Source organism: Streptomyces noursei (assembly GCF_001646665.1).
Taxonomy (GTDB): Bacteria; Actinomycetota; Actinomycetes; order Streptomycetales; family Streptomycetaceae; genus Streptomyces; species Streptomyces lavendulocolor.
On record NZ_LWBU01000365.1, the window covers coordinates 1 to 57,671 of the forward strand.

Below are 57,671 nucleotides of genomic sequence, written 5' to 3' on the forward strand. Positions count from 1 at the left end.
CCCAATCGGATGGAGAAGGACGGGATCCCCTCCGGCGAACCCGCCGTCACCGTCAGCTGACCCACCCCGCCCTTCCCGCGCCCCGCTGCCCCCCGGCACCGGGGCGCGTGCCGTACGCCCCCGCGACCGGTGACGTGGCCCCGCCGGGCCCACCCCCTGAGCCCGTCCCGCCCATGGGACGCGACCCCTCCCGGGCTCGCCTCCCGGTCGTCCGGCGACCGGCTTCCGCGCGGCTCCGCCCGGTGCGGTACCGGTCCGGTGGGTGGCGGGGTGTGGCCCCTCCGGGCTCACCTCCTCGGGGCCGGGCGGCCCTGGGTCACCGGTAAGGGAGCCCGCCCCCTGCCGCCGACCCCTGCGGGGGCGACCCTGCACGGCCCCACCCCGGGCCGTCGCCCGTCTGCGGGTCGGTGGGTGGAGGGCTCGGCCTCGTACCACCGCGTTTGCTGTCTGCGCGCTGTGTTGCGACGGCGAGTCGTGGCACGGAGTACGGCGAGGAGGGGCCGTGCAGGGTCGCCCCCGCAGCGGATTGGCGGCGAGCAACGGCGACAAAGCCGGTTGGGCGCCCCGCCAACCGCGAGGAGGTGAGCCCGGAGGGGCCCCGCCCCGGACCCACCGGCTGCAACCGACACCGGGCACGCGCCGCACGGCACCCGGCCCGTATCCGGCCCACCGGCAGAGGTCCCGGCCACGCCCCGCGGGGCGCCCTTGGCCTGACGTATCCGCCGCGACGGCGGGTACAGTGCCAGGACCCGTATGGAACGCATGGTGAGGCCCCCTCGTGTTGACGCAGACCACCACCCGGGTCCTCGAGCCCAGCGACCTCGGCGCCGCGCTCGCCGTTCTGGAGAGCGAGCCGGTCGCCAACGCGTTCGTCACCTCCCGCGTACAGGTCGCGGGGCTCGACCCGTGGCGCCTCGGCGGCGAGATGTGGGGCTGGTACGCGGACGGGCGGCTGCGCTCGCTCTGCTACTCCGGCGCCAACCTCGTCCCGATCTGCGCCACCCCCGAAGCCGTCCGCGCCTTCGCCGACCGCGCCCGCCGGGCCGGCCGCCGCTGTTCGTCGATCGTGGGCCCCGCGGGGCCCACCGCCCAGTTGTGGCGGCTGCTCGAACCGAGCTGGGGTCCGGCCCGGGACGTCCGGGCGCACCAGCCGCTGATGGTGACGGACCGGCCGTCCCCGGACGTCGAGCCGGACCCGTACGTCCGCCGCATCCGCAAGGACGAGATGGACGTGATCATGCCCGCGTGCGTGGCGATGTTCACGGAGGAGGTCGGCATCTCGCCGATGGCCGGTGACGGCGGACTGCTGTACCAGGCGCGCGTCGCCGAGCTGGTGGGCTCCGGCCGCTCGTTCGCCCGCATCGAGGACGGCAAGGTCGTGTTCAAGGCGGAGATCGGCGCGGCCACGTCCCAGGCCTGCCAGATCCAGGGCGTCTGGGTCGCCCCCGAGTTCCGGGGCCGCGGCCTGTCGGAGACGGGGATGGCCGCCGTGCTGCGCTTCGCCCTCGACGACGTCGCGCCGGTCGTCTCGCTGTACGTCAACGACTACAACCTGCCCGCCAGGGCGGCGTACCGCCGTGTCGGGTTCCAGGAGGTCGGCGCCTTCATGAGTGTCCTCTTCTGAAGCGCTTGTAAGGTTCGGTCGCATGGATGACGTCGTGATCCGCCCGGTCGACCTCGCGGCACGCGTGGACGCCGCCCTCGCCGTACAGGCCCTCGCCTTCGGGCTGTCCGAGGACGAGGTCGCGGTACGTCGCCACATCGTGCTGCGCCACCTGCAGAGCCCGGGGGCGTGCGCCTACGGCGCGCTCACGTCCACCGGGCGGCTGGTCGGGTTCGTGTACGGGATGCCGAACGACCGCACCCACTGGTGGTCGACGGTCGTCCAGCCGTACCTGGTCCGCGAGGGCAACGGCCCCTGGCTCGACGACTCGTTCGTCATCACCGAGCTGCACGTCCACCCGGACTTCCAGGGCCGGGGCGCCGGCCGGGAGCTGATCACCGCCATCACGGACGCCGCCGAGCAGCCGCGGTCCATCCTGTCGGCCATCGACGTGGAGAACCCGGCGCGGTTCCTGTACCGCTCCCTCGGCTACACCGACCTCGCCCGCCGGGTGCATTTCCCGAGCGCCGCGAAGCCGTACGCGGTGATGGGCGCGCCGCTGCCGCTGCTGCGCCGGGAGGAGTCCCCGGGGCGGAACTGATTTCCGCCAGCACCCGCCCCGGAGCTAACCTCCTAGCCATCACACTTTTCACCGCAGGAGAGTTCCCCATGGCCCAGGTCCAGCGCATGTCCCGGTTGATGGTCAAGACACTGCGCGACGACCCGGCGGACGCCGAGACGCTCAGCCACAAGCTGCTCGTCCGCGCCGGTTACGTCCGCCGCAACGCCGCGGGCATCTGGTCCTGGCTGCCGCTGGGCATGAAGGTCCTGGAGAACGTCTCCCGGGTGGTGCGCGAGGAGATGGACGCGATCGGCGCGCAGGAGGTCCTGCTGCCGGCGCTGCTGCCCAAGGAGCCGTACGAGGCGACGGGCCGCTGGGAGGAGTACGGCGCGGAGCTGTTCCGCCTGAAGGACCGCAAGGGCGCCGACTACCTGCTCGGCCCGACCCATGAGGAGATCTTCACCCAGCTGGTCAAGGATCAGTGCACGTCCTACAAGGACCTGCCGGTGATCCTGTACCAGATCCAGACGAAGTACCGCGACGAGGCGCGTCCCCGTTCCGGCATCCTGCGCGGCCGTGAGTTCCAGATGAAGGACTCGTACTCCTTCGACACCACGGACGAGGGCCTGGCCGAGTCGTACGCGCTGCACCGCGAGGCGTACATCAAGATCTTCGACCGGCTCGGCCTCAAGCACAAGATCGTCTCGGCGATCTCGGGCGCCATGGGCGGTTCCGCGTCGGAGGAGTTCCTGGCCCCGGCCGCCGCGGGCGAGGACACCTTCGTCTACTGCCCGAACTGCGACTACGCCGCCAACACCGAGGCCGTCACGTTCAAGCAGCAGCCGGAGGACCCCACCGCGCACGGCCCGGTCGAGGAATTGGACACCCCGGACACGCCGACCATCGAGACGCTCGCCGCGCACCTGGACGTCCCGGCCTCCCACACGCTGAAGAACCTGCTGGTCAAGGTGGACGGCGAGATCGTGGCCGTCGGCGTGCCCGGTGACCGCGAGGTGGACCTCGGCAAGCTGGAGGACCACCTGGCCCCGGCGACCGTCGAGCTGGTCACCGCCGAGGACTTCGAGGGCCGCGACGACCTCGTGCGCGGTTACGTCGGCCCGCAGGGCCTCGGCAAGGTCCGGTACATCGCCGACCCGCGCGTCTCGCCCGGCACGGCCTGGATCACCGGCGCCAACAAGCCCGGCAAGCACGCGAGGAACGTCGTCGCCGGCCGTGACTTCGAGGTAGACCAGTACCTGGACGTCGTGGTGGTGGAGGAGGGCGACCCCTGCCCCAACTGCGGCTCCGACCTCAAGATCGACCGGGCCATCGAGATCGGCCACATCTTCCAGCTGGGCCGCAAGTACGCCGACGCCTTCCAGCTCGACGTGCTGGGCCAGAACGGCAAGCCCGTCCGCGTCACCATGGGCTCGTACGGCATCGGCGTCTCCCGCGCGGTCGCGGCCCTGGCCGAGCAGCACGCCGACGAGCAGGGCCTGTGCTGGCCGCGTGAGATCGCCCCGGCCGACGTGCACGTCGTCGCGGCCGGCAAGGCGCTCCAGACCGAGCTGGCGCTCGACGTCTCGGAGAAGCTGAAGGCGGCCGGCCTGCGGGTCCTGGTCGACGACCGGGCCGGTGTGTCGCCGGGTGTGAAGTTCACGGACGCCGAGCTGATCGGCGTACCGAAGATCCTCGTCGCGGGCCGCCGCTCGGGCGAGGGCGTCGTCGAGCTGAAGGACCGCCGCACCGGTGAGCGCGAGGAGCTGACGGTCGACGAGGCGATCGCCCGCCTGAGCGCGTGACGCCCCGGTAGGCCGCCACGCGTCGGCGGCGCGTCACGTTCAGATGCAGCCCGCCGTACCGGCGTCGTCGTCCCGCACCTGGGGCGCCGGCGCCGGTTCGCGCATCTCCCGCATCGCGTCCATCGGGTCCGGCAGGTGCGGGTCGTGGACGTGCAGCGCGGCGGCGGGCGGCCCGGCGGCCGGCCGCCGGGCGTTCTCGGTGGCGGGTCCCTGCGCGGCGCCGGGGCCCTGCGCGGCCCGCTCCAGGAAGCGCAGCAGCTCCACCGGGAACGGCAGCACCAGTGTCGAGTTCTTCTCGGCGGCGACGGCGACGATGGTCTGGAGCAGCCGCAGCTGGAGGGCGGAGGGGGTGTCCGACATGACGCCCGCGGCCTCGGCCAGCTTCTTCGACGCCTGCAGCTCGGCGTCCGCGTTGATGACCCGGGCCCGCCGCTCGCGGTCGGCCTCGGCCTGGCGGGCCATCGAGCGCTTCATCGTCTCGGGCAGCGAGACGTCCTTGATCTCGACCCGGTCGATGGTCACGCCCCATTCGACGGCCGGGTTGTCGATCATCAGTTCCAGGCCCTGGTTGAGCTTCTCCCGGTTGGAGAGCAGATCGTCCAGGTCGCTCTTGCCGATGATCGAGCGCAGGGAGGTCTGGGCGATCTGGGAGACCGCGAAGCGGTAGTCCTCGACCCGGATGATCGCCGCCGCCGCGTCCACGACCTTGAAGTAGATCACCGCGTCGACCCTGACCGTGACGTTGTCGCGGGTGATGCCGTCCTGGGCCGGCACCGGCATGGTCACGATCTGCATGCTGACCTTGTGCAGGCGGTCGACGAACGGGACCACCATGGTGAAGCCGGGGCCCCGGACGCCGCTGCGCAGCCGTCCGAAGCGCAGGACCACGCCCTTCTCGTACTGCTTGACGACCCTGGCCGCGGCCGCCACGTAGACCACGGCGGCCGAACCCACGACCGCCACCGCTGCCAGCAGTTCCTCGACCATGACGGCCCTCCCGTCCGAGCCGGGTGGTACGGGTGCGTTATGCCCAATATCGCACCAATAGGGCCGTTCGGGGAGTTCTGGGGGTCTTTTTGCTGGTCAGGGCAGGTGTGGTGGGAGGCGGCGGCGTCGGCGCGGCCCCCTCAGAGCCAGCCGGCGAACTCCAGCAGCAGCTCACCGTCCTGCCGACGGCCCGCCGCCAGGGCCCGCGTCCCCGACTCCACGGCCCGGAACAGCGTCCAGCCGCGCAGCCGCTCGCGGTCCACGTCGAGGGAGTCGGCCAGCTTGTTCACCCGGCGGCGCCCCGACGTGGGGCCGGAGGCGGCCGCCACGAGGTCCTCGACCCGGTCGCGGACCAGCCGTGCCAGGTCGTACGCGCGTTCCCCCACGAGCGGCTCGGGGCCGACGGCCAGCCAGGGCGCGCGGTCGCCGGCGAGCACCTTGCCCTGCCGGAAGTTGCCGTGCAGCAGCAGTTCCTCGGGGGAGTCGGCCAGCAGCTCGTCGCGGGCGTCCAGGGCGGCGGACACCAGTGCGGCCGCCCCGGTGTCCCGCACCGCCCGCATCGCCCCGGCCTGCCGGGCGGTGCGCGCGGCGACCGACTCGAAGCCGTGACCCTCCGGCGGGGCCACCCACAGCCGCCGCACCGTGCCGGCCGCCTCCAGCAGCGCCTTGGCCTCCGGCAGGGAGCGCAGGCTCACCTCCGTGTGCAGCCGCTCCAGCAGCAGCCCCGCGCCGGCGGCGTCGGCACCGGCCCCGGCGGTGTCCAGGAGCCGTACCGTGCCCCAGCCGTTCCAGTGCGCGAGCGCCGCCCGCTCCAGGTCCGGCGCGGCGAACGGCGGAGCCACCTTCAGCGCGGCCGGGGTGCCGTCCGGCAGCCGCACCAGGGCGACGAGGCTGCTGCGGCCGCCCGGGGCGACCACCCGCTCGACGTCCAGGTTCCGCAGGCCGACCGCCTGCCGGGCGAGTTCGGGGAGGCGGGAGAGCCACGCGTCCGCGGCCGCGTCGCCGTACGTCTCGCCCAGAGCCCGCACCAGTCGCTGCGGCGGTTCAAAACCCATGCGTGCGTAGTTCCCTCTCGATGCCGGGGCTCACGGTCGCTCGGCGAGCCCAGGAAAGGCTACGCCGCTGCCCCGCCACCGCACCGCCCGGACCGCCGCCTCCCGCAGCGCGCTCGCCGCCTCCCGGCGCAGCGGGCCCGAGGAGGCCCGTACGAGGTCGGAGTAGACCCCCGCGACCCGGTCCTCCAGCTCGGCGGCCAGCCGCACGGCGGCGGCCGCGTCCGGCACCGGGAACGGCAGCGCGTACGCGGCGGCCGACGCGGCGGGGCGGCCCCCCAGGTCGCGCACCGCGCGCGCCAGCGCGTCCCGCCGGGCGCGGTGCGCGGCGTGCGCCGCGGTCGCCTCCGCGGCCCGTGCGTCGCCGATCCGGCCGCCGACGACCCCGTACCCGTACACGGCCGCGTGCTCGGCGGCCAGGGCCGCCTGGGCGGCCTCCAGGGCGGCCTCGCTCATGACGGCCTCCCTTCGCTGGTCAGCAGGTAGGCGTGGGCGGCCCCCGCCGCGGCGACGGAGGCCAGCAGGCGGGCGTACTCGGGCGGGGCGGTCAGCAGCGCGGCGGCGTGCGCGTCGGCGGTCCGGCGCACCGCGGCGGCCAGCTCGGCGACCGCGACGCCGGCGTCGGCCGGCACGGTGCCCACCGGGATCACGGGGGTGCCCGCGGCCGCGCCGGCCGCCGCGCGGGCGGGGGCCTCCGGCGCGGTGGGCACGGCCGGGGCGGTGGGGGTGGCCGGGCCGCTCGGGGCGGGTGACGCACCCGGCGGCGCCAGGGCCGTCACATGGGCCGCCACCGCCGCGCGCAGCGGGGCCAGCCGGGCGGTCAGCCCCGGGTGCACGGCGAGGACGTCGTCGTACCGGGCCAGCAGCGTCGCGCTGGTCGCGGCCGACCGGCGCCGAAGCGCCGCCTCCGCACGCGCGGCCCGCTCGGTTGCCGCGGCGGACGCCGGACCGGCCGGCCCGTCCGCCGTGCAGGCACCGAGCACACCGGCCGCCGCCACCGCGCCCGTCGCGATGAGCGCGTGTCTGCGTGTCGTCCCCGTACGCCTCACGCGTCACTCCCTCAGCAGCCGGCCCAGCCGGACCCGAAGATCACCGCAGGCGAGCGTACCCGCGGCTCGTCGCGAGGTGGACGGCAACACCCCCCGCGACCGGATACCCTTTGATCTGACACGCGACGATCCCACAACAGCACACGCGGCCGAGGAGTCACCCGGATGAGCACCACCCAGAGCGAAAGGCTGCGCGGGCTGCTGGAACCGCTGGTCAGCGCCAAGGACCTGGACCTCGAGGAGATCGAGGTGTCCCGGGCGGGCAGGCGGCGGATGCTGAGGATCATCGTCGACTCGGACGAGGGCGTGGAACTCGACGCCTGCGCCGAGCTGAGCCGCGCCATCTCCGACAAGCTCGACGAGACGGACGCGATGGGCGACGAGGAGTACGTCCTCGAGGTGAGCTCGCCGGGCGCCGACCGCCCGCTGACCGAGCACCGCCACTACGTCCGGGCCACCGGCCGCCTCGTGAAGCTGCAACTCCACGAGGGCGGTGAGCTGGTGGCCCGCATCCTCTCCGTGGACGACGAGGGCCTCGATCTCGAGGTGCCGGGCGTGAAGGGGCGCAAGCCCACCGCCCGCCGCGTGGCTTTCGGGGACATCGCCAAGGCGCGCGTGGAGATCGAGTTCAACCGCAAGGACAAGAAGGAAGAGGAGGCGTAGCCGTGGACATCGACGTGAAGCTCCTGAGGGGCTTGGCACAGGAGAAGGAGATCGCCTTCGACCTGTTGGTCGAGGCCATCGAGTCGGCCCTCCTCATCGCCTACCACCGCACCGAGGGAGCCCGCCGTCACGCCCGTGTCGTGCTGGACCGGCAGACCGGTCACGTGACGGTGTGGGCGAAGGAGGACCCGGCCGACCTGGAGGAGGGCCAGGAGCCCAAGGAGTTCGACGACACGCCGTCGGACTTCGGCCGCATCGCGGCGAGCACCGCCCGCCAGGTCATCCAGCAGCGGCTGCGGGACGCCGAGAACGACGTCACCTTCGGCGAGTACGCCCGCCGCGAGGGCGACATCGTCGCCGGCATGGTGCAGCAGGGCAAGGACCCCAAGAACGTCCTGGTGAAGCTGGACGACAAGCTGGAGGCCATCCTCCCGGTCCAGGAGCAGGTGCCGGGCGAGGAGTACACGCACGGGCTGCGGCTGCGCACGTACGTCGTCCGGGTCGCCAAGGGGGTGCGCGGTCCGTCGGTCACTCTTTCGCGCACGCACCCCAACCTGGTCCGGAAGCTGTTCGCGCTGGAGGTCCCGGAGATCGCGGACGGTTCGGTCGAGATCGCGGCGATCGCACGTGAGGCCGGTCACCGTACGAAGATCGCGGTGCGGTCCACCCGTTCGGGTCTGAACGCCAAGGGTGCCTGCATCGGCCCGATGGGCAGCCGGGTACGCAACGTCATGGCGGAGCTGCACGGCGAGAAGATCGACATCGTGGACTGGTCGGACGACCCGGCCGACATGGTGGCGAACGCGCTCTCCCCGGCCCGGGTCTCCAAGGTGGAGGTGGTCGACCTGGCCGCCAGGTCCGCCCGGGTGACCGTGCCGGACTACCAGCTGTCGCTGGCGATCGGCAAGGAGGGGCAGAACGCCCGTCTGGCCGCCCGCCTCACGGGTTGGCGCATCGACATCCGCCCGGACACCGAGCAGCAGCAGCCCGCCGAGGACCGGGGCTGACGCTCCGGCCGGCGTGCCTGCCCTCCCCGGCCGTCCGGGGAATAGAACCCGCCATCGTCACGTTGTGCGATGGCGAGATCACGACAACAACCGTTCGATTCTTGCCCCAAAGGGGTGAGGTCGGTGCGGGGAGGTAGACTTAACCGTGTCTGGCCGGACGCACGCCCGCGCCTGCCCTGAGCGAACCTGTGTGGGATGCCGGGAGCGAGCGGCCAAGCGCGATCTGCTGCGCATCGTGTTGATCAAGGGCGAGTGCGCCCCCGATCCACGCGGTACGCTGCCCGGCCGGGGTGCTTATGTGCATCCCGCCTCGGTCTGTCTCGACCTGGCGGTCCGCCGCCGGGCGTTCCCGAGGGCCCTCAGGGTCCAGGGACCGCTCGACGTCGCGGACGTCCGCCGGTACGTCGAGCAGTCGGCACCGTAAGAAGAAGTACGGCACGGAACACCGTGCGGTCAGGTACCTCGCGAGTTGGAAGTAGGTCGAGATTGCGATGAGCACTCGATGAGTACGCGATGAGTACGCCCATGAAGTAGCGACGGTCCGGCGGTAACCCGGACCTAAAAGGAGCGAAGTGGCTAAGGTCCGGGTATACGAACTCGCCAAGGAGTTCGGTGTGGAGAGCAAGGTCGTCATGGCCAAGCTCCAGGAACTCGGTGAATTCGTCCGTTCGGCGTCTTCCACCATCGAAGCGCCGGTTGTACGCAAACTGACTGACGCGCTGCAGGGGCCCGGCGGCAACGCCGGCAAGTCCGCAGCCAAGCCCGGCGCGCCCCGCAAGGCCGCGCCTGCCAAGCCCGCCGCCCCCGCGCCCTCCCCGGCGCAGGCGGCACGTCCCGCCGCCCCGAAGCCCGGCGCTCCCGCGCCGAAGCCCGCGGCGGCCGAGAAGACCGCGGCGCCGGCCCCCGGCCCGCGTCCCACCCCGGGTCCGAAGCCCGCGGCGGCGCCCAAGCCGGCGCCCGCCTCGCCGGCTCCGGCCAACCCGGAGTTCACCGCGCCCCCGTCGGCCCCGGCCGCCGGTCCCCGGCCCGGTGCCACCCCCGGTCCCCGTCCCGCCGGCCGCCCCCAGGGCGAGCGCGGTCAGGGCGGCGAGCGCGGCGGCCGCCCCGGCGGCGCCCCGCGTCCCGGTGGCGAGCGTCAGGCCCCCCGTCCGGGTGCCCCGCGTCCCGCGGGTCCGCGTCCGGGCAACAACCCGTTCACCTCTGGTGGCTCCACCGGCATGGCACGCCCGCAGGCGCCCCGTCCGGGCGGTGCCCCGCGTCCCGGTGGCGCCGGTGCCCCGGGCGGTCCGCGTCCGCAGGGCGCCGGTCAGGGCGGTCCCCGTCCGCAGGCCGGTCCCGGTGGTCCGCGTCCCACTCCCGGCGGCATGCCGCGTCCCCAGGCTCCGCGCCCGGGTGGCGGCCCCGCTGGTAACCGCCCGAACCCGGGCATGATGCCGCAGCGTCCGGCTGCCGGTCCCCGCCCCGGCGGTGGCCCCGGCGGTGGCCGCGGTCCCGGTGGTGGCGGTCGTCCCGGCGGTGCCGGTGGCGGCGGTCGTCCCGGCTTCGCCGGCCGTCCGGCCGGTCCCGGCGGCGGTGGCGGCGGTTTCGCCGGCCGTCCCGGTGGCGGTGGCGGCGGCGGTCGTCCCGGTGGTCCCGGTGGCGGTGGCGGCGGCTTCGGCGGTCGTCCCGGCTTCGGTGGCCGTCCCGGTGGCCCCGGTGGCCGTGGTGGCACGCAGGGCGCCTTCGGCCGTCCCGGCGGTCCGGCGCGCCGTGGTCGCAAGTCGAAGCGGCAGAGGCGCCAGGAGTACGAGGCCATGCAGGCCCCGTCGGTCGGCGGCGTGATGCTGCCTCGCGGCAACGGCGAGACCGTTCGCCTGTCGCGCGGTGCGTCCCTCACCGACTTCGCGGAGAAGATCAACGCCAACCCGGCGTCGCTCGTCGCGGTCATGATGAACCTCGGCGAGATGGTCACCGCCACGCAGTCCGTCTCCGACGAGACGCTGCAGCTGCTCGGCGACGAGATGAACTACCAGGTTCAGATCGTCAGCCCCGAGGAGGAGGACCGCGAGCTGCTCGAGTCCTTCGACCTCGAGTGGGGCGAGGACGAGGGTGGCGAGGAGTACCTCGCGCCGCGTCCGCCGGTCGTGACCGTCATGGGTCACGTCGACCACGGCAAGACCCGACTGCTGGACGCGATCCGCAAGACGAACGTCGTCGCGGGCGAGGCCGGCGGTATCACGCAGCACATCGGTGCGTACCAGGTCGCCACCGAGGTCAACGGCGAGGACCGCAAGATCACCTTCATCGACACCCCGGGTCACGAGGCGTTCACCGCCATGCGTGCCCGTGGTGCGAAGTCCACCGACATCGCGATCCTCGTGGTCGCGGCCAATGACGGTGTGATGCCCCAGACGATCGAGGCGCTGAACCACGCCAAGGCGGCCGACGTGCCGATCGTGGTCGCGGTCAACAAGATCGACGTCGAGGGTGCCGACCCGGTCAAGGTGCGCGGTCAGCTGACCGAGTACGGCCTGGTGGCCGAGGAGTACGGCGGCGACACCATGTTCGTCGACATCTCCGCCAAGCAGGGTCTGCACATCGACTCCCTGCTGGAGGCCGTCATCCTCACGGCCGACGCCTCGCTCGACCTGCGGGCCAACCCGGAGCAGGACGCGCAGGGCATCGCCATCGAGGCCCACCTGGACAAGGGCCGCGGCGCCGTCGCGACCGTCCTGGTCCAGCGAGGCACGCTGCGGGTCGGCGACACGATGGTCGCGGGCGACGCCTACGGCCGCGTCCGCGCCATGCTCGACGACAAGGGCGAGAACGTGGAAGAGGCGGGTCCCTCGACCCCGGTCCTCGTCCTCGGTCTCACCAACGTCCCGGGCGCCGGCGACAACTTCCTGGTGGTCGACGAGGACCGTACGGCCCGTCAGATCGCCGAGAAGCGTGCCGCCCGTGAGCGCAACGCCGCGTTCGCCAAGCGCGTCCGCCGCGTCTCCCTCGAGGACCTGGACAAGGTGCTCAAGGCCGGCGAGATCCAGCAGCTCAACCTCATCATCAAGGGTGACGCTTCCGGTTCCGTCGAGGCGCTCGAGTCGTCGCTGCTCCAGCTGGACGTCGGCGAAGAGGTCGACATCCGGGTCCTGCACCGCGGTGTCGGTGCGGTCACGGAGTCGGACATCGACCTGGCGATGGGCTCCGACGCCATCGTCATCGGCTTCAACGTCCGCGCGGCCGGCCGTGCCGCGCAGATGGCGGAGCGCGAGGGCGTCGACGTCCGGTACTACTCGGTGATCTACCAGGCCATCGAGGAGATCGAGGCGGCCCTCAAGGGCATGCTCAAGCCGGAGTACGAAGAGGTCGAGCTGGGTACGGCGGAGATCCGCGAGGTCTTCCGCTCGTCCAAGCTGGGCAACATCGCGGGTGTTCTCATCCGCTCCGGCGAGGTCAAGCGCAACACCAAGGCGCGCCTCATCCGCGACGGCAAGGTCATCGCGGAGAACCTCAACATCGAGGGTCTGCGTCGCTTCAAGGACGACGTCACCGAGATCCGCGAGGGCTTCGAGGGTGGTATCAACCTCGGAAACTTCAACGACATCAAGGTCGACGACGTCATCGCGACGTACGAGATGCGCGAGAAGCCGCGCGGCTGATCGCAGCCACGGCAGCCGGGGCCGGTCGGCGGAAGTATTTCCGTCGATCGGCCCCGGCCGTTCCGTGTACGGTTCCTGGTGTCCCTGCCAAGCGGTTGGCGGGGCACTGAACCCGAACCGGCGGGACATCCGGGCACACATGTATGTGGGGACTCTGTCCTTCGACCTGCTCCTCGGCGACGTACGGTCGTTGAAGGAGAAGCGCTCCGTCGTCCGCCCGATCGTCGCCGAGCTCCAGCGGAAGTTCGCGGTGAGCGTGGCGGAGACCGGCTCCCAGAACCTCCACCGCAGGGCCCAGATCGGTCTCGCGGTGGTGTCCGGGGACGTCGGGCACCTGACGGAGGTGCTGGACCGGTGCGAGCGCATGGTCGCGGGCCGGCCCGAGGTGGAGCTGCTGTCGGTACGACGGCGTATGCACACCGATGAAGACTGAACGTGCCGCACTGCGGCACGACGAACGTAGGACGAAAGAGGAGAAGGACCGGTGGCCGACAACGCGCGGGCCCGCAAGCTGGCCGATCGCATCCAGGTCGTGGTCGCGGAGACCCTGGACCGGCGTATCAAGGATCCGCGACTGGGCTTCGTGACCATCACGGACGCCCGGGTCACCGGCGACCTGCGGGAGGCCACGGTCTTCTACACGGTCTACGGCGACGAGGAGGAGCGGGCGGCGTCCGCCGCCGCCCTGGAGTCCGCCAAGGGCATCCTGCGCTCCGAGGTGGGCCGGCAGACCGGCGTCCGCTTCACCCCGAGCCTGACCTTCGTCCCCGACGCGCTGCCGGACAACGCCCGCACCATCGAGGACCTCCTGCACAAGGCCCGGGCCAAGGACGCCGAGGTCCGTGAGGTGTCCACCGGCAAGACGTACGCCGGCGAGGCCGACCCGTACCGCAAGCCGGAGGACGAGGACGAGGACGGCGAAGCCTCGGAATGACACAGCACACCAGGACGCCCGACGGGCTTGTCATCGTCGACAAGCCGTCGGGCTTCACTTCGCACGACGTCGTCGCCAAGATGCGCGGGATCGCCAGGACCCGCCGCGTCGGACACGCGGGGACGCTCGACCCGATGGCCACCGGCGTGCTGGTCCTCGGCGTCGAGAAGGCCACCAAGCTCCTCGGTCACCTCGCGCTGACCGAGAAGGAGTACCTGGGCACCGTCCGGCTCGGGCAGAACACCGTCACCGACGACGCGGAGGGCGAGATCACCTCGTCCACCGACGCCTCCCGGGTCACCCGTGAGACCGTCGACACCGAGGTCGCCAAGCTGACCGGCGACATCATGCAGGTGCCGTCCAAGGTCAGCGCCATCAAGATCGACGGCAAGCGGTCGTACGCGCGCGTCCGGGGCGGCGAGGAGTTCGACATCCCGGCCCGCCCGGTGACCGTCTCGTCCTTCCAGGTGTACGACATGCGCGACGCGGTCGCGGAGGACGGCACGCCCGTGGTGGACCTGGTGGTCTCGGTGGTCTGCTCCTCCGGTACGTACATCCGCGCCCTCGCGCGCGACCTGGGCGCCGGGCTCGGCGTCGGCGGCCACCTCACCGCCCTGCGGCGCACCCGCGTCGGCCCGTACAAGCTGGACGCGGCCCGCACCCTGGACCAGCTCCAGGAGGACCTCACCGTCATGCCGATCGCCGACGCCGCGGCGGCCGCGTTCCCCCGCTGGGACGTCGACGAGCGGCGGGCGAAGCTGCTGCTGAACGGCGTCCGGCTGGACATGCCGGCCCATCCGACGGCCCCCGTGGCCGTCTTCGGCCCCGAGGGCCGGTTCCTGGCGCTGGTGGAGGAGAAGAACGGCAAGGCGAAGAGCCTCGCGGTCTTCGGCTGACCCCGCCGGGCCCGGTGACGGGCCCACCGTGGAGCGGGCTGCGGGTGTCCCGGCACCCGCGGCCCGCTCCACGATCCCCCTCTTCCCGGGTCTATCCACCCGGCGCCCCTTTTTCACCCGGTTGGCCAGGCGCTCGGAGTGAACGGCGGGAGCGCACGGGGGCGCTTTTCCCGCGCGACCTTCACCCGGTGATCAACACCGTCCTACCGTCGGACCATGGAACGCGGGGAACGGGCGACGCTGGTGCGGATCTGTGATCCGGCGGGGCGGACCCGCGGGGTCGGCTTCGTCGCCGACGACGAGGGCACGGTCCTGACCAGCCACGAAGCCGTGGACGGACTCGTACGGGTCGTGGTGCGCGGGCAGACCGAGGACGGCGAGCGGGCCTCGGGCCCGGAGAGCCGGGGCGGCGACCCCGCGCTGGCCGACGGCGGCGGCGCGGCCCGGGTGGCCGAGGGCGACGCGATCGTCCCGCTGCCCGAGGCCGGTCTGGCGCTCGTGCGCACCGAGGGACTCGGAGTGTCCCCCCTGCCGGTAGCGACCCGCGGGCACGTCGAGGCCGGCACGTACGTACGGATCGCCGCACGCGGCTGGCGCGAGGCACGGGTGCTCGGCACCGCCCGGGTCACCTACACCGCCTCCGACCGGTTCCACCTGCTCGGCGACGTGCTGGAGCTCGCCATCGGGACGGAGGGCCGCGAGGCGCTGCGGCTCGGCGGCGAGGCCGCGGGCGGCCCCGTCCTGGACGCCTCGACCGGCGCCGTCCTGGGAGTGCTCGGCACCGCGCTGCACGCCGGGCACCGGGCGGCCGGGCTCGCCGTACCGCTCGCGAGCGCCGCCGCCGCCGCGCCCGACGGGCCGCTGGCCGCCCTGCTGCGGCGCAACGCCGCCACCGTCCCGGCGTACGGCGACGACCTGAACCTCGCCGGCGCCCTCCACCTCACCGCCACCACGAGCGGCCCCGGCGCCGGCCCCGGCCTTGGCCTTGTCGAGCGCCGCGCCGTCGCCCGCGAGCTGGACGCCTTCACCACCTCGGACGCCACCGTGTTCGCACTCGTCGGCGACCCCGGCACCGGCCGCACCACCGCCCTGCGCGCCCTCGCCGACCGCCGGGCGCGCGGCGACGCGCCCGCCCCCACCCTCTGGCTGCGCGGCGCCGACCTGCACGCGGACGACACCTCCCTGGCCGACGCCGTCGCCCGGGCGCTGCGGCAGGCCGGCCGCATCGTGGCCTGCTCGGGTGCACCCGGCGACATGGGCACCGCCACCCCCGCGCGGGTGGCCCGGCTCGCCCGGGACGCCGGGCGCCCGCTGCTCGTCCTCCTGGATGCTCCGGAGGAGATGCCACCCGTCCTCGCACACCGCCTCGCCGCCTGGACCACCACGACGGCGGGCTGGCTGCGCACGCACCACATCCGGCTCGTCGTCGCCTGCCGGCCCGAGCACTGGGAACGGGCGGGCGCGCTCCACCCCGCCGGCACGCTGTACCGGCCGGGGCGGCCCGCCCGGCGGCTGCCGGACGCCCTGCGGATCGGCGACCTGTCCGGGCGGGAGGCCGCCCGGGCCCGCGAGCGGTACGGCCTGCCCGACGACGCCCTCGCCGCGGACGACGCCCGGCACCCGCTGACACTGCGGCTCCTCGCCGAAGTGCGCGACGCCCTGCCCGCAGGCGTGCCCGGACGGCCCGGCCGGCACGAGGTCCTCGCCGCCCACCTGGACCTGACGTGCCTGCGCGTCGCCGTCCGGATCGCCGCCGCGACCCGGCCCGCCCCGCGCGGCGGCGCCGTGCGGCGGCTCGCCGCCCGGGTGGCCGGGCGCGTCCACGAGGCCGCGCGGCGCTGCCTCGGCCCCGGGCAGGGGCAACTGGACCGCGAGGCGTTCGAGGACCTGTTCCCGTGGTCCACCGGCTGGGCGGCCGCCGTCCTCACGGAGGGGCTGCTCGTCCCGGCGGGCGCCGGATACCGCTTCGCCCATGAGGAGGTCGGCGACTGGATCCAGGGCGCGCACCTCGACCTGGACGCCGCGCTCGACGCGCTGGTCCACGGCGACGCCCCCGGGGACCTGCCCGTGCCCCGCCACCGCATCGGGCCCGTCCTCCAGGCGCTGCTGCTCATGGACCGCGGCCAGGGACCGGCCGCCCTGGCCCGGCGGCTGGAGGCCCTGGTCGACGCGCTCGACCGGCCCGCCGGGACGGAAGCCGCCTGGTGGAGCGCCCGGCTGCTCGGCGAGACCCTGCTCCGCGTGCCGGACCTACGGCCCTACCTGGGCGTGCTGCGGCGGCTCGCGCGGCGGATCGCGGCCGGGGACCCCAGTGGGGTGGATGGTGCGGGTGAGGGGGGCGGGGCCGGTGGGGGCCTCGACGAGTTCGCGCCCTGGTTCTGGGAACGCCTCCGGCTCCGCGACGACGACCGCGTCGACCTGATGCGGCGCCTCCTCCCCGCCGACGCCGCGCCCGGGACGGGGGACGTGCCGCGCCACCTGGACGCCGTGGCCGCCCGGCTGGCGGCCGACCCCCGCGGCGTACAGCCCCTGCTGTGCCGCTGGTTCACCGACGAGCGGCCGCTGCCCGCCCGGCCCGGTGCCCACGGGCGGTCCACCGTCGCCGGAGCCGCGCAGGCCCTGCTGTACGCCCACCGCGACCTGGCCGTCGACGACCTGTGCGAGGCGCTCGTCACCACCGCGCACCCCCGCGCCGACGAACTGCTCGCCGCCCTCGCCGAGGACGCGCCGGCCGCGCTCTGCCGGGCCGTCGACCGCTGGGCCCACGACGACGTCCGGCCCGCCCGCCGGGCGGCCGCCGCCGTGTACGGACGGCTGCTCGCCGCGCGGGTCACCGACCGCGCCGACCGCGAGCACCTCCGGTACGCCGCCCGCGCGCTCCTCGCCCGCCCCGCGGACGAGGCCCTGCACGGGCCGGCGCTCGGCATCCTCGTCCGCGACCCGCACAGCCGGCCCCGCCACCTCCGCGAGGCCCTGGCCGCCTTCCGGGCCGGTGACCCCGGGGTGCCGCCGGACGCCGTCACCGCCGCCCTGCACACCCACCCCGGGCCGGTCCTCGCCGCGTTCCGCGCCCGGCTGCTCGGCGACCGCCCCGACTCCGGGGCCGGGGCCCTGCTCGCGGAGCTCGCCGAGGTCCGCACCCCCGCGCTCGCCCGGCACGCCGCCGAACTGGTCCGCGCCTACGTCCACCGCCACCCCGAGGGCGCCCGCCACGCGGCCGCCTACGTCGACCGGCGCCTGGAACAGGGCCCCGCCGCCCGCGCCGTCCTCTTCCCGCTCGTCGGCGCACTGCTGCGCGGCTGCCCCGTGGAGGTCCGCGGCGCCCTCGCCCCCGTCCTCGCGGCGCCCGGCACGCGCGCGTCCCGGCCGCTGCGGGACGAGCTGCTGGACGTGCTCCTGGAGTACGAGCAGTACGAGCCGTACGAGCGCCGCGACCTCGCCGTGCTCGACGCGCTGCTGCGGGCGGCCGCGCTCGGGGCCGGTCTGCGGCCCGAGGCACGCACCCGGGAGCTGGTCCACCGCACCGGGCTGCTGTTCGTCCGCACCCCCGAGGGCGCGACCTGCTTCGACCGGCGCCTCGTCGAGCTGTCCCGGGACGTGCCGGGCTTCGCGGACCTCGTCGCCGGCTGGCTGCGGCGGGCACCGGCGGACTGGGCGTTCGCCGTCGGGCCCAGCGCCCGGCGGACCGTGGAGAGACTGGCCGGCGGCCGGGGCACCGCGCCGGGTATCGGGCCGGTGCCGGTCCAGGGGCCGGATTCCGGACCGGGCGGCGCCCTGCCCGGCCCGGTGCATCCGATGCCGATGCGGGCCGGGAGCCGTGGGCATGGCAGTCTTAGACCTGCGTAATCGGTCAATGACGTACACGGGTTCGGGCGAGGAGCGGTCACAGTGCAGCGCTGGCGTGGCTTGGAGGACATCCCCCAGGACTGGGGGCGCAGCGTCGTCACCATCGGCTCCTACGACGGAGTGCACCGCGGGCACCAGCTGATCATCGGGCGGGCGGTGGAGCGGGCACGTGAGCTCGGCGTCCCGTCGGTCGTCGTCACCTTCGACCCCCACCCCTCCGAGGTCGTCCGCCCCGGCAGCCACCCGCCGCTGCTCGCCCCGCACCACCGGCGCGCCGAGCTGATGGCCGAGCTGGGCGTCGACGCGGTGCTCGTGCTGCCGTTCACCGCCGCGTTCTCGCAGCTGTCGCCGGCCGACTTCATCGTGAAGGTCCTCGTCGACAAGCTGCACGCGCGGGCCGTCATCGAGGGCCCGAACTTCCGCTTCGGCCACCGGGCGGCCGGGAACGTCGCCTTCCTGCGCGAGATGGGCGCGACGTACGACTACGAGGTCGAGGTCGTCGACCTGTACGTGCGCGGGGAGGCGGGCGGCGGTGAGCCGTTCTCCTCCACCCTCACCCGGCGCCTGGTCGCCGAGGGCGACGTCGAGGGCGCCGCGGAGATCCTGGGCCGTCCGCACCGCGTCGAGGGCGTCGTCGTCCGCGGCGCGCAGCGCGGCCGCGAGCTCGGCTACCCGACGGCGAACGTCGAGACCCTGCCGCACACGGCGATCCCCGCGGACGGCGTCTACGCCGGCTGGCTCACGGCGGCGGGCGAGCGGATGCCGGCCGCGATCTCGGTCGGCACGAACCCGCAGTTCGACGGCACGGAGCGGACGGTCGAGGCGTACGCGATCGACCGGGTCGGCCTCGACCTGTACGGGCTGCACGTGGCGGTCGACTTCCTGGCGTACGTACGGGGCCAGGAGAAGTTCGCGTCCATCGAGGCGCTGCTGGAAGCGATCGGGGCGGACGTGAAGCGCTGCCGCGACCTCACCGCCGGCCGGTAGGCCCGCCCACCGGGCGGCGTCGCCCCGCCGGTGCGACGTGGGCGGGCACCGGGCCCGCTGTGGGCAGGCGGCCAGGCTGCCGGGCTCTCGTCATGGGCAGCAGTGCCGCAGGGCGGGACGGGTGGGCACGACGGACCGGGTGGTGCCGGTTCCGGTCCGTACGGGAGCGGTGCGGATACGGGCCGTGGGTGGGGGCGGGGCCCCTCCGGGCTCGCCTCCTCGCGGTCGGCGGGATGCCCGGCCGGCTCGGTGGCCGTGAGTCGCCGCCGATCCGCTGCGGGGGCGACCCTGCACGGCCCCACCCCGGTCGGACGCCGGGTGCGGGTGGTGGGCTCGGCTCCATTTCGGTGGGATGCCGGGTGCGGGTCCGCGGCCCTGTAGGGCCCCGCCGCGGTGGGATGCCGGGTGCGGGTGATGGGGTCGGCTCCGTTTCGGTGGGATGCCGGGTGCGGGTCGTGGGTGGTGGGCACGGGCCCGCCGCGGGGGTCAGGCCCCGTGCACGTGGCACGCCGCCTCGCGGCCGTGTCCGTTCAGGACCGGCAGGTCGCGCGTGCGGCACGCCGACGCCAGGCCCGCCCGCTCCGCTTCCCCGGAGGCCAGAACCTGGCACCGCGCGTGGAAGCGGCACCCCGCCGGGACGCGCGAGGGGTCCGGGGGCTCGCCCGCCAGGACCACCGGGGCGGTGGGGGATTCGGGGAGGACCGACAGGAGCGCCCGGGTGTACGGGTGGCGGGGGGCCGCGAGGACCTCCTCCACCGTGCCCGTCTCGACGATGCGGCCCAGGTACATCACCGCCACCCGGTCGGCGATGTTCCACGCGAGACCCAGGTCGTGCGTGACGACCAGCGCGGACAGGCCCAGCTTGTCGCGGAGGCGCAACAGGAGGGCGAGGATCTCGCCGCGCACCGACGCGTCGAGGGAGGCGACCGGCTCGTCGGCGACGATCAGCTCGGGTTCGAGGACCAGCGCCCCGGCGATGACGACCCGCTGCCGCTGGCCGCCCGACAGCTCGTGCGGGTAACGCAGGAAGAACCGCTCGGGAGGGCGCAGCCCGGCGCGCGAGAGGGCCGAGGCCACGGCGGCGCGCTCGTCACCGCCGTACCCGTGGATGCGCAGGCCCTCGGCGACCGCGTCGTACACGGTGTGCCGGGGGTTGAGCGAGCCGCTCGGGTCCTGGAGCACCAGCTGCACCCGCCGCCGGTACGCCTTGAGGGCGGCGCTCCGGTAGGAGAGCGGTGCTCCGGCGAAGGTGACGGAGCCGGACGTGGGGCGGACCAGGCCCAGCAGCGACCGCGCCAGGGTCGTCTTGCCGCAGCCCGACTCGCCGACGAGGGCGACGATCTCGCCGGCGCCGATGTCGAGGTGGACCCCGTCGACGGCCCGGGCGGGCGGCCCGCCGCGCCGGCCGGGGAAGACGACGTGCAGGTCGGAGGCGCTGAGCAGCGGGTTCATGCGGGGCTCCCGGTCGTCAGGACGCAGGCCGCCACGTGCCCGGGTGCCGCCGGGGCGAGGGGCGGGTCCTGCGACGCGCAGCTCTCCAGCGCGACCGGGCAGCGCGGGTGGAACGTACAGCCGGACGGCAGTGCGGCGGGGTCCGGCGGGTCACCGGGCAGGCCGCGGGGGGCGCGCCGCGACGCCGGGTCGCCGATGCGGGGGAAGGCGGCCGACAGGGCCCGCCCGTAGGGGTGCCGGGCCGAGTCGTAGACGTCCCGCGCCGGGCCCTCCTCGACGACCCGCCCCGCGTACATCACGGCCAGCCGGTCGCACGTGTCGGCCAGGACGGCCAGGTCGTGGCTGATCATGACGAGGCTGATGTTCTGGTCGGTGACCAGCTGGTCCAGCAGCCGGAGGATCTGGGCCTGGATCATCACGTCGAGCGCGGTCGTCGGCTCGTCCGCCACCAGCAGCCGCGGTTCGCAGGCGAGGGCCATGGCGATCATCACGCGCTGCCGCTGCCCGCCGGAGAGTTCGTGCGGGTACGCGGCGGCCCGGGCGGCCGGCAGCCCCACCTGCTCCAGCAGCGAGCCCGCCCGCGCCCGGGCCTCGGCCGGGGTGGCCCGGCGGTGGACGAGGAGGGGCTCGGCGATCTGGTCGCCGATGCGGTGCACGGCGTTGAGCGAGTGCATGGCGCCCTGGAACACGATCGACGCGCCCGCCCACCGGACCGCTCGCAGCCGCCCCCACTTCATGGTCAGGACGTCCTCGCCGTCGAGCAGGATCTCGCCGGTCAGCCGCGCCGACGCGGGCAGCAGCCGCAGCAGCGCGAGGGCCAGGGTGGACTTGCCGCACCCCGACTCGCCGGCGACGCCGAGTTTCCGCCCGGCCGCGACGGTCAGGTCGACACCGCGTACGGCGGGCGTGCCGGTGCCGTACGTGACGTGCAGGTCCTTGATCGTGAGGATGCTCAACGGCCCGCTCCCAGCCTCGGGTTCAGTACCGACTCGACCGCCCGTCCGCACAGGGTGAAGGCGAGGGCGACGACCGCGATGGCGATCCCGGGCGGTGCCAGGTACCACCAGTGCCCGGAGGACACCGCGCCCGTCTCGCGCGCGTCCTGGAGCATCCCGCCCCAGGAGACGACGGTCGGGTCGCCCAGGCCGAGGAAGGCGAGGGTCGCTTCGGTGAGGATCGCGGTGGAGATGCACAGCGTGGTCTGCGACAGCACCAGCGGCATGACGTTGGGCAGGACGTGCCGGGTCATGACGTGCCGGTGGCCGCCGCCGAGGGCCTTGGCGCGTTCGATGTACGGGCGGGACTCCACCGCGATGGTCTGGGCCCGCACGAGCCGGGCGGTGGTGGGCCAGCTGGTGATGCCGATGGCCAGGATCACCGTCCACATGCTCCGCGACATCACGGTGGCCAGCACGATCGCCAGCACCAGCGAGGGCATGACCAGGAACCAGTCGGTGACGCGCATGGCGACCGTCGCGAACCAGCCGCCGTAGTGGCCGGCGAGGACGCCGATCAGGGTGCCGATGGCGACGGACAGCGCGGCGGCCAGCAGCCCCACGGCGAGCGACACCCGGGCGCCCCACAGCAGCAGGCCGGACAGCGACCGGCCGAACTGGTCCGTGCCGAGCGGGAACTCCCGGCTCGGCGGCTCCAGCGCCGTGCCGGGCGCGTGCGTCACGCTCTGCACGTCGCCGCCGACGAGCAGCGGAGCCGCGAGCGCGGCGAGGGCGATCAGGACGAGCGCGCCGAGCCCGTACAGCCCGGCCCTCCGGCGGCGGTACCGGCGCCAGAACCGCGCCACCGACGCGCGCCGCCGGGTCCACGTCAAGGAGGTCATCGGCCCACCCGGGGGTCGAGCAGCGGGTACAGGAGGTCGGCGAGCAGGTTCATCACGATCATCGCGCCGGCGAAGACCACGAACAGCCCCTGCACGAGCGGCAGGTCGGGCACGGACAGCGCCTGGTAGAACAGCCCGCCGAGCCCCGGCCAGGAGAACACCGTCTCGACGAGGATGGACCCGGCGGCCACGTGCCCCAGGTTGATGAAGATCATGGTGACCGTCGGCAGCAGCGCGTTCGGCACGGCGTGCCTGCGGCGTACGAGGTCGTCGCGCAGGCCCTTGGCCCGCGCGGTCGTCAGGTAGTCCCCGCCCATCTCGTCGAGCAGCGAGGCCCGCATCACCAGCAGCGTCTGCGCGTACCCGACGGCGACCAGGGTGAGGACCGGCAGCACCATGTGGTGGGCGACGTCGAGGACGTACGCGAGGCCCGTGTCGCCGCCGGACTCCATGCCGCCCGTGGGGAACATGCCGGGCACCGGTCCCACGCCCACCGAGAAGACGATGATGAGCAGCAGCCCGAGCCAGAACGACGGCACGGACCACAGGGTGAGGGCGACGCCCGTGTGCAGCCTGTCGCCAAGGCCGCCGTGGCGCCACGCGGTGCGGGTGCCGAGCCACAGGCCGAGCGCCGAGTAGAGGACGACGGCGACCCCGGTGAGGAGGAGCGTCGCCGGAAGCTTCTGTGCGATCAGCTCCCCGACCGGCGCACGGAACTGGTAGGACATGCCGAGGTCGCCGGTGAGCGCCTTGGCGCAGTAGTCGGTGAACTGCTGCCACAGCGGCAGGTCGAGGCCGAACTGCCGCCGCAGGGTGGCCATTTGGGCGGCCGACGTCGGCATCCCGTGCGTCATGGCCTTCACCGGGTCGCCGGGGATGATCCGGAAGAGGAAGAAGCTGGTGACGAGCACGGCGAACAGGGAGACGGCCGCGCCGCCCAGCCTGCCCGCCAGATAGCGCGGATAGGCGCTCGTCGTCGTGCCCGGGCGCCGCACCGCGCCGGCGGGCGAGCCGACCGTCGTCATCGGCTACTCGCGGTCGTCGGCGGTGGTACGGCGGCGTACGGCGGCGAAGACGCCGGCCGCGAGGAGCACCAGCGCGGCGGGGCCGAGCACCAGCCACAGGCGCGCCGGGGAACCGGAGTCCCCGCCGCCGTCCGCCTCGGCCGCCGGCTTCGCCGACCACCAGCTCCAGTAGCCGTCCTGGCCGTAGATGTTGCCGCCGGCCGCGGGCATCGTGGTGATGGACGCGATGTGGTCGGTGCGGTAGGCCTCGACCGCGTTGGGGTACGCCATGACGTTCATGTACCCGGTGTCGTACAGCCGCGACTGGAGCCGCTTGACCAGTCCGGCCCGTGCGGCCGGGTCGTACTCGACCGCCTGGGCGGCGTAGAGCTCGTCGTATTGCTTGTCGCAGATGAAGTTGTCGGTGGCACCGGTGTCCTTGGGCGTGGCGGGGAGTGCGCCGCAGGTGTGGATGGAGAGGACGAAGTCGGGGTCGGGGTTGACCGACCAGCCGTCGAAGGCGAGGTCGTAGTCACCCTTGAGCCAGGGATCGGAGACGTTGTCGAGGCAGTCGACCTTCAGCCCGATGCCCAGCTCGCCCCACCACTCCTGGAGGTACTTGCCGACCGCCTTGTCGTTGGGGTCGGTGGCGTGGCACAGGATGCGGAAGTCCAGCGGCCTGCCGTCCTTGCCGACGCGCTTGCCACTGCCGTTCTTGCGGTAGCCGGCCTTGTCTAGGAGCTGCCCGGCCCTGGCGGGGCTGTAGTCGATCTTCTGCGCGCCCTCGGGCTTCCAGAAGTACGTGCCGAAGCGCGGCGGGATGTAGCCCTCGCCCTCCACGGCGTGGCCCTGGAAGACCTTGTCGACGATCGTCTTGCGGTCGACGGCGTGGAACAGCGCCCTGCGGACCGCCGGGTCGAGCAGCGCCGGGTGGCCGCTGCCGAACTTCTTGCCGTCCTTCGACCGCGCGCCGGGGTTGGTGGCGAGGGCGAAGAAGCGGCGGCCGGGCGCGTCGTTCACCTTGATGTTCTCGGCCGACTTGAGGGACGCCGCCTGGGCGGGGGTGAGGTTCGGGACGAAGGACACCTCGCCCTTGCGGAGGGCCGCGACCGCCGCGTCGCCGTCCTTGTAGTAGCGCAGCACCAGTTCGTCGAACGCGGGCGCCCCGCGCCAGAACGTCTTGTTCGGCTCGAGTCTGACGTACTGGTCGACCTTGTAGTCGGTGATGACGAACGGACCGTTGCCGACGATGGGGAACTGCTTGTCGTTGTTGAACTTCGAGAAGTCGCCGACCTTCTCCCAGACGTGCTTGGGCACGATGGGGACGTCGAGCGCGGTCATCGTGGCCTGCGGCTTCTTCAGCTTGATGACCAGCGTCCGCGCGTCGGGAGCGGTGACCTTCTCGAAGTTGGCGGTGAAGCTGCCGTTGGCGGTGGCGGCGTTCTCGTCCGTCATCATCTTGGTGAACGTCCAGGCGGCGTCCTCGGCGGTGGCCGGCTTGCCGTCCGACCACGTGGAGTCGTCCCGGATCGTGTACGTCCACGTCAGCTTGTCGGGCGACGGCTTCCACGCGGTGGCGAGGCCGGGGATGGTGCGCGCGTCCTTGGCGTCGTAGTTGGTCAGGTACTCGTAGGTGAGCCGGTGGAGGCTGGTGGAGACCAGTCGCTGGGCGAGGAACGGGCTCAGCGAGTCGACGCTCTGCGAGACGGCGACGGTGAGGACGGTTTTCCCGTCGCCCTCGTCCGCCCCGGCCGCCCCGTCCGCCGCGACCGCCCGCGCCGGTGAGCCGGCGGCGAGGGCGGTGGTGAGGAGGGAGGCGGCGACGGTACCGGTGGCGAGGAGCAGGCGGAGGGAACGGTGAGGAGCCATGATGACCATGAGGTTGACCTCGCGTCGATCTCGGGGCGCCGACTGGTGGAGCGAAGGTCTATCAGCGGGTGATTAGCCACGTCGACGACCCGTCAAACCCTTTGTGGGCTGCGGGAATACGGGGGAGGGCCCGCACCGTGGTGACGGTGCGGGCCCTCATTGGTCCAGTCCTCTGTCGCCCTACTGCTGAGGGGCTGGCGGCGCCTGCGGAGGCTGCTGCTGGGGCCACCCGGGCTGCGGATGCTGCGGGGGCTGAGGCTGCTGGTGGGGCTGCGGCTGCGGCTGGTGCGGCTGATGGGCGGGCTGGGGCTGCTGCGGGTGGGGGGCCTGCGGTGCCTGGTGGGGGTGCTGGGGCTGCTGGGGCTGCTGGGGCTGCTGCGCCGGCGGCATGGGCGCGCCGGGCTGCTGCGGATACGGCTGCTGCCAGCCCTGCTGCGGGTACGGCTGACCGGGCACCGGCTGCTGCGGCGGGTACGGCTGGCCGGGCGCCTGCTGGCCCGGTACCGGCGGCGCCATCTGCGGCGGCAGGGAGCCGTGGCCGTCACCGGTCCACAGCCCCTGCGCCTGCTGCGCCCGGGCGAAGTCCTCGGCGACCATGGCCGACAGGTTGAAGTACGCCTCCCGCGTCTTGGGCCGCATCATGTCGAGGTCCACCTCGGCGCCGGCCGCCAGGTGCTCGTCGAACGGCACCACGACCACCCCGCGGCAGCGCGTCTCGAAGTGCTGCACGATGTCGTCGACCTTGATCATCTTGCCGGTCTCGCGGACGCCCGAGATCACCGTGATGGAGCGCTGCACCAGCTCGGCGTACCCGTGCGCGGACAGCCAGTCGAGCGTCGTCGACGCACTGGAGGCACCGTCGACGGACGGGGTCGAGATGATGATCAACTGGTCGGCGAGGTCCAGCACGCCCCGCATCGCGCTGTAGAGCAGGCCGGTGCCGGAGTCGGTCAGGATCACCGGGTACTGCTTGCCCAGGACGTCGATCGCCCGCCGGTAGTCCTCGTCGTTGAACGTCGTCGAGACGGCCGGGTCCACGTCGTTGGCGATGATCTCCAGGCCGGAGGGCGCCTGCGAGGTGAAACGGCGGATGTCCATGTACGAGTTGAGGTACGGGATCGCCTGGACGAGGTCCCGGATGGTGGCCCCGGTCTCGCGGCGCACCCGGCGGCCGAGCGTGCCGGCGTCCGGGTTGGCGTCGATGGCGAGGATCTTGTCCTGGCGCTCGGTCGCCAAGGTGGCGCCCAGGGCGGTGGTCGTCGTGGTCTTGCCGACACCGCCCTTGAGGGAGATGACCGCGATCCGGTAGCAGGACAGCACCGGCGTACGGATCAGCTCCAGCTTGCGCTGCCGCTCGGCCTCCTCCTTCTTGCCGCCCAGCTTGAAGCGCGCGGCGGCGGAGGGGTTACGGCTCGACTTGGCCTTCTGCTTGTTGTTGCGCAGCAGCCGGTCGGACGACAGCTCGACGGCGGCCGTGTAGCCCAGCGGGGCGCCGGGGACGGACCGCTCGCGCTGGTCGTGCGTGACCGACGTGGGCCAGGCGCCGCCGGTGCGCGGGTCGACGGGCGGCTGCTGGGGGTGCTGGTTCTGCGGGTGCTGGGGGTGGGGCTGCTGGGGCAGTGGGGGCTGCGGAGCTTGGGCGGGCTGGGCCGGCTGGGCGTGGGCCTGCTGAGCGTGGGGCTGCTGAGCGTGGGGCTGCTGGGGGAAGCCGTATCCGCCGCCCTGCGGCGCGGGCGGTTGCGGGGCCGGGGCCTGGTGGGCCGGGACCTGGGGCGGCAGCGCGCCACCGGGCCCGGGCTGCTGGGGCTGCGGTTGCGGCTGCGGGAAGCCGTAGCCCCCCTGCGGCGGGGCGGCGTTCGGCTGGGGCTGCGCCGGGGGCTGGGGCTGGGGCTGTCCGGGGTGGGGGAAGCCGTAACCGCCCTGCGCCTGGGGCTGCTGCTGTCCCGGGTGCGGGAAGCCGTAGCCGCCCTGGGGGGCCGCCTGCGGCGGCAGCGGCGCGGCGGGCGGGGCGGCCTGCTCCTGGGCGGGGGCCGGGCCCGGCTGCGCGGGCCACTGCGGCGCGCCCGCCGGCGCACCGGTGGGCGCGGCCGGCTGGAACGCGGGCGGCAACGGCGGGAGCCCCGGGCCCTGCTGGGCCGGCGGCGGCGCCCACGCCTGCGCCGCTTCCGGCGCGGGGGCGGGTGCGGGGGCGTGCGGTGCGGTGTGCGGCGGCACGGCGTCCTGCGGCGCCATGTGCTGGGGCGCCGGGTCGTGGGGCGCCGGCTCCTGGAGCGGGGCGTCCTGGGCAGCGGCAGGGGCGTGGGCCACCGCGTCCGCGGCCCCGTCGGGGGCCTCCTCCGGCCCGGCGGCCTGCGCCCCGGTCGGGGAACCGTCGCTTCCGGGAGCCTCGGCGTCACCGGCCGGGCCCGCCCCGGCGGCGTCGTCCACCGGAGCGTCCTCACCGGCGGCCGGTGCCTCTGCCGCCGGCGTGTCCGCCGCGGCTTCGTCCGCCCGCTCGGCCGCCTCGCGCGCCGCGATCTCGGCCATCTCCCGCTTCAGCGCGGCCGGGGAGAAACGCATGGTGGCGCCGCTCTCCACGTCACCGCCTCCGAACGGCTGCGGTGCCTCGCCCGCCGCCACCTGCCCGTCGGGAGCGGCCTCGACCGGGGCCGGAGCCTCGACCGGGGCGACAGCCGGAGCAGCCTCGACGGGAGCCGGGGCCTCTGCCGGAGCCGCTTCGACCGGAGCCGGAGCCGGGGCCGGAGCCTCGACCGGGGCCGGCTCGGCGGGAGCGGCGGCGGCCGGGAAGGGGGCCGGTGCGGGCGTACCCACGTTCCAGTCCTGCTCGGGGGTGCCGCCCCGCGGCTCCGGGAGGTCCGGCACGGCCACCGGCGCGGCGCCCTGCGGCGGCGGGGGAGGCGTGACCGGCGGGGTGGCCGCGGGAGCGGCAGGCGCTCCGCCGCCCGACGACGTGTCGCCCGCGTTCTGCGTGTACCAGGCGGGCGGGGTGTAGTCGATGGTGAACTCACCCGTCATCTCGGCGGGATCCGCGTCGGACTCCTCGACGGGAATGCTCCAGCCCCCGTGGATGTCGTCCCGATCGCCGTTCACTTTGCCTCCTGGTGTGGTCGAGCACCCTTGTGCCGTCGTGGGTGGGGGCCACCGCTGTTCCGATCGGCCCGGCTCTCCCCCGGGGACGTGGCGACATGCCCGCACGTCCGCACCGCGCCCCCACCCACCCTAATCGCCAACACCACCCGCCCGGCAGGCCCGCCCACCCCGGCCTCGCGCCGTCCGTCCCGGGCACCGTCCTCAGGTGACCCGGTCACGGCGGAGCGTGAGGACCGAAGCCGTACGAACCGGAGCATTCCGCCGGAAGCGGGGTGCCCCGCACGGCCGGTGGGCCTTCCGGTGATCCGGTCCCACTCCGGGGCGTCCCCGCCGGGACCACCACCCGGTGGGCGCCGCGCCGCCGCAGGGCTCAGCGCAGGTCGAACTCACCGTCGCGCGCGCCGAGCACGAACGCCCGCCACTCGGCCTCCGTGTACCGGAGGACCGTGTCGGGGTCCAGGGAGGACCGCATGGCGACGGCCCCGCCCGGCAGGTACGCGATCTCCACGCGCTCCTCGTCCGCGCTCGTACCCGGGGCGCCGTGCCACTCGACGTCCGAGATGTCGAGCGCGTACAGCGCGTCCTTCTCCTCTGCGGTGCCCATGGCGGTTCCCTTCGATCACGGCCGGCTGTGGATCGGGGCACGGTCAAGCGCCCAGTGGCGGGGCGTAGTTGGATATGCCCCAAGCGTCACCATCCGTATCCTAGGTCAGCCCGGGCCCGGTGGAGGGAGTGCTTCCGCGGATCGGCGCCGACTCGGCACCCGCCCGGCACCCGCTCGGTGCACCGCCGGCACCCGATGCGGTGGACCGCTCCGCCGGCGCCGTGCGCCGTCCGGGGGAGCGGACGGCGGCGGGGTTCAGTCGATGCGGCGCGCCACGCCCAGCAGGCCGGACTCCGCGTCCGTGGCGGTGGTCATCACCCAGTGCCGCTCGCCGCCGGCGCACCAGAGGGTCACGCCGTCCGCCAGGGTGGGCAGTGCCTCGGTCTCGGTCCGGTGCAGCCCCAGTATCCGGCCGATCGCCTGCGCCTCCTGGGGCGAGACGCGCTGGACGCCCACGAGGGTGGCCATCCGCATCAACCGCGGTGCGACGGGGCTCAGGTAGGGCAGCAGTGTCAATACGGACTGCCAGGGCGACGACACCACGCGCCCGCGCGGGGGCCGCATGCCGCAGTCCCGCACCACCACGACCGGGCTGCCCACGGTCGCGCCCAGCGGCGGGACGCGGCCGACGTCGTGCAGGGTGATGCACTCCAGTCCGGCACCGGCGGACTGCGACAGGGTGGTCCACTCCTGGGGACGCCCCGTCTCCACCGCCACCCGCGCCCCGGTGCCGGCCGCGCGCAGGGCGAGCACCTGGGCCGTCCACAGGCCGCCGATCAGGAGCACGTCGTACGGCGTCGAACGGTGGAAGCCGACCAGCTGCGGGCGGCCCTCCGCGTCGTCGCCTATCACCACGCCGTCGTCGCCGACGGGCAGGGACAGCACACCCAGGTGGTCGGTGACCACACTGTGGCCCGCGTGACTCGGGCCGAACAGCCCGCGCAGGCCGCGTACGGAAGCGGACCGGGCCATCAGCGGGTACCTCCCAGCGGCAGCGTCGCCAGTACGCCCGGCAGCTGCTCCCGGTCGAGGCGTTGCAGGCCGACCTTGGCCGACCGGGCGGCCTGCTCCAAAGCCCTTCGCACACCGACGAGTTCGGTGTCGGAGCCGCCGGTGATCCGGATGTGACTGAGGATGTTCATCGCTCCCTGGCGTGTTCCGCGGCGCAGAGTGAAGCTGACGGTGGTCGCGTACGCCGGAACGGAGGTGAGCAGCGAGACCAGCTGGGGCAGCGGAGACGCGCCCCTTCCCAACTCCGGCCAGCGGCCCACCGCGTAGGTGGTGTGCCAGCGGTCGTCGCACCGCCAGACCCGGGAGGTCTCGGCCGTACGCCGCTGGGGCGCCGCGCCGGGCGCCGACGCCCGCGCCGCCATGCGGGGGTTCGCGCAGGAGGCGGTCGCCACCGTGGAGTTGAGCTCCTCCTGGTCCAGCACCACCGCCTGGAAGCCCGCCCCGGTCAGCCGGCTCGCCACGTGGTCCGCCGCGCGCACCAGGCAGCGCTGCGCCCCCTCCAGCCCGCCGCCGCGCGCCTTCACGGCCTCCGGGCACAGCTCGGGGTCGAGCTTCACGGCCACCCACGTCATGCGCAGGGCGGGCGCTCCGGTGCGCTCGTGCAGGGGGGCGTACGAGAGCCGGGCCACGGCCTGCTGCGGCAGGTGCGGCGCCGGGGCGGGGCGCACCTGCTGCACCAACTGCACCGACTCCAGCACGATGTCGTCCACCGTGAGGGCGTCCCCGAGGACGGACAGCGGCAGTGCGCGGGCCCCGGCCGCGGGGCGCAGCCCGGTGCCGTGGGTCTCGACGCGTACGACCGCGGTCAGGAAGGTGCCGTCGCCGAGCATGCCGACGGTACGGCGGTTCCGGTCGACGTACGCGTAGGGGCCGAAGCCCGGCACGCTCTCGGTGACGCCGGCCAGCGACGGGTCGGCGTCCGGGAGGGGGGCGGTGGCCTGACGTCGGCGGGCGCGCAGCGCGAGTGCTGTGGACAGCCACTCCTGAAGTGCCCGGCCCCGGCGGCGTACCACCGCGAACAGCACCAGGACGCAGGCCGCGGCGCAGGTGGGCACCAGCCACAGCCCGCCGAGGGCGACGCCGACGGCCGCCAGCGCCAGGGCCGCCTCCACCAGCACCAACTGCCGCAGCTGGAACTGGCCCAGGCGGCCGCTGCGTCCCAGGGGGCGCAGTGCGGTGGTCGCGGGGGCCTCCGGAACCGCGGGCGAGGGGCGGTCGTTACTCCGTTGCCGTCGGGAACGGTCGGGGGCTCGTCCGGAGCTCCGCCCATTGCGCGCGCGCGTCGCCGTACCCATCGCCGCGTTGCCCCCTCGTGTCCGCATTCGCCAAATTCCTATGGGCGTTGACCGGGCGATCACCCTACCTGAGCGGGGAGGGGCAGGCGTCGGCAGGCATAGTAGTGCGCGGCGCTCCGGCGATGCGTTTCGATGCGTGTGGGAACCTGGGCGCCCAGAGGGGATGAGGGGCAGCGGACAAATGGCATCACGACGGGACGAACTCAACGCCTATACCTTCGCAAAGCGGAGGCTTGTTGCGCAGTTCGTGCAGCCGAACACGACCGGGTCGGAGGAGGGCGCCCCGCGCCCACTGCGTGCGGTGGTGCCGGGAGCCATCGCCGGCGTGGTGATCCTCGCGGTGTTCGCCGCCTGGGGCATGTTCAAGCCGGTGGCACCCAAGCAGTGGGACACCCCCGGCGAGAACGTCATCATCGCCAGCAAGTCGACCACGCGCTACGTCGTGCTGAAGACCGGCGGCAAGACCCAGCTCCACCCCGTCCTCAACATGTCCTCCGCGAAGCTGCTCCTCAACCCCGACAAGGGCAAGGTCATCAACGTCGACGAGTCGGTGCTCGACAGCGGCAGGATCCCGCACGGCGCCACCCTCGGCATCCCCTACGCCCCTGACCGGCTGCCCGACCCCAAGGACGCCGGCGCCGCCAAGCGCTGGGCCGTCTGCGAACGGCCGGGGGAGGGCGGGCGGGCCATCCAGAAGGCCGCGTTCGTCCTCGCCGACCGGGAGAAGGGCAGGACCGAGGGAGCGAACCGCCTGCACGGCGGAGAGCTGCTCTACGTCGAGGGTCCCGACAAGACCCGGTACATCGTCGACGCCGGCGGCACCGCGTACCCGGTGGAGAAGGACGAACTCCTCCTGCGCCAGCTGGTCGGCCAGGGCCGCGCCGCGCAACGGGTGTCGGCCGCCTGGCTGGACACCCTGCACAAGGGCGACACCATCACCTTCCCCACCGTCCCGGGCCGGCCCGGCGACCCCGCCGGGGTACAGGGGCTCCTGAAGCCCGAGGACAACAAGGTCGGCATGGTCCTCACCGCCACGGACGGGACCAGGAAGCAGCAGTACGTCGTCCTCGAAGGACGCGTCGCGCCCGTCTCCGACTTCATGGCGAAGCTGCTGCTCAACAGCCGGGAACTGATCGACCTCGGCCAGGCCGGCCAGGCCAAGTCGGTCAGCGCCGGGGCGTTCGAGCCGGGAGAGGCGTTCGGCAAGGACAAGAAGTGGCCCGACGCCGCCCCCAAGCCCGTCAATGACGCCGGCATCGCCGAGGGCAGCCGCAACACCGTCTGCAACGTGCTGCGCGAGGTGGACGGCGACACCGGTGCCACCACGCTCAGCACCTGGGCCGGCACCGACTTCCCCGCCACCCTGCCGACCGGCTCCAGCAGCGCCTACGTCACCCCCGGCTCCGGCCAGCTGTTCCGCCAGTTCAAGGGCGCGACCACCGACACCGGCTTCCTCTTCCTCGTCACCGACACCGGACTGCGCTACGCCATGCAGTCCAACGGCGACACCGCCACCGACGACTCCGGCATCGGCTCGTCCGGCTCCGAGGAGGAGAAGCGGGCGCGGCAGCAGGAGGAGCAGCAGGCGCAGAACCGCCTCGGCTACAAGGGCGTCGACCCGGTGCCGGTCCCCGCCGCATGGTCGACGTTCCTGCCGACCGGCCCCCGCCTGTCCACCGGAGCGGCGCGTCAGCCGCAGGGCTCCTGAGGGCCGGGGCGCACATGACGTACACGTACACGTACCGACGGATGCTGACCGCCGCGGCTGCCACCGTGCTCACCCTCGTGGCCGTGCCGGCGTCCCCCGCCGCCGCGGACGACAACACCCAGTGCACCTTCCCGGGGAAGCCCTACGAGGGCCGCCCCTGGTCCCTCCAGCGCGTGCTGCTCGACGAGTTGTGGAAACAGTCCACCGGCAAGGGCGTGCGGGTCGCCGTCATCGACACCGGTGTCGACGTGAAGAACCCGCAGCTGACCAAGGCCGTGGACACGGGCAGCGGCGTCAACCTGCTCCCCAAGGACCTGAAGGACGCCAACGGCAACGAGATCGAGCGCGGCAAGGAGGACGGCACCACGGACACCGTGGGCCACGGGACCAAGGTGGCCGGCATCATCGCCGCCCGCCCCGCCAAGGGCACCGGTTTCGTCGGCCTGGCGCCAGACGCCACCATCATCCCGATCCAGCAGAACGACGCCGACGGCAACGGCACCGCCGAGACCCTGGCGACCGCCATCAGGCACGCCATCGACGAGGACGCGGACGTCATCAACATCTCGCAGGACACGGCCAAGGCGGTGGAACCCGCCCCCGGCCTGAAGCAGGCCGTGGACGCGGCCCTCGCCGAGGAGATCGTCGTCGTCGCCTCGGCCGGCAACGACGGCCTCGGCGGGAACGTGAAGCGGACCTACCCCGCCTCGTACGACGGCGTCCTCGCCGTCGCCTCCTCCGACCGCAACAACGAGCGCGCGCCCTTCTCCCAGTCCGGCGACTTCGTCGGCATCGCGGCACCGGGCGTCGACATGGTCTCCACCGTCCCGGGCGGCGGCCACTGCGCCGACAACGGCACCAGCTTCTCCGCCCCGTACGTCGCGGGCCTCGCCGCCCTGATCAAGGCCAAGCACAAGGACTGGACGCGCAAGCAGATCGTCGCCCAGATCCAGCAGACCGCCGAACGGTCGGTCGCCGGCCACGACCGCCTCGTCGGCTGGGGCGTCGTCGACCCGGTCCGCGCCCTCACCGAGGACGACAAGCCCCTCGAAGCCCCGGTCGCCCACGAGGGCGTCACCCGCGCCGAAGCCCCGACCCCGGCCGAACTGCACCTCGGCGAGACCCCGGACCAGCGCAACGCCCGCCTCGCGACGTACGTCGTCATCGGCGGCGGCGTCCTCGTCGCGGCGATCGCCGGCACCGCGGTGGCCCTCCGGGACTCGCGACGGCGGGCGCGACGGATTGCGCGGTTGCAACCGCACGGGAGGGAAGTGGTGTGACGGGTAAGGCGCTTGGGACTGTCATAGCCAGTGGCTAGAGTGACCACGGCACTGAGTGTCGGCTGAAGCAAACGGGGAGGATTGAGCATCGTGCTCGAGGCAGTTGGTTCCGGGGGCAGCCATGGCGGGTGACCTCGAGCGTGGCGTAGGCGCGCTGAAGAAGTTCCAGAGCCGTATCGACACGCTTCTGACGGAGCTCGAAGGAGGTGCCGGCGGCAGCTCCAAGATCGCCCTGGAGCGGGTGACCCGCGAGTCCCTCGGTGTCGGCATCAAGTTCGACGAGGCGGACGGCTTCCACCACCAGTACAACCGCGTCCACTCGGCTCTCGTCGAGCTGTCCAAGACGCTCGGCGACCAGATCGAAATGCTGCGGATCGCCGTCCACGCGGCGGATATCGGCTACGACAACGTCGAGGAAGAGGAGCGCTACCGCTTCCACCAGATCCAGGCCCGCCTGAAGAAGGAGTGGGACGCGGCCGAGGCACGGGAGAAGGCGGCGAAGGGCAAGCAGCCGCCGAACGACCGGAACGACGACACCAGCGCTACGACGGATCTGGGGTGATCACTGATGGGTGAGGAAAAGCAGCCGAAGCCGTCGACGCCCGAGCAGAAGGTCGAGGAGCTGCAGCAGGAGCAAGAGCAGCAGATCTACGGCAAGTTCGCCGCCACGGACATGCTGGAGCGGGCCACCAGCATGATGTCGGGCTTCTTCGGCGGCGGCGCGGGTGACAGCGTCTTCGGCAAGACCAGCTTCGAGAAGGAGAACCTGAACGCCATGCTCAGGCTCCTCGACAGCGCGAACCCGGCCGACCTGGAGAACGCCGGAGACGCCCTGGAAAAGGCCAATACGGCCCTCAAGGCCGCCGCGAAGGAACTCGCCACTTCCATCAAGGCGATCGACTGGAAGGGCGAGGGCGCCGATCAGTTCCACGCGTACGGGATGGATCTCGTCACCTACACCTACGACCTCAGCACCTTCGCCAACGCGGTCGGCGCCCAGTTGAAGGTGGCCAGCACGGGCCTTGCCTCGGTACGCAACTCCAAGCCGCCGGGCGACAACCGTGTGGTCCAGAAGAAGCCCGAGGACTTCGCCGTGCCGGAGCGTACGGCGAACAATCCGGAGTACCAGAAGGCGCTGGCGGTGGAGAAGGACCGCCAGGAGGCCATCAACCTGATGAACCGCCTGGCGTCCTACTACACGGTGTCGGCCGGCACACTCGCGGCCCAGCCCGCCCCGAAGATGCCGAAGCCGGTGAACGCGGCGGTGCCCAGGCCGACGAGCTGGCGCAATCCGACCGGTGGTGACCCCTCGGCCGCAGCCGCCGCACAGGCGGGGTTCTCAGGAGTCCCCTCGCCGCCCCCCGGTCCCTCGGCCGTCGGCGCCGGCGGTACGGGTGGTGTCGGCGACGGTCCGTCCCGGACGGACGTGCTTGCCACGCCCGTGGCCTCCGTCGCTCCGAGCACGTCCATGGAGATCGACAGTGTGACGGCGACCGCTCCACCCGTGTCGCCGAGCACGAGCCCGCCTCCGTCACCGACGACCGGCCCCGGACCGACCACCAGCACCGCGCCCCCGGTCATGACGAACTTCGGGACTCCTCCGCGCGGCCCGGCGCAATCGGCCGGGACGAGGGGCCTTCCCCGTCCGGGCAGCGGCCCGAGCACCGGACCGGTCGGGCGTCCCGGCGCCTCCGGGGGCGGTGGCTCACAGGTGGGGCGCGCGTCCGGAGGAGCAGGGCGCCCAGCACCCCCCGCCGGCCCGGTCACCTCGGCCGGACGCGCCGGGATGCCGGCCGGTCGCCCGGGGCCCATGGGTGCCCAACCAGGCGTGAGCCGGCCCGGCGTGGTCGGAGCCACCGGACAGAATCCGGTGGCCGGTCGACCCGGCATGGCCGGGCAGCCCGCGGTCGGACGCCAGGGGGCCTCGAACGCCCCTCGTACCGGTCCGTCGAACGGCATCGTCGGCGGTACGCCCCAGCGGACCACCAACGGGCCGACCGGATCGCGCATCCCGAAGGCGACGGTCATCGGGGGCGAGAGCACGCCGACGGGGCGCTCCTCGGCCGCCAGGCCCAGCCAGTCGGGCGTCATCGGCGCCCCCCAGCAGAGTGGTGCTCCTCGCCCCACCGGACGAGGCACACCCAGCACGAACGGCGTGGTCGGCACCGCCCGCCCCGGGGCGGGCGGGAGCCTTGGTGGCTCGGTCGGGCGAGGAGCCCGCCCGGGGCAGCGCCAGTCGGGCGACGACCAGGAGTCGCCGGACCCGGCCCGTCCCGGCTACGCGACCGAGGACCAGGACACCTGGGCAGCCAGGCGGCGCGCCACCAGCCCGCCAGTGATCGACTAAGCATCCGGAAGGTTCGGAAGTCAGCATGACGCCAGTGATGAGTCAGACCCGGCAGCACAAGGGGTCGTACGCTGTGCGGCGCGGTCTGCTCGGTGCCGTGGCCGCGGCGGGAGCCTGGGTGGTGACGATCGGCGGCCCAGCCGCAGCAGCGCCGATTCCCGACCCCCAGGCGAGGCAGTGGTACTTGGACGCCATGAACGCCGAGGAGATCTGGAAGACCGCCACCGGCGAAGGGATCAAGGTGGCGGTCATCGACAGCGGCGTCAACCCCTCGACCCCGTCGCTCCACGGACAGGTCCTCAAGGGACGTGACTTCACCGGTGTCGACGGTGAGGAGACCGACGACTACGTCGGCCACGGCACGTCGATGGCCGAGATCATCGCCGGCACCGGAAAGGGCGGCGGGCTGAAGGGACTGGCTCCGGGAGCCAAGATCATCCCGTATCGCGTGTCGGACACCGACCTGCAGAACAAGGAGAAGGTGAACGCCTTCGACTTCCAGCAGGCCATTCGTGCCGCTGCCGACAGCGATGCCCGGATCATCAACATGTCCATGGGCAGCGAGTTCTACAGCTCGGAAGAACGCGACGCGGTGGAGTACGCGCAGAGCAAGGGCAAGCTCTTCTTCGCGGCGGCCGGGAACAGCGGAGACGGCCCGAACAAGGAGGAGTACCCGGCCTCCTACCCGGAGTCGATCGCCGTCGCCGCATCGGGCCCGGACGGAAAGGTGGCCAAGTTCTCCCAGCACGGGAACTTCGTGGACATCGCCGCTCCCGGCGGAGACATCCCCACCTGGTGCGACGAGAAGTTCACGAGCTACTGCGACGGCGACGGCGGAACCAGCGCCGCCACCGCCATCGCCTCCGCCTCCGCCGCCCTGATCTGGTCCAAGCACCCCGAGTGGACCGGCAACCAGGTCCTGCGCGTCATGTTCGAGTCCGCCGGCCGCGGCAAGGACTGGAAGCCCGGCACCGTCAGCAACTACCTCGGGCACGGCATCGTCCGCCCCGGTGCCCACATCAACCGTGGCCTCGGCAAGCCGGGGGACCCGGGCGTCAGCCCCCTGACGAACGAGCGCGTGGGCGGCCCGTCCGGATCCGCCGCCTCGCCCCGGCCCTCCGCGCCGGCATCGTCGCCGGGCCCGCAGGACAAGCCCGACTTCGTCGCCGAGGCGAAGGGCCGGGACAGTGCTGCCTCCGCCGGTGACAGCTCCTCCACGGGGCTCGTCATCGGTGGTGTCGCAGCCGTCGTCGTCCTCGGCGCAGCGGCGGCCTACGCGGTCGTACGCCGACGGCGCAGCGCGTGACCGGACCCCCCTGATCCGGTCCTCTCCGGTGCCGCGCGCCGTCCATCGGACTTCACCTCTCACCATCCCGGTGAAGCACAACCCATCAGTCCACAGCAGAAGTTGAGAAGGGAACACCACCGTGTCACAGGGCCAGCGGCTTTCAGATGCCGAAGTAATCAAGCTCGAAAGGCACCTCTTCGAGAAGTTCAACTCGATCAAGGGCCAGCTGCAGCAGATCCAGGGCACGATCGACAGCCTCGAGGGTCAGTGGAAGGGCATCGGCGCCGGTGCCTTCAACACCAAGCAGCAGGAGATCAACACCTCCATGGTGCGCCTCGGCAACATCCTGGCGAAGTTCCTGGAGGGCCTGAGCGCCTCCCGGAAGATCAAGGACGGCACGGAGGACGATGTCCTCGCCGCGGTGCAGAGCATCAACGTCGACCTGGGTGTGGGCACCAGCGCCGCGCCTCCGCGGTCGAGCATCGCCAACCTCTGAGCCCCCGGGGCGTACCGAACCCGGCTCTCGGAGCCGGACGACACCAGTGAGATGAGGAAATCATGGGCATGAACTCGGGAGACGAGCTCGTCGTCAAGTACGACGGTCTCGATGTGGCGGCCACCACGCTCGGCAACCAGGCCAAGAAGCTCGAGGAGGACCTGCGGGAGATCAAGACCGCCATGGCCACCGTCGCCGCGGGCTGGGAGGGCGAGGCGCACAACGCCTACGTCCAGGAGCAGATGAAGTGGGACAAGGAGGCGTCGGACATCCACCAGGCCCTCATGCAGATCGGCCAGGTCGTCGCGCGCGCCGGTGGTGACTACATGGGCGGCGACAAGAAGGCCGCCAGCTACTTCGCGTAAAACAGCCCACACGGGCGGAGGAGAGGGGTGGGCACGCGCGAGGGGTGCCCACCCTGTCCGCTTCCTCGACCGTCCGGCATCTGGCGGTACGCATCAGACGTCGTGACTGCTCCGGCCACCGCCGGGATTCACCGCGCGGACCCGACGCACTCCGCCGATGCAGCCACGGACCCTGCGTAAGCCTGGAGCAGCCTCTTCGCGGCCCCTTCGTCCCGTGTGCCACCTTCGTAGATCAGGATCCGTACGTACAGCTGAGCACCCGGATGCTTCTTCGCCGCCACGGGGCACGAAACCAGATGCGCTCCGCCCTGCTCCGAGTACGCGTAGGTCCCGTCTTCGCTGACGTGCTTGCCGAGAGACAGATACGGGTTGCTCCCTGCGACCTCTCGCACTGACGCGTCCCATTGCCATTCCGAGATCGCGCCGAGAACGGCATGCTTGTCCACGCTGATGGTGCAATTGGTACTGCCGACTGCTTTGGACTTCGACGTCATGTCGAGCGAGGAGCCGCTGCCGGGCAGCACCGGTTCGAGAACCGAAGACTCGATTGACATGCCACACAGATTCGTCGGTACCTGGAACGACTTCTTCTCGGCAGGTTCACCGCATCCAGCAGCAGCGAGTATCAGGAGCGGCGTGGTCACGACCGCAAGAAGACGGCGTGGTGCTCCACGCCTCCCCCTCGCCCCCGACCTGTCGATAATCTGTGTTCGCGCCACGTCGTCGGAGGCTTCTGTGCCACAGCGTACTGCTCGCAACGATCTCTCCGCTCTGGTCGCCGGTAGGGAAGCAGGCACGGCCGTCAGCCGGCGGCCGGGATTTCCGTTTCGAGGTCGTCCGCCGTACGCCTGACGTTGGTGGACGCATCGTTGAATCCGTCGTTGCGACCTTCCAGGGCCCAGGCCGCCACCTGGTCGGCATAGGGAAGGCGGTGCACTTTGACGGCTTCCAGAGCGGCGGTCTGGCTGTCTGTGGCATGCCGTTCCCTGCTCTCTTCCCAGAGCCGGCCGGCGGACGTGCCGGCCTCCGTCAGCACGTCGGTCTCAGCCTGCTGGAAGACGTGCTCGAGAACCATACTGCTGACCGTGGAGGAGACACCGCTGGCCACCGCACCCACGACAGGGGTCGCGATGAAGCTGACACCCACCCCGATACCCGTACCGATCGCACCGGACCACGCGTTCTTCTGCTGGGCCACGGAGTCCGCGAAGGCCTTGGCTTCCTGGCTGCCTTTGCCCACCACGGCTTCCTGCATGCCGATTGCCAGGGTTCCACTCACCTCCGCCGAACGGCGCGAGATTTCCGTGATGGTTTCCTGCGGCGACTGCGGGTAGCGCTGATCGGCCGGCAGGTCCGGGTTCAGGTGGTAATCCATGAGATTGCTCATGTACGCCTTCTGGCCGACCTCCACCGCCGCGTTCCCGTCCGGGTGCTGCCCCACCGTCACCAGGAAGCGGGTGATCTCCTGGTGCTCGAACTTCGCCTGGGAGCCGACCAGCGGATACAGCAGGTCGGAGTTCCCGGACGGGTCGTCCGACATGGCGCGATTGATGTCCGGAAGGTACTCCGAGGCAATCTGGCCCAGACTGTCGGACATGTGGTCGTACTTGGTCAGGCGACCGGGGTCCTCATGCACGGATCTCACGATGTCCGACATGAGCTTCGACTGGTCCTCGCTGTGCGGCGGCGTGTCGGCCGTGGGCATCTCGCCCGCAGGGTGCCCGGTCGTCGCTGCCTCGAGCGCCATCGCCAGGTTGTTGCGGCCCTCGATGCTGTCTTCGCCCTTGCGGTCCACCTCCTGGGGCCAGTCGCGCTCCTCGAAGAGGTACTGGAAGTTGGTGAGACCGACCTTGCCGTTCTTGCCGTCGCCATCCGTGTCACGCTCGAACTCGTGATCCTCGTCCCTGGTCACGAAGTCCGCGGTGAAGAAGTCGGTTGCAGCACCAGGGCTGTTGGCGAGGGCCTTCATGAAGCCGGTCATGGGGTCGGAACCGCTGTCGGTGCCCGTGTGGTTCAGATACGGGTCCATCGCCATGTGCTGCCAGGCGAGCGGCACCTCACGGCCGTTGCCCGACAGCTTCTTCTCGGTCTCGATCAGCTTGGCCCCGTAGTCCGTCAGGAACCGGTCGTCGTAGTTCCCCCAGCGCATCAGGTTGCTCATGACCTGGAAGCCCATGGAACCGCTGCTCTTGTTCACGGGCTGGTCGCCGAGGGTGACCATCTCGGACTTCCAGCGGGACATGTCGGGCGTGTCCGCCTGCGTGGCCGTGGCGAGCGTGAGGCTCAGGTGCTTCTGGAGGTCGTCGTATTGCTCCACGCGTTCGTGACCGACCCGGTACGCCTGGCGTGGATCGCTGATCCCTCCCCAGAAGTCGAGCGTGCCCTGCGCTCCCAGGGTCGACGCGAACCGTGCGGCGAAGATCTCGTCGCCTGAGTACTTCTCCAGACCGGACTTCAGGGTGTCGAAGTCCGCGGCCGTGAGGTCCTGCGGCTTCTTCCGGGCCAGGGCGGCGAGCCGCTCCGCCTCCTTCACCGCGTTCGCGGCCTCGTCCCGGCTGCCGTACCTGGCGTCGGAAAAGCCCTGGTCCTTGAGGTCGACGAGTGCTTTCAGCGAGGTGGAGGCCGTGCTGTCGATCTCCGTCGCCTTGTTCAGGATCCCCTGCAACTCGTCCCGCAGAGCGTCCACGTCCGTCTGCCCGCCCGGGGCCTTCTTGTCGGGGTTCTCGCGCACGGTGAACCCGCCGCCGTTCGCGGACACCGTCAGGTTCTTGCCCCGGCCACGCTCGATGGCCTCCTGGAGCAGCCGTTGCTGCGTCTTCAACTCGTCCCGGGTGTCCCGCATGATGTTGCGGATGGACGTCGCCTGGGTGACGGCGTCACCGAACTCGCCGGCGGTCTTGCCGATGAACTCCCGTGACACCGTGGCGTTGTAGCCGGCCCAGTCGGCCTTGTTCGCCTGCTTGTGCAGGCCGTCCTCGGCGTCCTTCTTGAGGTCCTCCAGTTTCGTCAGCATGCTGGTCCAGTCGCTGACCGTGTCGTCGAGCAGCTTGAAGTTGGCCGAGTACAGAGCGTCGAAATCCATGAGGGTCAGTCCTTGCCCTTCGTGGGTTTCGTCCCGTAGATCTCATTCTTCTCGCCCCGCTTCGCCCAGTCCTCGTCGAACCCCGCGTCGAGCGTGTGGATGCTGCTGACATGCCGCTCGATGAAGATCTCGTCACCGGCGTGCGCGTTCTTGGTGAAGTCCATGTGGTTCGAGATCAGCGCACACGCGTCCATGACGGAGCCGAGCTGCTTGTCCCACCGTGTCGACACGTGCTGCAACGCCTGGCCGAGGGCGAAGCCCTGCGAGGCCAGATCCGTTCCCGCGGAATCCGTACTGGGGACGCGGGCGTCCTTCCACAGCCGGTTGTAGAGCTTGAAGGCGTGGTCACCGATCGCCGCCAGGTCCTTCTGATGCACCTGGAGGTCGCCCTGCGGGTTGCCGGCGTTCGGTCTGTCCTCGGGTGGCAGCCCGTTCAGCTGCATCCGCGACGATTCCCTCTCGGCCGCCGACGCCTTTAACTGTTCCCACTCGTCCCACGCCATCTGCAGGGTTCCTCCTCCGACAAGGATGGTCGGTTCGACTCCGCATCAACCTATGTGCTGCCTGGTGACTCACGGCAAGGACGTTCACGGCATCAGTGGCGCCCCCCACAGCAGGCTTTCCATCGGATCCGGTCGCTCCCGTACCGCCCGGCGAAGCACCTCGGGTGTTCGGCGACCGGCCGGGCCCTGCCCTCACCACCGTGCGCAGGCGCCGTCCGCGGCCTCCGCCCGCAGGTCGAACCAGATGGGCGTCATGTACGCCGGGACCGGTTGCTCCGCCGCGGGGGTCGCCGTCACCGTCAGGCAGACGGTGCCCTCCGCGCCGCTCACGTCGTAGCGCTCCACGTTGCCGTCCGGTTCCGGCGCGCCGGAACGCCACGCGAGCACCGCGGTCGGGTCGTTCTTCTCCGGCCCGCGCAGCTGCGGGTCCAGGTACGTGGACCAGGACCCGTCGTCCCTGGCCGGCAGCGGTGACCTCCTCGTGCCGTCGACCGACCGGGCCACCGACCGCACCCGCTCCAGCACCTCCGTGTGTTCCGGCTCCGTCTCGAAGACGCCCGCCAGCCGCAGCATGCCGACCGCCTGCCAGCCCAGGAACACCGCGAGCGCCCCCAACACCACCCGCCGCCCCGTGAACGACGCCGCCGACGGCTCGTGCGCCTCCGGGTGCTCGAAGTGCCGCGCCCGGAAGCGCCACCACAGCGCCCGCGGGTCGACGAACAGCGCGAGGGCGAGGAACGCCACCGCGAACGCGCCCGCGAACACCGCCGCGCCGATCACCCCGAGAGCTCCGGCATGAGGCCCGTCTGCACCAGCGGGTTCCCCCGCTGCCGCGACACGAAGACGCCCCGGCCCGCGGGCATCGGCCGCATCCGTACGCCGCCGAGCACGTCGCCCTCCTGGGGGTCGCCGGAGAGCAGGACGCCCTGGGCGCCCAGCTCCATCATCCGCTGCATGAACGGTTCGTAGGCGGCCCGGCTCGCTCCGGCCGAGCTGCGGGCGATGATGAACCGGACGCCCACGTCCCGTGCGAACGGCAGGTGCTCGGTGAGCTTGGCCAGCGGGTTGCCGCTCGACGTGGACACCAGGTCGTAGTCGTCGACCACCACGTACACCGACGGACCGCGCCACCAGCTGCGGTCCCGCAGCTGCTGGGCCGTGACGTCGGCGGACGGGGTGCGGCGCTGCATCAGGTCGGCGAGCGCGTCCACGTGGTGGTCCATGTTGTTGGACATCGGCACGTACTCGGCCAGGTGCGACGCGGGGGTGACGTCCAGCAGGGCACGCCGGTTGTCGATGACGAAGAACTTCGCGGAGTCGCCGTCGTACCGCTCGCACACCTGCTTGATGAGCAGCCGCAGCATGTTCGACTTGCCCGACTCGCTCTCCCCGAACACCAGGAAGAACGGGTCGCGGTCGAAGTTGACGAAGACCGGCTCCAGGTTGTTCTCGTCGATGGCGAAGGCGACGCCCCGCTTCGGCTCCGCGTACCCCGCCGGCAGGTTCTGCGCCGGCAGCTCGCGCGGCAGCAGGCGCACCTTCGGGGCGGACGGCCCGGTCCAGTGGCGGCCGATCTCCCGCACCATCGCGGCCGTGGCCTCGGCCAGGTCGCTGTCGGAGCTGATGCCGTCGATGCGCGGCACCGCGGCCATGAAGTGCAGCTTCTCCGGGACGAGACCGCGGCCCGGGACACCGCTGGGGACGTTCACGGCGATCTTGCGGTCCACCTCCGAATCCATGGTGTCGCCCAGGCGCAGCTCCAGCCGGTTCATCAGGTGGTCCTTGATGTTGGAGCGCACCTCCATCGAACGCGACGCCGTGAGGATCACGTGGATGCCGTAACCGAGGCCGCGCGCCGCCATGTCGAGGACGGCGGGTTCGAGACCCTCGTAGTCGCTGCGGAAGTTGCCCCAGCCGTCGATGACGAGGAACACGTCGCCCCAGGGCTGCTCCGCCGCCGAGATCTCCCCGCGGGCACGGAGCCTGCGGTACGTGGCGATGGAGTCGATGCCCGTGGAGCGGAAGTACTCCTCGCGCCGCGACAGGATGCCGTACACCTCGGCGACCGTGCGCCGCACCTTCTCCGGGTCGAGGCGCGACGCCACCCCGCCGACGTGCGGCAGCTCCGCGACGGCCGACAGACCGCCGCCACCGAAGTCGAGTCCGTAGAACTGGACCTCCTGCGGTGTGTGCGTCAGGGCGAAGCCCGCGACGAGGGTGCGCAGCAGCGTCGACTTGCCGGACTGCGGGCCGCCGATGATCTGCATGTGGCCGGCCGCACCGGAGAAGTCCCGGTACAGCACGTCCCGGCGCTGCTCGAAGGGCTTGTCGACCACGCCGAGCGGCACGACCAGCCGGCCCGCGCCCTCGTACCCGGGCTGCGTCAGCCCGCGGCCGTCCACGCCCGCGAGGCCGGGCAGGATCTCGTCCAGCGGCGGCGGGTTGTCCAGCGGCGGCAGCCACACCTGGTGGGCCTCCGCGCCGCGGCCCTCCAGCCGCCGCACGATCACGTCGAGCACGGAGTCGGCGAGGGCGTCGTCCTCCGCGCCCCGCGCCTCGGGGACGGACGGGCGCGCGGCCGGTTCGACGTAACGGACCGGGACCGGCGCGGCGGTGAAGGGCACCGGCCGCAGGTCGACCGGCAGGGACCCGCCCTGGAGGGGGGTGTGCCGGCCGGCGCGGTACACGCCGGAGACGTACGCCGCCTTGAAGCGGACCATCTCGTCGGTGCCGTACTTGAGGTACCCGGAGCCGGGGACGTTGGGCAGCGAGTACGCGTCGGGCACACCGATCGCCGCACGCGACTCGGCCGCGGAGAAGGTCCGCAGGCCGATCCGGTACGACAGGTAGGTCTCCAGGCCGCGCAGCCGGCCCTCCTCCAGGCGCTGGGACGCCAGGAGCAGGTGCACGCCGAGGGACCGGCCGATGCGGCCGATCTGCACGAACATCTCGATGAAGTCCGGCATGGCGGTGAGGAGTTCGCTGAACTCGTCGATGACCAGGACGAGGGAGGGGATCGGCTGGAGCGGCGCTCCGGCGGCCCGCGCCTTCTCGTAGTCGTGGATGTTGGCGTAGTTGCCGGCGTCGCGCAGCATCTCCTGGCGCCGGTTGAGCTCGCCGCGGATCGAGTCGCCCATGCGGTCGACCAGCGTCAGGTCGTCCGCGAGGTTGGTGATGACCGCGGCGACGTGCGGCATCTGGGACATGCCCGCGAAGGTGGCGCCGCCCTTGAAGTCGGCGAGGACGAAGTTGAGGGTCTCGGACGAGTGCGTGACGGCGAGGCCCAGCACCAGGGTCCGCAGCAGTTCGGACTTGCCGGAACCGGTGGCGCCGACGCACAGGCCGTGCGGCCCCATGCCCTCCTGGGCGGCCTCCTTCAGGTCCAGCATCACCGGGGAGCCGTCCTCGCCCACACCGATCGGCACCCGCAGCCGCTCCGACTGCGACCGCGGCCGCCAGGTGCGGCTGACGTCGACCGACGCGGCGTCGCCGAGGTTCAGCAGGTCGGTGAAGTCCAGGTTGGCGAGGAGCGGTTCGTCGTCGTCCGAGCCCGAGGCGATGCGCAGCGGGGCCAGCTGGCGGGCGAGCGCCTCCGCGGCCTCCGGCCCGAGACGGTCGGGTGTCCCGTCGTACACGTGACCGTGGCCGGACTCCAGGCGGAGGGAGTCGGGGCGCACGGTCACCGACAGTCCGCCGCGCGGCCCGTGCAGCTCGCCCGGTACGACCTCGATGATCGTCACGCCCTGGATGCCCTCCGGGGCGGCGAGCGCCGACATCGCGGGGACCGACTGGCCGTCGAGGACGACGACGATGTGCGGCTGGTCCAGCAACGGCTGGCCGCCGCCGTGGAAGCGGGGGCGCCCTTCCAGGCGTACGGCCAGCATGTCCTGGAGGTCCCGCGAGTCCGTGGTGATCATGCGGCGGCTGCCCGCGCCGTCGCCGGGGCCGGGCGCCTGGACGTGCGGGAGCCACTTGGCCCACTCCCAGTGCGGTGCCGCGGCCGGGTCCGCGGCGATCGCGACGACGAGGTCCTCGGGGGAGTGCAGCGCGGCGAGGGAACCGACCATGGCCCGCGCCGACGAGCGGACGGAGTCGGGGTCCCCGCTCACGGTCAGGTGGTAGAACGCCCGCAGGGACACGGCCATGGGCAGGCCGTCGAGCGTGCCGTGGGCCGAGAGGAACTGCTGCATGGCGCCCGCGGTGAGCGGCTCCAGCTCGTCCACGGGGGCGGTCTCGGGCGCGACCAGCGGGGTGGCGAGCTGCTGGCTGCCCAGGCCGATGCGCACCTGCCCGAAGTCGTCGTCGCCGATGCGCCGTTCCCACACCCGGCTTCCCTCGGCGACCAGCGCCCACAGCTGCTCGGGCGACGGGTGGAGGTAGAACTGCGCGTCGCGCTGCCGGTGCGCCGTCTTCAGCACCGAACGCCGCGTCTGCGTCAGGTACTTGAGGTAGTCGCGCCGCAGGTCGGCGAGCTGCCCCTGGGTGCCCCGCCGGTAGCGCACGAGCATCGCGACGGCCATGGCGACGGTGGAGGCGATCATCACCATGCCCATGATGCGCATGACGGGGTTGGGCGTCATGAAGAAGAAGACGACCGAGCCGCCCATGCCGAGCGTTGGCAGCAACTGCATGAGGACGCCCTCCTGCTGACCCCTCGGCAGCTCGGGCGGCGGTTGCAGCTGCACCGGGTCGCCCGGCACCTCGGAGGGCAGGACCCGTGGTGGGCGCTTGACGACGATCTGACTCACAGCTCACCAATTCCCTTGCCGGACGGAAATGTTCCTATCGGCGCCCCCGTGGCGACGGGCTCCATCCGCGCTGGGGATCCTACTGGCGGAGGGGATGACGGGTGGGCGGTAGGGTGGCGCGACGTGTTGGCGCGGGCGTGAACCAACGCAAATACCGGCTCATTGCGACCGTGCCTGGCCGATGATCCACGAATCACCACGAGGGGATGCAGCAGGTGAGTATGACGGCCTCAGCCGCGGCCACCGGAACCGGTCACCCGGCACCCGCGACTCCGTCCGCCGGCGGAACGGGCTTCTGCCGTGTCACTGTCGTCGCACCGGACGGCCGCGTCGACGTCGCACTGCCCGAGGACATCCCCCTGGCCGACCTCCACCCGGAGATCCTCCGGCTGTCCGGCCAGAGCCCCGCCCCCGGCGCCCCGGTCGGCTACCACCTCGTCCGCCGCGACGGCACGGTGCTCGACAGCGCCCGCTCCCTGGCCGCCCAGCGCATCCTCGACGGCGAACTGCTGTCCCTGCGGCCGTTCGCCGAGTCGCTGCCGCCCGCCGTCTTCGACGACGTGTCCGACGCCGTCGCCTCGGCGGTCGCCCGTGACCGGACGCTGTGGACCGACGAGCTGATGCGCGGCGCCGGTCTCTTCGGCGGGTCCGCGCTGCTGGTGCTGCTCGCCTTCGTGCTGTGGTCGTCCGACCCCCGGCACGACATGCACGGCCTGCCGGGCATCCTCGCCGCGGTCGGCGGGGTGCTGCTGCTGGCGCTCGCCGGCGTCCGGGCCCGGGTGTACGACGACCGGGGCTCCGCCGTGGCGCTGGGCACCGGCGCCGTGGTGAACGCGGCCGTCGCCGGTGCCGGGCTGCTGGCGCCCGCCGCCGGGCAGGGCAACGGCAAGCTCCAGTTCCTGCTCGCCTGCGCGGCGGTGCTCGTCGTCTCCGTCGTCCTCACCTTCGTCGCCCCCAGCGGGGACGGCCCCTTCGTCGCGTTCGTCGTCGCCTCCGGCACCGGGGCCCTGGTGACCTTCGCCGCGATCCTCACCCGGATGACCGCGACCGAGACGGCCGCCGTGTGCGCGCCGCTGGCCGTGGGCGCCCTGGCCTTCCTCCCCGGCCTCTCCACCCGCTTCGCCCGGCTCCCCATCGGCTTCGAGCCGCCCAGGACCGCCGTCGGCGGCTACGGGGCCGACCCCGAGCCTTCCGGGCCGGTGGACGCCGAGCGCATCGCCGCCCAGGTCCGGCGCGGGCACGAGCTGCTGGTGGGCCTCGTCGGCGGCTGCGCGCTGCTGGCGGTGGGCTCCGCCGCGGTGCTCGGCTTCTCCGACGACGTGTGGGGGCAGCTGCTCGCCCTCGCCACCGGCGCGGCCATGATGATGCGCGCACACCTCTTCCGCTACACCGCCCAGGTCGGCTGCGCCCTCGCGGCCGGCCTCGGCGCCCTCGTCCTGCTGGGGCTCGGGCTGAGCCTCGACCCGCCCGCCGGGCTGTGGCGCGACGCCACGGCGCTGGACATCCGCACGGTGTGGCTGGCCGCGGCGGTCGCGGCGGTCGCCGCGCTGATCACCGCCATCGGACTGATCGTGCCGCGCAAGGGCGTCACCCCCTTCTGGGGCCGGTTCCTGGAGATCGCGGAGACGTTCGTCCTCCTCACGCTCATCCCCCTCTGCCTCGCCGTGTTCGACGTGTACCACTCGATCCGGGCCATGACGTCCTGAGCGGCTGGTACGCTGTGTGACGGCCGTTTGTGTACGCGCTTCCGGAGAATCTGGAAGCAGCGCTCATCGGACCTTCGCCTCCGAGTCACGGAAGCTCCCCTGAGACCAAGACCAGGGGCACTCGTGGGCGCATCGAACACCAAGAGGAGTACCGAGTGTCTCTCGACGCCGCTACGAAGAAGCAGATCATGGCCGAGTTCGGCACCAAGGAGGGCGACACCGGCTCCCCCGAGGTTCAGGTCGCCATGCTCTCCCGCCGCATCTCGGACCTGACCGAGCACCTCAAGACCCACAAGCACGACCACCACTCCCGTCGTGGTCTGCTGATCCTGGTCGGCCAGCGTCGCCGTCTGCTGCAGTACCTGGCCAAGAAGGACATCCAGCGCTTCCGTACGCTGGTCGACCGCCTCGGCATCCGCCGCGGTGCGGCCGGCGGCGCCAAGTAAGACGCCGTGAAGGGAGCGGTTCCCACTCTTAGGGGGCCGCTCCCTTTGCTGTACATGCGGAGTGTCGCCCCACCTTTGTAGGCTGGGCTTACACAACGCCATAACGGAAAAGCGACAACCACATACAGGAGAGGTGCTCCGGCGCCGTCGCCGGTCCTCGGTAGTGGCCCCCGGGAGAGATCACCCCGGGCGCTTCGATCGAAGACCGGCCCCGCACACACGGCGCACTTCTCCGCCCCGTCCCCGCGCCACACGGGCGTACCGGGACGCAAAGACGACAAGCAACGGAGAATTCGCTTTGGTGGAGAACGAGACCCACTACGCCGAGGCCGTCATCGACAACGGCACCTTCGGCACCCGCACCATCCGCTTCGAGACGGGCCGCCTGGCCAAGCAGGCCGCCGGCTCCGCCGTGGCGTACCTGGACGACGACACCATGGTGCTGTCGGCCACCACCGCTTCCAAGAAGCCCAAGGACCAGCTCGACTTCTTCCCCCTGACGGTGGACGTCGAGGAGCGGATGTACGCGGCCGGCAAGATCCCCGGCTCCTTCTTCCGCCGTGAGGGCCGCCCCTCCGAGGACGCCGTCCTCACCTGCCGCCTGATCGACCGGCCGCTGCGCCCCTCCTTCAAGAAGGGCCTGCGCAACGAGATCCAGATCGTCGAGACGATCATGGCGCTCAACCCCGACCACCTGTACGACGTGGTCGCGATCAACGCCGCCTCCTGCTCCACGCAGCTGGCCGGCCTGCCCTTCTCCGGCCCGATCGGCGGCACCCGTGTCGCGCTGATCAACGGCCAGTGGGTCGCGTTCCCGACGCACACCGAGCTCGAGGACGCCGTCTTCGACATGGTCGTCGCCGGTCGCGTCCTGGAGGACGGCGACGTCGCGATCATGATGGTCGAGGCCGAGGCCACCGAGAAGACCATCCAGCTCGTCAAGGGCGGCGCCGAGGCGCCCACCGAGGAGGTCGTCGCCGCCGGTCTCGAGGCCGCGAAGCCCTTCATCAAGGTCCTCTGCAAGGCCCAGTCGGACCTCGCCGCCAAGGCCGCCAAGCCGGTCGGCGAGTTCCCGGTCTTCCTCGACTACCAGGACGACGTCCTGGAGGCGCTGACCGCCGCGGTGAAGAACGAGCTCTCCCAGGCGCTCACCATCGCCGGCAAGCAGGAGCGCGAGGCCGAGCTGGACCGCGTCAAGGAGATCGCCGCCGAGAAGCTGCTCCCGCAGTTCGAGGGCCGCGAGAAGGAGATCTCCGCCGCGTACCGCGCGCTGACCAAGAAGCTGGTCCGCGAGCGCGTCATCAAGGACAAGGTCCGCATCGACGGCCGTGGCCTGACGGACATCCGTACGCTGGCCGCCGAGGTCGAGGCCATCCCGCGCGTGCACGGCTCCGCGCTGTTCGAGCGTGGCGAGACCCAGATCCTGGGCGTCACCACCCTCAACATGCTCCGCATGGAGCAGCAGCTGGACACCCTCTCCCCGGTGACCCGCAAGCGCTACATGCACAACTACAACTTCCCGCCGTACTCCGTCGGTGAGACCGGCCGCGTGGGCTCGCCCAAGCGCCGCGAGATCGGCCACGGCGCGCTCGCCGAGCGCGCCATCGTGCCGGTGCTGCCGACGCGCGAGGAGTTCCCGTACGCGATCCGCCAGGTGTCCGAGGCCCTCGGCTCCAACGGCTCGACGTCCATGGGCTCGGTCTGCGCCTCCACCATGTCGCTGCTGAACGCCGGTGTGCCCCTCAAGGCCCCCGTCGCCGGTATCGCCATGGGCCTGATCTCCGAGGAGATCGACGGCAAGACGCACTACGTCGCCCTCACCGACATCCTCGGTGCGGAGGACGCCTTCGGCGACATGGACTTCAAGGTCGCCGGTACGAAGGACTTCGTCACCGCCCTCCAGCTCGACACCAAGCTGGACGGCATCCCGGCGTCCGTCCTGGCCGCGGCCCTCAAGCAGGCCCGTGACGCCCGCCTCCACATCCTCGACGTGATGATGGAAGCGATCGACACGCCCGACGAGATGTCCCCCAACGCCCCGCGGATCATCACCGTCAAGATCCCCGTGGACAAGATCGGCGAGGTCATCGGCCCCAAGGGCAAGATGATCAACCAGATCCAGGAGGACACCGGCGCCGAGATCACGATCGAGGACGACGGCACCATCTACATCGGTGCCCAGGTCGGCTCGCAGGCCGAGGCCGCCCGCGCCACGATCAACGGCATCGCCAACCCGACCATGCCGGAGGTCGGCGAGCGCTACCTGGGTACGGTCGTCAAGACCACCACCTTCGGCGCGTTCGTCTCCCTGCTCCCGGGCAAGGACGGCCTGCTGCACATCTCGCAGATCCGCAAGCTCGCCGGTGGCAAGCGCGTGGAGAACGTCGAGGACGTGCTCGCGGTCGGCTCCAAGGTCCAGGTCGAGATCGCCGAGATCGACCAGCGCGGCAAGCTCTCCCTGATCCCCGTGGTCGCGGACGAGGACGCCGCCGAGGGTGACACGAAGGACGACACCGACCAGTGACGTCCCGTAGTCCGAAGACGACGGCCCGCACCTCCTCGGAGGCGCGGGCCGTCGCCCGTACCCAAACGCTCCTCAAGGGCAAGGACGGCATCGGCACCGTCCGCCGCACGACGCTCCCCGGCGGCCTGCGCATCGTCACCGAGACCCTGCCCTCCGTGCGCTCCGCCACCTTCGGCATCTGGGCGCACGTCGGCTCCCGCGACGAGACGCCCACCCTGGGCGGCGCCACGCACTACCTGGAGCACCTCCTCTTCAAGGGCACGCACCGGCGCAGCGCCCTCGACATCTCCTCCGCCCTCGACGCGGTCGGCGGCGAGATGAACGCCTTCACGGCGAAGGAGTACACCTGCTACTACGCGCGCGTGCTGGACACCGACCTGCCGCTCGCCATCGACGTCGTGTGCGACATGCTCACCGGCTCGCTGATCCTCCAGGAGGACGTGGACGCCGAGCGCGGCGTCATCCTCGAAGAGATCGCGATGACCGAGGACGACCCGGGCGACGTCGTCCACGACCTGTTCGCCAGGACGATGTTCGGCGACACCCCGCTGGGCCGCCCCGTCCTCGGCACCGTCGACACCGTCGAGGCGCTCACGGCGGACCGCATCCGCCGCTTCTACAAGAAGCACTACGACCCGACGCACCTCGTCGTCGCCGCCGCCGGCAACGTCGACCACGCCACGGTCGTACGCCAGGTCCGCCGCGCCTTCGAGAAGGCCGGCGCCCTCACCCGCGCGGACGCCGTCCCGGTCGCCCCGCGCGACGGCCGGCGCACCATCCGCACCGCGGGCCGCGTCGAGGTTCTCAACCGCCGCACCGAGCAGGCCCACGTGGTCCTCGGCGTGCCCGGCCTCGCCCGCGCCGACGACCGCCGCTGGGCCCTGGGCGTGCTGAACACCGCCCTCGGCGGCGGCATGTCCTCGCGGCTCTTCCAGGAGGTCCGCGAGAAGCGCGGCCTGGCGTACAGCGTCTACTCCTACACCTCGGGCTTCGCCGACTGCGGCCTGTTCGGCGTGTACGCGGGCTGCCGCCCCAGCCAGGTCCACGACGTGCTGAGCATCTGCCGGGACGAGCTGGACCGGGTCGCGGGCGAGGGCCTCACCGACGACGAGATCGCCCGGGCCATCGGCCAGCTGAAGGGCTCCACCGTCCTCGGCCTGGAGGACACCGGCGCGCTGATGAACCGCCTCGGCAAGAGCGAGCTGTGCTGGGGCGACCACATGTCGGTCGACGACATGCTCGCCCGGATGGCGGCCGTCACCCCCGATGATGTACGAGAAGTGGCCGCCGAGCTCCTGGGACAGCGCCCGTCGCTGTCGGTGATCGGCCCCCTGAAGGACAAGCAGGCGGACCGCCTCCACACCGCGGTCGCGTAACGCCACATCTGGACGGAACCGAAGGAAGTACGAGCATGAGCAGCAAGCTGCGGGTCGCGGTCATCGGCGCCAAGGGGCGCATCGGCTCCGAAGCCGTACGCGCCGTCGAGGCCGCCGACGACATGGAACTGGTCGCGGCCCTCGGCCGGGGCGACAAGCTGGAGACGCTCGCCGAGATGGGCGCCCAGGTGGCGGTGGAGCTCACCACGCCCGCCTCCGTCATGGGCAACCTCGACTTCTGCGTGCGCCACGGCATCCACGCCGTGGTCGGCACCACCGGCTGGACCGAGGAGCGCCTCGCCCAGCTGAACGGCTGGCTGGAGGGCTCCCCGGAGACCGGTGTCCTCATCGCGCCGAACTTCTCCATCGGCGCGGTCCTCACCATGAAGTTCGCGCAGATCGCCGCGCCCTGGTTCGAGTCGGTCGAGGTCGTCGAGCTGCACCACCCCAACAAGGTGGACGCCCCCTCGGGCACCGCCACCCGCACCGCCCAGCTCATCGCGGCCGCCCGCGCCGAGGCCGGCTGCGCCCCGCAGCCCGACGCGACGGCCACGGCGCTGGACGGCGCGCGCGGCGCCGACGTGGACGGCGTCCCGGTCCACGCGGTACGCCTGCGGGGCCTGCTGGCCCACCAGGAGGTCCTGCTCGGCGGTGAGGGCGAGACGCTCACCGTGCGCCACGACTCGCTGCACCACAGCAGCTTCATGCCGGGCATCCTGCTCGGCGCCCGCCGCGTGGTGACCACTCCTGGCCTCACCTTCGGCCTGGAACACTTCCTGGACCTGGGCTGATCACCGTCATGCGCGCGAAGATCACGTACTTCGTCACGGCAGCCGTCCTGGTCGTCTACTTCGTCCTGGTCGGCAGCCGCGGCGTGATGCTGATCCAGCAGGGCACCGCGCTCACCGTCGCCTTCGGCTGCGCGGTGCTCGTCCTGCCGGTGATCGGCGTCTGGTTCCTGTGGAAGAACACCCAGTTCGTCACCAGGGCCAATCGGCTCGCGGCCGCACTGGAGGCCGAGGGCGGCCTGCCCGTCGACGAGCTGGAGCGCACCCCCGGCGGCCGCATCGACCGGGACTCGGCCGACGCCGTCTTCGCCCGGCGGCGCGCGGAGACCGAGGACTCGCCGGACGACTGGCGCTGCTGGTTCCGCCTCGCGGTCGCCTACCACGACGCCCGGGACACCCCCCGCGCCCGCAAGGCCATGCAGCGGGCGATCGCCCTGCACGAGGGCCGCCCGGCCAGGGGCTGACCGAGACGGCGACAGGGCGGCACATCTACGCTTCCGCGACCCTGGACAGCCGGTGTGCCGCCCTACATGCTCTCCCTACTGACGAGGGGGGAGCTGTCATGGCCCAGCAAGCAGCGTCCGAACGGATGCCCGGCAAGCTCAAGTTCGCCCTGGCTGCCGTGTGGTTCCAGGGCCTGATGAACGTCGTCGCCGCCGTGCTCTTGTTTTCCCTGGTGAGCGACAGGGCCGATCACGGACAGGACGAGGACGCCGGTGTTCTGCGTGCCCTCGCGTATGTGTCGTTGCTGGCGGCCGCCGTGCTGATCGCCGCGGCGGTCCTGGCGTTGCGCCGCCTGAAGGGGGTGCGGATCGCCGTGATCGCCGTCGAGTCGATCCTGATGGCCGGCGCGCTGTTCACCCTGTTCTCCGGCGGGGGCGGGCCGGTGATCGCCGGTCTCGTGCTGGGCGCCTTCGTCATCGCGTCGTTCGCCTCGGCCGAGGGCAAAGCCTGGTTCACCCGCTGAGACGACCGGGCTCCGGTCCTCCGAGGAGACCGGAGCCCGCTCGCACGCGACAAGCCTTACGGTGCCGCCCAGCCCTTAGGGGGTGTCTCGCCGATCATGCCGGGCTCCCGGTGTCCGGCGCCGCACCTCGCGGCGTTGTCGTCGGTCGTCATGTCCTCCGTGGCCCTTCGGGCACGGGAGGTGCCCCCACCGCCATGACTTCCTCCTCCGCCTTGCGATGCACGGCGTCGGACGCCGCTCGCCGATCCGGCCTGATCGACAAGACACGACCTAGGGCCGCGCGTACTCCGCGCTCCAGGCCTCGACCGTGTCGGCCGCCCGGTCGAACGCCTCGACCCGGGCCAGGAAGTCCGCGTTGTGGTCGGTGAGCAGCGCCAGCTGCTCACCGCCGTTCCTCCGTACGGCCACCAGGGCCTGCCCCTGCACCGTCCGCGGCAGCCCGAGCCACCGCACGGGCTGCTGCACCGTGCGGACCCCGCCGGCCTGCGACCAGGCGAGCGTCGTCGTCCGGAAGAAGGCGACGCGACGCAGGCCGTGCCGGCTCACCCAGGCCCCCATGCGGAGCATCCGCAGGGCGACCACGATCACCAGGGCCGCCAGGCCGAAGCACACCGCGGCGGCGGCAAGCCCGCCCGCGAAGGCGATGATCATCGTGGCCAGCAGCATGAACGAGGCGAGCAGCAGGGCCACCGCCGCCGCGGCGACCCGCCAGGGCCCCGGCCGGTACGGACGGCGCCACTCGTCGTGGTCGTCGAACGGAAGCGCGACGTCCTCCACGGTGTCGAAACCACGGTCCGCCGTCAGGAAGGGCAGGGGCACGGCTGATCCTCACTCATACGCACGCTCGATGGGGGCTGTGCCGGGTGAGGCTACCCAGCGGTCCTGCGACCGGCCACTCCAGGGTGGCCGTACGGGGGAGTGCCCGCCTCAGCGCCCGTGCGAAGCCTCGGACTGCTGACCGTGACCGGTGGCGGCGGGACCGGCCTCCAGGGCCGGGAGGCCGAACAGCAGGGACCCGACCAGACCGGCCACGACGGTCAGCCCGATCAGCGTACGACCGGTGACCTCGGAAATGCTGGGACGCTGCCGAGCCGGGGGAGTGACGTTACTGCGGAAGCGGTCGGCCTCGGCGACGAACGCGAACGGGACTGCCTCACGCCGGCGGAACATGTGAGAACCCTCCTCGGGAAACTCGTGGTGGACGCTGCTAGTGGGTCAGACGCGCGAAGCAGCGCTTTGGTGCCCGATTTCCCAGGAATGATCGAACGATGTCGGCCGACCTTCGCCACGTCCTCGGCCGTCGGTGCCGGGCCGTAGAGTGGGCGCCGCCCGAGCGATGCAATTGGAAGGACCCGCCGGTGACCGACACCCCCGCCGAAGACCTCAAGCCCAGCTTTCTCAGCGATGTGACCGTCGAGCTGGTCAAGCACAGCGCCGCCGACGCCGACGTCCTGTTCGCCGCCCGCGTCTCCACGCTCGGCGAGCAGTCCCTGGAGGAGCTGCAGAAGGACCCTGAGCGCTCCAAGGGGCTGATCAACTACCTGATGCGGGACCGGCACGGCAGTCCCTTCGAGCACAATTCCATGACGTTCTTCATCAGCGCCCCGATCTTCGTCTTCCGCGAGTTCATGCGGCACCGGGTCGGCTGGTCGTACAACGAGGAGTCGGGCCGCTACCGGGAGCTCCAGCCGGTCTTCTACGTCCCGGACGCCTCCCGCAAGCTGGTCCAGCAGGGCCGTCCGGGCAAGTACGTCTTCGTCGAGGGCACCGAGGAGCAGCAGGCCCTCGTCGAGCGCACCATGGAGGCCTCCTACGTCCAGGCGTACGAGGCGTACCAGGAGATGCTCGCCGCGGGCGTCGCCCGCGAGGTGGCCCGCTCGGTCCTCCCCGTCGGCCTCTTCTCGTCGATGTACGCGACCTGCAACGCCCGCTCCCTGATGCACTTCCTCGGCCTGCGCACGCAGCACGAGCTGGCCAAGGTCCCGTCCTTCCCGCAGCGGGAGATCGAGATGGTCGGCGAGAAGATGGAGCAGGAGTGGGCGCGCCTGATGCCGCTGACCTACGCCGCGTTCAACGCCAACGGCCGCGTCGCTCCGTAGGTCCGCAGGTCACAGGCGCGGCACAGATGTACGGATCATCCGCCCGAAGTGTCCGTATTGCGGCGTTTCGAGAAGTTCATCTAGGCTGATCAAACGGACCCGGCACTGCTTGAACCCCCGAGCAGGCAGTGCCGGGCTCCACCTTCCTGACGTCCCCCGAGGGGACCCGGCGGGCAGAGCAGCGAGTAGCGTGTTACCCATGGCTCCGATCTCCACTCCGCAGACCCCCTTCGGGCGGGTCCTCACCGCCATGGTCACGCCCTTCACGGCGGACGGCGCACTCGACCTCGACGGCGCTCAGCGGCTCGCCGCCCACCTGGTCGACGCAGGCAACGACGGCCTGGTCGTCAACGGCACCACCGGCGAGTCCCCGACCACCAGCGACGCGGAGAAAGACCAGCTCGTACGGGCCGTCCTGGAAGCGGTGGGCGACCGCGCCCACGTCGTCGCCGGAATCGGAACCAACGACACCCACCACTCGGTCGAGCTCGCCCGCGCCGCCGAGCGCGCCGGCGCCCACGGCCTGCTCGCCGTCACGCCGTACTACAACAAGCCCCCGCAAGAGGGCCTCTTCCGGCACTTCACCGCCATCGCGGACGCCACCGGCCTCCCCGTGATGCTCTACGACATCCCCGGCCGCAGCGGCGTCCCGATCGACACCGAGACGATCGTCCGCCTCGCCGCCCATCCCCGGATCGTCGCCAACAAGGACGCCAAGGGCGACCTCGGCCGCGCCAGCTGGGCCATCGCCCGCAGCGGCCTC

At 72.3% G+C, this 57,671-nt stretch carries 48 protein-coding genes (1 of these 48 running past the window's edge); 28 read left to right on the plus strand and 20 right to left on the minus strand.

Going from position 1 to position 57,671, the window contains the following annotated elements:
* The first annotated feature begins 778 nt into the window (after positions 1-778).
* The 3 genes from A4V12_RS26615 (at position 779) to A4V12_RS26625 (ending at position 3,967) form a co-directional block, all read left to right on the plus strand.
* On the plus strand, positions 779-1,624 hold the full coding sequence (locus A4V12_RS26615; RefSeq protein WP_064071978.1) for a GNAT family N-acetyltransferase: 846 nt from the start codon (positions 779-781) through the stop codon (positions 1,622-1,624).
* A gap of 22 nt (positions 1,625-1,646) precedes the next feature.
* A complete protein-coding gene (locus A4V12_RS26620) occupies positions 1,647-2,204 on the plus strand; it encodes a GNAT family N-acetyltransferase (protein ID WP_064071979.1) in 558 nt (185 codons plus the stop codon).
* Between the two features lie 68 nt (positions 2,205-2,272).
* Positions 2,273-3,967: a proline--tRNA ligase gene (locus A4V12_RS26625; RefSeq protein WP_064071980.1), complete on the plus strand. Its 1,695-nt coding sequence runs from the start codon at positions 2,273-2,275 to the stop codon at positions 3,965-3,967.
* A 39-nt stretch (positions 3,968-4,006) separates the two neighbouring features.
* On the opposite strand, the gene A4V12_RS26630 is transcribed toward A4V12_RS26625, so the two are convergent.
* From A4V12_RS26630 to A4V12_RS26645, 4 genes are all read right to left on the minus strand, one after another.
* Positions 4,007-4,954 carry a slipin family protein gene (locus A4V12_RS26630; protein ID WP_079137367.1) on the minus strand — a complete coding sequence of 316 codons (948 nt, stop codon included), beginning with the start codon at positions 4,952-4,954 and terminating at the stop codon, positions 4,007-4,009.
* A 140-nt stretch (positions 4,955-5,094) separates the two neighbouring features.
* Entirely contained in the window at positions 5,095-6,009 is a 915-nt protein-coding gene (locus A4V12_RS26635; protein ID WP_064071981.1) for an aminoglycoside phosphotransferase family protein, read from the minus strand.
* A 30-nt stretch (positions 6,010-6,039) separates the two neighbouring features.
* Positions 6,040-6,462 (minus strand): ferritin-like domain-containing protein, encoded by a 423-nt coding sequence (locus A4V12_RS26640; RefSeq protein ID WP_064071982.1) that lies wholly within the window; start codon positions 6,460-6,462, stop codon positions 6,040-6,042.
* Positions 6,459-7,055 (minus strand): hypothetical protein, encoded by a 597-nt coding sequence (locus tag A4V12_RS26645; protein WP_064071983.1) that lies wholly within the window; start codon positions 7,053-7,055, stop codon positions 6,459-6,461. Before A4V12_RS26645 ends, A4V12_RS26640 begins: the two co-directional genes overlap by 4 nt.
* A gap of 165 nt (positions 7,056-7,220) precedes the next feature.
* Between A4V12_RS26645 and rimP the strand changes: the two genes are divergently transcribed.
* From rimP to A4V12_RS26690, 9 genes are all read left to right on the plus strand, one after another.
* Positions 7,221-7,718 (plus strand): ribosome maturation factor RimP, encoded by a 498-nt coding sequence (gene rimP / locus A4V12_RS26650; RefSeq protein ID WP_064071984.1) that lies wholly within the window; start codon positions 7,221-7,223, stop codon positions 7,716-7,718.
* Between the two features lie 2 nt (positions 7,719-7,720).
* A complete protein-coding gene (gene nusA / locus A4V12_RS26655; protein ID WP_064071985.1) occupies positions 7,721-8,725 on the plus strand; it encodes a transcription termination factor NusA in 1,005 nt (334 codons plus the stop codon).
* Positions 8,726-8,870: 145 nt separating this feature from the next.
* Complete coding sequence (locus A4V12_RS26660) at positions 8,871-9,149, plus strand: DUF448 domain-containing protein (RefSeq protein WP_064071986.1); 279 nt, start codon at positions 8,871-8,873, stop codon at positions 9,147-9,149.
* 148 nt (positions 9,150-9,297) lie between these two features.
* Positions 9,298-12,360: a translation initiation factor IF-2 gene (gene infB / locus A4V12_RS35655; RefSeq protein WP_079137368.1), complete on the plus strand. Its 3,063-nt coding sequence runs from the start codon at positions 9,298-9,300 to the stop codon at positions 12,358-12,360.
* 139 nt (positions 12,361-12,499) lie between these two features.
* A complete protein-coding gene (locus A4V12_RS26670) occupies positions 12,500-12,793 on the plus strand; it encodes a DUF503 domain-containing protein (RefSeq protein WP_064071988.1) in 294 nt (97 codons plus the stop codon).
* Positions 12,794-12,844: 51 nt separating this feature from the next.
* Positions 12,845-13,294, plus strand: coding sequence for a 30S ribosome-binding factor RbfA (rbfA, locus tag A4V12_RS26675; RefSeq protein ID WP_064071989.1), 450 nt, complete (start codon positions 12,845-12,847; stop codon positions 13,292-13,294).
* On the plus strand, positions 13,291-14,190 hold the full coding sequence (gene truB / locus A4V12_RS26680) for a tRNA pseudouridine(55) synthase TruB (RefSeq protein ID WP_064071990.1): 900 nt from the start codon (positions 13,291-13,293) through the stop codon (positions 14,188-14,190). The genes rbfA and truB overlap by 4 nt, the downstream gene beginning before the upstream one ends.
* A 216-nt stretch (positions 14,191-14,406) precedes the next feature.
* Positions 14,407-18,036, plus strand: coding sequence for a hypothetical protein (locus tag A4V12_RS26685; protein ID WP_064071991.1), 3,630 nt, complete (start codon positions 14,407-14,409; stop codon positions 18,034-18,036).
* Between the two features lie 42 nt (positions 18,037-18,078).
* Entirely contained in the window at positions 18,079-19,023 is a 945-nt protein-coding gene (locus A4V12_RS26690; protein ID WP_079137369.1) for a bifunctional riboflavin kinase/FAD synthetase, read from the plus strand.
* 486 nt (positions 19,024-19,509) lie between these two features.
* Here A4V12_RS26690 and A4V12_RS26695 read toward each other — a convergent pair whose 3' ends face one another.
* From A4V12_RS26695 to eccE, 9 genes are all read right to left on the minus strand, one after another.
* Complete coding sequence (locus A4V12_RS26695) at positions 19,510-20,475, minus strand: ABC transporter ATP-binding protein (RefSeq protein ID WP_064071993.1); 966 nt, start codon at positions 20,473-20,475, stop codon at positions 19,510-19,512.
* A complete protein-coding gene (locus A4V12_RS26700) occupies positions 20,472-21,431 on the minus strand; it encodes an ABC transporter ATP-binding protein (protein ID WP_064071994.1) in 960 nt (319 codons plus the stop codon). The genes A4V12_RS26695 and A4V12_RS26700 overlap by 4 nt, the downstream gene beginning before the upstream one ends.
* Positions 21,428-22,312 carry an ABC transporter permease gene (locus A4V12_RS26705; RefSeq protein ID WP_064071995.1) on the minus strand — a complete coding sequence of 295 codons (885 nt, stop codon included), beginning with the start codon at positions 22,310-22,312 and terminating at the stop codon, positions 21,428-21,430. Before A4V12_RS26705 ends, A4V12_RS26700 begins: the two co-directional genes overlap by 4 nt.
* Positions 22,309-23,337, minus strand: coding sequence for an ABC transporter permease (locus A4V12_RS26710; protein ID WP_064071996.1), 1,029 nt, complete (start codon positions 23,335-23,337; stop codon positions 22,309-22,311). Before A4V12_RS26710 ends, A4V12_RS26705 begins: the two co-directional genes overlap by 4 nt.
* Before the next feature lie 3 nt (positions 23,338-23,340).
* Positions 23,341-25,194: an ABC transporter substrate-binding protein gene (locus A4V12_RS26715; RefSeq protein WP_064071997.1), complete on the minus strand. Its 1,854-nt coding sequence runs from the start codon at positions 25,192-25,194 to the stop codon at positions 23,341-23,343.
* Between the two features lie 171 nt (positions 25,195-25,365).
* Entirely contained in the window at positions 25,366-28,275 is a 2,910-nt protein-coding gene (locus tag A4V12_RS26720; RefSeq protein WP_064071998.1) for an SCO5717 family growth-regulating ATPase, read from the minus strand.
* Positions 28,276-28,645: 370 nt separating this feature from the next.
* Positions 28,646-28,879: a DUF397 domain-containing protein gene (locus A4V12_RS26725; RefSeq protein WP_064071999.1), complete on the minus strand. Its 234-nt coding sequence runs from the start codon at positions 28,877-28,879 to the stop codon at positions 28,646-28,648.
* Positions 28,880-29,134: 255 nt separating this feature from the next.
* Positions 29,135-29,851: a hypothetical protein gene (locus tag A4V12_RS26730; protein WP_064072000.1), complete on the minus strand. Its 717-nt coding sequence runs from the start codon at positions 29,849-29,851 to the stop codon at positions 29,135-29,137.
* Positions 29,851-31,185, minus strand: coding sequence for a type VII secretion protein EccE (eccE, locus tag A4V12_RS26735; RefSeq protein WP_199831394.1), 1,335 nt, complete (start codon positions 31,183-31,185; stop codon positions 29,851-29,853). Before eccE ends, A4V12_RS26730 begins: the two co-directional genes overlap by 1 nt.
* 181 nt (positions 31,186-31,366) lie before the next feature.
* On the opposite strand from eccE, the gene eccB reads away from it, so the two are divergent.
* The 7 genes from eccB to A4V12_RS26770 all read left to right on the plus strand — a co-directional run bounded on the left by eccB (position 31,367) and on the right by A4V12_RS26770 (position 38,669).
* The gene (eccB, locus tag A4V12_RS26740; RefSeq protein ID WP_064072001.1) at positions 31,367-32,893 is read left to right on the plus strand and encodes a type VII secretion protein EccB; all 1,527 of its coding nucleotides are present in this window, start codon (positions 31,367-31,369) and stop codon (positions 32,891-32,893) included.
* 14 nt (positions 32,894-32,907) lie between these two features.
* Complete coding sequence (mycP, locus tag A4V12_RS26745; protein ID WP_064072002.1) at positions 32,908-34,173, plus strand: type VII secretion-associated serine protease mycosin; 1,266 nt, start codon at positions 32,908-32,910, stop codon at positions 34,171-34,173.
* 121 nt (positions 34,174-34,294) lie between these two features.
* Positions 34,295-34,735 carry a hypothetical protein gene (locus tag A4V12_RS26750; RefSeq protein ID WP_064072003.1) on the plus strand — a complete coding sequence of 147 codons (441 nt, stop codon included), beginning with the start codon at positions 34,295-34,297 and terminating at the stop codon, positions 34,733-34,735.
* A 6-nt stretch (positions 34,736-34,741) separates the two neighbouring features.
* Positions 34,742-36,520: a hypothetical protein gene (locus A4V12_RS37720; protein WP_064072004.1), complete on the plus strand. Its 1,779-nt coding sequence runs from the start codon at positions 34,742-34,744 to the stop codon at positions 36,518-36,520.
* A 37-nt stretch (positions 36,521-36,557) separates the two neighbouring features.
* On the plus strand, positions 36,558-37,826 hold the full coding sequence (locus tag A4V12_RS26760) for a S8 family serine peptidase (RefSeq protein WP_234372346.1): 1,269 nt from the start codon (positions 36,558-36,560) through the stop codon (positions 37,824-37,826).
* A gap of 121 nt (positions 37,827-37,947) precedes the next feature.
* The gene (locus tag A4V12_RS26765) at positions 37,948-38,304 is read left to right on the plus strand and encodes a WXG100 family type VII secretion target (protein ID WP_064072006.1); all 357 of its coding nucleotides are present in this window, start codon (positions 37,948-37,950) and stop codon (positions 38,302-38,304) included.
* Between the two features lie 62 nt (positions 38,305-38,366).
* Positions 38,367-38,669, plus strand: coding sequence for a WXG100 family type VII secretion target (locus tag A4V12_RS26770; protein ID WP_064072007.1), 303 nt, complete (start codon positions 38,367-38,369; stop codon positions 38,667-38,669).
* A gap of 128 nt (positions 38,670-38,797) precedes the next feature.
* Here the strand turns inward: A4V12_RS26770 and A4V12_RS26775 are convergent, their stop codons facing one another.
* The 5 genes from A4V12_RS26775 to eccCa form a co-directional block, all read right to left on the minus strand.
* Entirely contained in the window at positions 38,798-39,313 is a 516-nt protein-coding gene (locus A4V12_RS26775) for a hypothetical protein (protein WP_159028943.1), read from the minus strand.
* A gap of 158 nt (positions 39,314-39,471) precedes the next feature.
* Positions 39,472-41,751 carry a DUF6571 family protein gene (locus A4V12_RS26780; RefSeq protein ID WP_064072009.1) on the minus strand — a complete coding sequence of 760 codons (2,280 nt, stop codon included), beginning with the start codon at positions 41,749-41,751 and terminating at the stop codon, positions 39,472-39,474.
* Between the two features lie 5 nt (positions 41,752-41,756).
* Positions 41,757-42,254 (minus strand): hypothetical protein, encoded by a 498-nt coding sequence (locus A4V12_RS26785; RefSeq protein WP_064072010.1) that lies wholly within the window; start codon positions 42,252-42,254, stop codon positions 41,757-41,759.
* Positions 42,255-42,446: 192 nt separating this feature from the next.
* Complete coding sequence (locus tag A4V12_RS26790) at positions 42,447-43,034, minus strand: hypothetical protein (protein WP_064072011.1); 588 nt, start codon at positions 43,032-43,034, stop codon at positions 42,447-42,449.
* A complete protein-coding gene (eccCa, locus tag A4V12_RS26795; protein WP_064072012.1) occupies positions 43,031-47,002 on the minus strand; it encodes a type VII secretion protein EccCa in 3,972 nt (1,323 codons plus the stop codon). The genes A4V12_RS26790 and eccCa overlap by 4 nt, the downstream gene beginning before the upstream one ends.
* A 221-nt stretch (positions 47,003-47,223) precedes the next feature.
* Here eccCa and eccD point away from each other — a divergent pair, with 221 nt between their 5' ends.
* The 7 genes from eccD to A4V12_RS26830 all read left to right on the plus strand — a co-directional run bounded on the left by eccD (position 47,224) and on the right by A4V12_RS26830 (position 54,809).
* Positions 47,224-48,708: a type VII secretion integral membrane protein EccD gene (gene eccD, locus A4V12_RS26800; protein ID WP_064072013.1), complete on the plus strand. Its 1,485-nt coding sequence runs from the start codon at positions 47,224-47,226 to the stop codon at positions 48,706-48,708.
* A 155-nt stretch (positions 48,709-48,863) separates the two neighbouring features.
* A complete protein-coding gene (gene rpsO / locus A4V12_RS26805; RefSeq protein ID WP_006346214.1) occupies positions 48,864-49,154 on the plus strand; it encodes a 30S ribosomal protein S15 in 291 nt (96 codons plus the stop codon).
* Between the two features lie 301 nt (positions 49,155-49,455).
* Positions 49,456-51,678 (plus strand): polyribonucleotide nucleotidyltransferase, encoded by a 2,223-nt coding sequence (locus A4V12_RS26810; protein ID WP_064072024.1) that lies wholly within the window; start codon positions 49,456-49,458, stop codon positions 51,676-51,678.
* On the plus strand, positions 51,675-53,054 hold the full coding sequence (locus A4V12_RS26815; protein WP_064072014.1) for a M16 family metallopeptidase: 1,380 nt from the start codon (positions 51,675-51,677) through the stop codon (positions 53,052-53,054). Before A4V12_RS26810 ends, A4V12_RS26815 begins: the two co-directional genes overlap by 4 nt.
* Before the next feature lie 35 nt (positions 53,055-53,089).
* On the plus strand, positions 53,090-53,845 hold the full coding sequence (gene dapB / locus A4V12_RS26820) for a 4-hydroxy-tetrahydrodipicolinate reductase (protein ID WP_064072015.1): 756 nt from the start codon (positions 53,090-53,092) through the stop codon (positions 53,843-53,845).
* An 8-nt stretch (positions 53,846-53,853) separates the two neighbouring features.
* A complete protein-coding gene (locus A4V12_RS26825; RefSeq protein ID WP_064072016.1) occupies positions 53,854-54,306 on the plus strand; it encodes a tetratricopeptide repeat protein in 453 nt (150 codons plus the stop codon).
* 98 nt (positions 54,307-54,404) lie between these two features.
* Complete coding sequence (locus A4V12_RS26830) at positions 54,405-54,809, plus strand: hypothetical protein (RefSeq protein ID WP_159028944.1); 405 nt, start codon at positions 54,405-54,407, stop codon at positions 54,807-54,809.
* 270 nt (positions 54,810-55,079) lie between these two features.
* Here A4V12_RS26830 and A4V12_RS26835 read toward each other — a convergent pair whose 3' ends face one another.
* Both A4V12_RS26835 and A4V12_RS26840 read right to left on the minus strand, forming a co-directional pair.
* Positions 55,080-55,628, minus strand: a complete 549-nt coding sequence (locus tag A4V12_RS26835) for a hypothetical protein (protein WP_064072018.1) — start codon at positions 55,626-55,628, stop codon at positions 55,080-55,082.
* 108 nt (positions 55,629-55,736) lie between these two features.
* Positions 55,737-55,979, minus strand: a complete 243-nt coding sequence (locus tag A4V12_RS26840; RefSeq protein WP_064072019.1) for a hypothetical protein — start codon at positions 55,977-55,979, stop codon at positions 55,737-55,739.
* A gap of 188 nt (positions 55,980-56,167) precedes the next feature.
* Here A4V12_RS26840 and thyX point away from each other — a divergent pair, with 188 nt between their 5' ends.
* Together thyX and dapA are read left to right on the plus strand one after the other, a co-directional pair.
* The gene (thyX, locus tag A4V12_RS26845; protein WP_064072020.1) at positions 56,168-56,908 is read left to right on the plus strand and encodes an FAD-dependent thymidylate synthase; all 741 of its coding nucleotides are present in this window, start codon (positions 56,168-56,170) and stop codon (positions 56,906-56,908) included.
* A 199-nt stretch (positions 56,909-57,107) separates the two neighbouring features.
* A protein-coding gene (gene dapA / locus A4V12_RS26850; protein WP_064072021.1) for a 4-hydroxy-tetrahydrodipicolinate synthase crosses the window boundary here: on the plus strand, positions 57,108-57,671 show its 5' portion. 336 nt of this gene lie beyond the right edge of the window; 564 of the gene's 900 nt are visible here — the first part of the coding sequence; it begins with the start codon at positions 57,108-57,110; the stop codon falls past the right edge of the window.

Coding starts and splice junctions, on each gene's coding strand:
- A4V12_RS26620 (WP_064071979.1), top strand. CDS start 1,647: ATGGATGACGTCGTGATCCGCCCGGTCGACCTCGCGGCACGCGTGGAC.
- A4V12_RS26625 (WP_064071980.1), top strand. CDS start 2,273: ATGGCCCAGGTCCAGCGCATGTCCCGGTTGATGGTCAAGACACTGCGC.
- A4V12_RS26630 (WP_079137367.1), bottom strand. CDS start 4,954: ATGGTCGAGGAACTGCTGGCAGCGGTGGCGGTCGTGGGTTCGGCCGCC.
- A4V12_RS26635 (WP_064071981.1), bottom strand. CDS start 6,009: ATGGGTTTTGAACCGCCGCAGCGACTGGTGCGGGCTCTGGGCGAGACG.
- A4V12_RS26640 (WP_064071982.1), bottom strand. CDS start 6,462: ATGAGCGAGGCCGCCCTGGAGGCCGCCCAGGCGGCCCTGGCCGCCGAG.
- rimP (WP_064071984.1), top strand. CDS start 7,221: ATGAGCACCACCCAGAGCGAAAGGCTGCGCGGGCTGCTGGAACCGCTG.
- A4V12_RS26670 (WP_064071988.1), top strand. CDS start 12,500: ATGTATGTGGGGACTCTGTCCTTCGACCTGCTCCTCGGCGACGTACGG.
- truB (WP_064071990.1), top strand. CDS start 13,291: ATGACACAGCACACCAGGACGCCCGACGGGCTTGTCATCGTCGACAAG.
- A4V12_RS26685 (WP_064071991.1), top strand. CDS start 14,407: ATGGAACGCGGGGAACGGGCGACGCTGGTGCGGATCTGTGATCCGGCG.
- A4V12_RS26695 (WP_064071993.1), bottom strand. CDS start 20,475: ATGAACCCGCTGCTCAGCGCCTCCGACCTGCACGTCGTCTTCCCCGGC.
- A4V12_RS26705 (WP_064071995.1), bottom strand. CDS start 22,312: ATGACCTCCTTGACGTGGACCCGGCGGCGCGCGTCGGTGGCGCGGTTC.
- A4V12_RS26710 (WP_064071996.1), bottom strand. CDS start 23,337: ATGACGACGGTCGGCTCGCCCGCCGGCGCGGTGCGGCGCCCGGGCACG.
- A4V12_RS26715 (WP_064071997.1), bottom strand. CDS start 25,194: ATGGTCATCATGGCTCCTCACCGTTCCCTCCGCCTGCTCCTCGCCACC.
- A4V12_RS26725 (WP_064071999.1), bottom strand. CDS start 28,879: ATGGGCACCGCAGAGGAGAAGGACGCGCTGTACGCGCTCGACATCTCG.
- A4V12_RS26730 (WP_064072000.1), bottom strand. CDS start 29,851: ATGGCCCGGTCCGCTTCCGTACGCGGCCTGCGCGGGCTGTTCGGCCCG.
- eccE (WP_199831394.1), bottom strand. CDS start 31,185: ATGGGTACGGCGACGCGCGCGCGCAATGGGCGGAGCTCCGGACGAGCC.
- eccB (WP_064072001.1), top strand. CDS start 31,367: ATGGCATCACGACGGGACGAACTCAACGCCTATACCTTCGCAAAGCGG.
- mycP (WP_064072002.1), top strand. CDS start 32,908: ATGACGTACACGTACACGTACCGACGGATGCTGACCGCCGCGGCTGCC.
- A4V12_RS26750 (WP_064072003.1), top strand. CDS start 34,295: ATGGCGGGTGACCTCGAGCGTGGCGTAGGCGCGCTGAAGAAGTTCCAG.
- A4V12_RS37720 (WP_064072004.1), top strand. CDS start 34,742: ATGGGTGAGGAAAAGCAGCCGAAGCCGTCGACGCCCGAGCAGAAGGTC.
- A4V12_RS26760 (WP_234372346.1), top strand. CDS start 36,558: ATGAGTCAGACCCGGCAGCACAAGGGGTCGTACGCTGTGCGGCGCGGT.
- A4V12_RS26770 (WP_064072007.1), top strand. CDS start 38,367: ATGGGCATGAACTCGGGAGACGAGCTCGTCGTCAAGTACGACGGTCTC.
- A4V12_RS26780 (WP_064072009.1), bottom strand. CDS start 41,751: ATGGATTTCGACGCTCTGTACTCGGCCAACTTCAAGCTGCTCGACGAC.
- A4V12_RS26785 (WP_064072010.1), bottom strand. CDS start 42,254: ATGGCGTGGGACGAGTGGGAACAGTTAAAGGCGTCGGCGGCCGAGAGG.
- eccD (WP_064072013.1), top strand. CDS start 47,224: ATGACGGCCTCAGCCGCGGCCACCGGAACCGGTCACCCGGCACCCGCG.
- dapB (WP_064072015.1), top strand. CDS start 53,090: ATGAGCAGCAAGCTGCGGGTCGCGGTCATCGGCGCCAAGGGGCGCATC.
- A4V12_RS26825 (WP_064072016.1), top strand. CDS start 53,854: ATGCGCGCGAAGATCACGTACTTCGTCACGGCAGCCGTCCTGGTCGTC.
- A4V12_RS26830 (WP_159028944.1), top strand. CDS start 54,405: ATGGCCCAGCAAGCAGCGTCCGAACGGATGCCCGGCAAGCTCAAGTTC.
- A4V12_RS26840 (WP_064072019.1), bottom strand. CDS start 55,979: ATGTTCCGCCGGCGTGAGGCAGTCCCGTTCGCGTTCGTCGCCGAGGCC.